The organism is Nonomuraea sp. NPDC049504, from assembly GCF_040676845.1.
Classification (GTDB): domain Bacteria; phylum Actinomycetota; class Actinomycetes; order Streptosporangiales; family Streptosporangiaceae; genus Nonomuraea; species Nonomuraea salmonea.
Window position 1 is genome coordinate 1 of record NZ_JBFAPT010000042.1, and the last position, 55,668, is coordinate 55,668.

A 55,668-nucleotide genomic window follows, 5' to 3' on the forward strand; every position below is an offset into this window, starting at 1 on the left:
ACGTCGCCGGGCAGTTCCCCGGAGACGCTAAACGCCTGTGGAGGCGACGTAAGACCTCGAGCACTCGAGGCAGATGCCAGCGAAGCAGGCAAGAGGATCACTGAGATTCTCCGAACGGTTACTCGCGGACCGCCCCCTGAAGCAGTCCGCGGACGAAGTGGCGCTGGAGGAACAGGTAGAAGATGACGACGGGCGTCGCGACGATGACCGACCCGGCCGCGAGCAGCGTGAAGCCGGAGGTGTACTGGCCCTGGAAGAAGGCCAGCCCGAGCGGCGCCGTACGCAGCGACTCGCTGGTCACCATGATCAGCGGGATGAGGAACTCGTTCCACGTCCACATGAACACCAGCAGCGTCAGCGTGACGATCGCGGGCCTGGCCGGCGGCAGCAGCACCTGCCACAGCACCCGCCAGCTCGACGCCCCGTCGATGCGCGCGGCCTCGACGATCGCCCGGTTGGAGGCCAGGAAGTAGGCCCGCATCCAGAACGTCCCGAACGCCACCGACATCGCGACCTGCGGCAGCGTGATCGACCAGAACGTGTCGATGAGCCCCAGCGAGCGCAGGTCGAAGTAGAGCGGCACCGCCACCGCCTCGCTGGGCATCATGATGCCCAGCATGAACAGGTAGAACAGCGCCGTCCTGCCGCGGAAGCGCATGGTGCCGAAGGCGTAGCCGCTCATGATCGACAGGACCACGCTCACCACCACCGTGAACGCCGACACCGCGAGGCTGGTGCGCAGGTAGGAGCCGAAGTGGCCGATGTCCCAGGCCGCCGCGAAGTTCGCCAGGCCGGAGGTGTCGCCGCTGTCGGCGGGGCCGAGCGCGGCCGACAGGATCACCACGATCGGGTAGAGCGCGAACGCGGCGAACACCGACAGGATGACGTAGTTCGCCACCCGCTCACCGCGCGAGATCACGTCAGCCTCCTGTCCGCGAACCGGTTCACGCCGAACGACACGACGAAGATGAGCACCGTCAGCGTGACGCCGATGGCCGCCGCCGACCCGACCTGGCCCAGGCCGAAGGCCCGGTGGTAGACCTCGTACGACGGAACCGAGGTGGACTCGCCGGGGCCGCCGCGGGTGGTGACGTACACCAGGTCGAACGTGCGCAGCGCGGCGATCATCGTCAGCGTCAGCGCGACCGCGATCTCCGCGCGCACCGACGGCAGCGTGACCGAGAAGAACTCGCGCACCGCGCCAGCCCCGTCGAGGCGGGCCGCCTCGTACAGGTCGGCGGGCACCCGGCTCATCCCGGCCAGCAGCAGCACCGTCACCAGGCCCGTCTCGAACCAGGTGCCCACCACGCCGACGGCGGGCAGCGCGAAGGCGTAGTCGCCCAGCCAGCCGCGGGTCAGCGCGTCCAGCCCGAGCGCGCTCAGCAGCGAGTTGAGCGAGCCGTCGGGGGCGTACACCCGCCGCCAGACCACTGCCACCACGACCATCGCGATGACCTGCGGCAGGAACACCACCGTGCGGAAGAAGGCGAGCCCGCGCACCTTGGCGTGGTTGAGTATCGCGGCCAGCGCCAGCCCGATGACCAGCGGGAACACCGAGTAGAAGACGATGAGCACCAGCGCGTGCCCGAACGCCCCGCGCAGCCCCTCGTCGGCCACGATCGCGAGGTAGTTGTCCAGCCCCGCCCACGTGCCGACGCTCAGCCCGTCCCAGTCGTAGAGGGAGAACTGCACGGCCCGCCCGATCGGCCAGAGCAGGAACGCCGCATAGATGGCGAAGGCGGGCAGGATGTACAGGTAGGCGACGCGGCGGGGCTCTCCGGGCGGACTGGTCATCCTCCGTTGCTCTCGGTGAACGCCGTGTAGTCCTTCTCCAGTGTCTGCAGGAACTCCTGCGGCGTGGCCTTCTTCGCGAGCAGGTCCTGCAGCGCCGCGCCCAGCGTGTCGGCGAAGGTGGGGGTGGCGTAGTCGAGGTACGGCACCAGCCCGTCCTTCTCGGTGGCCGTGCCGAACGCGGTGAAGACGTCCTTCTGCGGCCCCTCCTTCACGCTCTGCGCGGAGGTGTCGGCGACCGGCAGGTTACCGGTCTCGGTGAGCACCTTCATGGCGTCGGCATTGGTGATGAAGTCGATGTACGCCGCCGCCGCGTCGGGATGCGGGCTCTTCGCGGTCACCGCGAACGGCAGCCCCGTGCCGCCCGTCGCCACCGGCGCCGCGTCGGCCGCCGCGCCGGGCGGCAGCATGAAGCCCAGGTCGGAGCCGAGCGCCTTGTCCAGGTCGGCGAGCAGCCAGGTGCCGGCGATCAGGAACACACCCTGGCCCTTGCCGAACGCCTGCCAGGACGCGTCGTAGCCCTGCCCGTTGAAGCCCTTGGCGAAGTAGCCCTTGTCCACCCAGCTCACCAGGTGCTCGGCCGCCTTGACGTTCTCCGGCGAGGTCCAGGACGCGCCCTTCTTGCCGAACGCCAGCGTGCCGATCTGGTCCTTCGGCACCTCGCGGCCCTGCACGGTGCCGAACACGTGCACGGCGGGCCACTTGTCGAGGTTGCCGAACTGCAGCGGCACCTCGCCGCCCGCCTTCGCCGCGGCCAGCGCCGACTCGAGGTCGGCCCACGTCGCCGGCGGCTCGACGCCCAGCTTCTTGAGCTTGGCCTTGTTGTAGAAGATGCCGACGACCTCGCCGACCTGCGGCAGGCCGTACAGGTTGCCCTCGCCGAACACCTTGCCGTCGGCGCTGTAGCGCGAGTACTTCAGCACCGACTCGGGGTAGCGCTGCTTCCACCCGTACGCCTCGGCGTACGCGTCGAGCGGCAGCAGCTGCCCCGCCTTGACGAACGCGCCCATCGACGAGCGGCCGTTGTTGGCCTCCACCACGTCGGGCGGCTCGTTGCCGCTCAGCGCCAGGCGCAGCGTGGTGTTGAGGTCGTCGAACGAGCGGGAGACCCGGTTGAGCTTGATGTTGGGGTATTTCGCCTGGAACGCCTTGTTGAGCTGCTCCATCTGGGCCGCCTGGCCGCCGCGGACCTCCTGGTCCCACACGGTCAGGGTGACCTCGCCGAGCGAGGCGGCGTCGGTGCGCACCGCCGAGGCGGACGGCTGGGCCGAGGGGGAGGCGGGCGGGGCGGAGGAGCCGGGCGCGCACCCGGTCAGGACCCCGGTGAGGGTCAGGGCGCCGGCGGCGAGCAGGGCGGATGCTCTCGGGCCGCGCGGTCGTCGCGTCGGGGGGGTCATGCGTTACTCCTTATGAACAGGTGCGCGAGGAGTGTCCGGGTCGTCATCCTCGGGCGGGGATTGCGGCGCTTCCGGCCGCTGCCCGGAAGCGGGGGGTGCCATGCCGGGCGTCATGCCGGGTGTCATGCCGGGTGTCATGCCGGGTGTCATGCCCACGTCGGCGTACCTGGCGATGGTCGCAGCAGCGCGGCGCACCGCGCCCACCGGGTCGGTGGGCACCAGCCGGTCGAGGAAGGCGTAGCGGCGGGCCAGCGAGCTGCCGTACGCGCCGCCGTACGGGGCCGTCTCGCGCACCTCGTGCCACCAGTCGGCGATGTCGCCCCAGCCCGGCGCCGCCAGCGAGCCGCCGAACTGCTGCACCGCGAGCCCCGCGCACAGCCCCGAGAACGCCAGCCGGTCGTTCAGCGGCCAGCGGCACAGCGTGCCCAGCACGAGCGCGGCGCCGAACACGTCGCCCGCGCCCGTCGGGTCGAGCGCCGTCACCCGGGGCGCCGGCACGAACGCCTCCTCACCCGTCGAGGAGTCGATCGCCATCGCCCCGTTGGCGCCGTCGGTCACCACGGCCAGCGGCACCTTGTCGGCGAGCACGTAGAGCGCGTCGCGCGGCGTCTCGGTGCCGGTGTAGGCCATCGCCTCGGTCGCGTTCGGCATGAACGCGTGGCAGAACTCGAGCTGGTCGAGCAGCGAGCGCAACCACGCGCCCGACGGGTCCCAGCCCACGTCGGCGAAGATCAGCGCGCCCTCGCGGGCGGCCAGCTCGGCCCAGTTGCAGGCGGCGTCGGGCGAGCCGAGCGGCTCGTCGGGGGAGAGCGTGGCGATCACCGCGCGCGAGCGCGGCGGCTTGCCGATCATCTCGTTGGCCGGCATCGGCGAGGGATGGCCGTGGGTCACCATGCTGCGGTCGCGGTGCACCGCCATCGACACCGTCACCGGCGAGTGCCAGTGCTCGAAGCGCCGCGAGCGCGACAGGTCGACCGACTCCTGCTCCTCCAGCGTGCGCCAGCAGAAGTCGCCGTAGTCGTCGTCGCCGAACGCCGCCGCGAGCGACGTGCGCAGCCCCAGCCGGCTCGTCGCGATGGCCAGGTTGGCGATGCCGCCGGGGCAGGAGCCCATGCCCTCGGCCCAGATCTCCGTGCCGGCGGCCGGCATGGCGGGCAGGCCGGTGAAGACGATGTCGAGGAAGACGGTGCCGGCCAGGAAGACATCGAACTGCGGGCCTTCTGAGGTCCGCTCGCCGGCGAGAGGGTCGTACGCCTGGACAGACACGGGAATAAGTCCTCCTCGACACACCAGGTTCTGCGCAATCTTGCACGTTTGCTCGTACTCTGCAAGTGCTCGCGCAATTGTTTGGCGCAAGCTGCTTACTTGTGCGCGAATTTGAATGTTAGACTCCGGCCGTGCTCCAGCGCCTCCGGCATGCCGAGATCATGCGCCGCGTCCGCAGCTCGGGCGCCACGAGCGTGCGTGATCTCGCCAGTCAGCTCGGTGTGAGCCCGTCCACCATCCGCAGGGACCTCGAGGTGCTCGACCGCGACGGCACCCTGCGGCGCGTCAGGGGCGGCGCCCTGGCCACCGTGGACGCCGACGCCGACCGGCCGTTCTCCGAGGTCGCGGCCACCGACGAGCAGGACAAGGAGGCCGTGGCCGCCCGCGCCGCCGAGCTGGTCGGCGACGGCGACGTCGTCCTGCTCGACATCGGCACGACCACCATGCGGCTGGCCCGCAGGCTGCGCGGCCGCCGCGTCACCGTGGTGACCTCCAGCCTGGCCGTGCTCGACGCGCTGCGCACCGACTCCGCCGTCGAGCTGCTGCTGCTCGGCGGCATGGTGCGCCGGCCCTACCACTCGCTCGTCGGCGTGCTGACCGAGGCGGCGCTCGCCCAGGTCGTCGCCGACCGGGTGTTCCTCGGAGCCAGCGGCGTACGCCCCGACGGGCAGCTCGTCGACACCACGCTCGCCGAGGTGCCGCTGAAACGGGCCATGATCGCCGCGGCCGGGCAGGTGGTGCTGCTGGCCGACCGGCACAAGTTCCCCGGCACCGGCGCGCTGCGCGTGTGCGGTCCCGAGGACGTCGACGTGCTGGTCACGAACGAAGGCGCCGACGAGGCGACGCTGCGCGCCTGCGCCGCCGCCGGCGCCGAAGTGCTGCTCACGTGAAAGGCTGAGGATGAGACTGGCCGTACTCGGCGGCGGGGGCTTCCGCGTCCCCCTCGTCTACGGCGCGCTCCTGCGCGACACCGCCAAGCCCCGGGTGGAGGAGGTGGTGCTCTACGACGTCTCGCCCGAACGGCTCGAGGCCATCTCCCACGTGCTGCGCGGCATGGCCGCAGGCCACGACGACCCGCCCGCGGTGCGGGTCACCACCGACCTCGACGACGCGCTCACCGGAGCCGGCTTCGTCTTCTCCGCCATCCGCGTGGGCGGCCTGGCCGGGCGCACCGCCGACGAACGGGTGGCGCTCGAGCTGGGGCTCGTCGGCCAGGAGACCACCGGACCAGGCGGCATCGCGTACGGGCTGCGCACCGTGCCCGTCGCCGTCCGCGTGGCCGAACGCGTCGCCGCCCGCGCGCCCCGCGCCTGGGTCATCAACTTCACCAATCCCGCCGGCATGATCACCGAGGCCATGCGCAGCGTGCTCGGCGACCGCGTCATCGGCATCTGCGACTCGCCCATCGGGCTCATCAGGCGGGCCGCCGGCGCGCTCGGGCTCGACCCCGCCCGCGTCTCGCCCGACTACGTGGGGCTCAACCACCTCGGCTGGCTGCGCGGGCTCGTGCACGACGGCCGTGACGTGCTGCCCTCGCTGCTCGCCGACGACGCCGCGCTGCACCAGGTCGAGGAGGCCAGGCTGCTCGGCGCCGACTGGGTGCGGGTGCTGGGCGCGCTGCCCAACGAATACCTGTACTACTACTACTTCGCCCGGCAGGCCGTCGCCGCCGGCGCCGGGACCACCAGGGGAGAGGCGCTGCTGGAGCAGCAGGGCCGCTTCTACGCCGCCGTGCGCGAGCGGCCCGGCCACGCGCTCGACGCCTGGCGGCGGGCCCGCAAGGAGCGGGACGAGTCGTACATGGCGGAGGCGCGCGAGGCCACCGACGCCGGCGAGCGCTCAGCCGAGGACCTGGAGGCCGGCGGGTACGAGGGCATCGCGCTCGCCCTCATGGCAGCCATCGCCAGGGGCGAGCCCGCCACCATGATCCTCAACGTGCGCAACGGCGCCGCCGTGCCCGGCCTGCCCGATGACGCCGTCGTCGAGATCCCCTGCGCCGTCGACGGCTCCGGCGTCCGGCCGCTCGCCACCCGGCCGCTGCCCGGGCGGTTCCTCGGGCTGATGCAGCAGGTCAAGGAGGTGGAGCAGACCGCCATCGAGGCCGCGCTGACCGGGTCCTCGCGCCTCGCGGTTGCGGCGTTCGCCCTGCACCCGCTGGTCGACTCCGTACCGACCGCGCACCGCCTGCTCGACGGCTACCGCGCCCGCATCCCCGAACTCGCCGCCGTCTTCCCGAACTGACCGCTCCTCTCATTCCGTTGCGACGAAGTCGATGATCGGGGTGTCGCCCGAGACGAGTTCGAGGGTCTGGCGTGCGGTGCCCGGGTTGGCCAGCAGGGCGACGATGACGGCGGCCACGTCGTCGCGCGGCACCGCGCCGGGCGGCACCTCCGCCTCCAGCCGGACCAGGCCCGTGCCGGGCTCGTCGGTGAGGCGGCCGGGCCGCAGGATCGTCCAGTCGAGGTCGCGGCGGCGCAGGTCCTCCTCCGCCTCCGTCTTGGCCTTGATGTACGCGGCCCACACCTCGTCGCGCTCCGGATCGACCGGTTTGCCGGCCCCGATGCCCGAGATCTGGATGAAGCGCCGCACCCCGGCCCGCTCGGCCGCGTCGGCGAGCAGCACGGAGGCGGCCCGGTCGACGGTGTCCTTACGAGCCGCGCCGCTACCGGGCCCCGCCCCCGCCGCGAACACCACGGCGTCGGCCCCCTCCACGATCCGGGTGACCTCGTCGACGCTCGCCCGCTCCAGGTCGCACACGACGGCCTGCGCGCCGGTCGCCTCGACGTCGGCGACGTGCGCCGGGTTGCGTACCAGCCCGACGGCCCCCGACTTGAGCCGCTCCGCCAGCCGCAACGCGATCTTCCCGTGTCCACCCGCGATGATGATCCGCATGTCGGCCATGGTGTCATGGACGCATGCGTGACTTCCCGCAGGCGCCCACGCCGGCGTTCCTCTTCGACCTCGACGGCACCCTGATCGACAGCGTCTACCAGCACGTGGTGGCCTGGCGGCAGGCGCTGTCCGGCATGGGCATCGACCTGTCGGTGTGGCGGATCCACCGCCGCATCGGCATGAGCGGCGGGTTGTTCGTCAGCGCGCTGCTGCGCGAGACCGGGCTCCAGCTGACCAAGGAGCAGATCGACGAGCTGCAGACCCACCACGCCGAGGCGTACGAGCAGCAGGCCCACTCCGTCAGGCCGCTGCCCGGCTCGGCGGAGCTGCTGGCCGAGCTGAGCGCGCGCGGCGTGCCGTGGGCCATCTGCACCAGCGGCTACGCCCGTACGGCGCGGCTCGCGCTCGGCCTGCTCGGGCTGCCGGAGAACACGCCGATGGTCACCCGTGACCTGGTGCGGCGCGCCAAGCCCGACCCCGACCTGTTCCTCGCCGGTGCGGCGCTGGCCCGCGTCGAGCCCGCGCATGCCATGGTGGTGGGTGACAGCGTCTGGGACCTGCTCGCCGCCCGCCGGGCCGGCGCGCTGGGCATCGGGGTGCTGTCCGGCGGGTATGGCAGGGACGAGCTGGAGCGCGCGGGGGCTTTCCGGGTGTACGCCGACCCGGCGGACATGCTGGACCGGCTCGACGAGCTCGGCGTACGCCAGAGTGACTGACGGGAATATCCCTGCGAACCTCCGAGCTGGAGCATGCGTATTCCCCACAGAGGAGCTGACTAATGGACTTGGCAGACATCGGCGTCACCGGCCTGGCGACCATGGGGCGCAACCTGGCCAGGAACCTGGCCAGGCACGGCTACACCGTGGCCGTGCACAACCGGTCCCACAGCCGCACCGAGCAGCTGGTGAAGGAGTTCGGCTCCGAGGGCACGTTCGTGCCGTCGGAGCAGATGGCCGATTTCGTGGCCTCGCTGAAGCGGCCACGGCGCGCGATCATCATGGTGAAGGCGGGCGCCGGCACCGACGCGGTGATCGAGCAGCTCGCCGAGCTGATGGAGCCGGGCGACATGATCGTCGACGGCGGCAACGCCCACTTCGAGGACACCCGCCGCCGCGAGGCGGCGCTGCGCGAGCGCGGCCTGCACTTCGTCGGCACCGGCATCTCCGGCGGCGAGGAAGGCGCGCTGCTCGGCCCGAGCATCATGCCGGGCGGGTCGAAGGAGTCGTGGGAGGCACTCGGCCCGATCCTGCAGGACATCTCGGCCAAGGTGGACGGCGTGCCGTGTTCGGTGCACGTCGGCCCCGACGGCGCCGGGCACTTCGTCAAGATGGTGCACAACGGCATCGAATACTCCGACATGCAGCTCATCGCCGAGTCCTACGACCTGCTGCGCCAGGCACTGGGCGCCACCCCGGCCGAGCTGGCCGAGGTGTTCAGGGAGTGGAACAGAGGCGACCTCGACTCCTACCTGATCGAGATCACCGCCGAGGTGCTCGACCAGGTCGACGCCGAGACCGGCAAGCCGTTCGTGGACGTCGTGGTCGACCAGGCCGAGCAGAAGGGCACCGGCCGCTGGACCGTGCAGAGCGCCCTCGACCTGGGCGTGCCGGTGACGGGCATCGCGGAGGCGACGTTCGCCCGCGCCCTGTCCGGCCACCCCGAGCAGCGCGCCGCGGCCAGGTCGCTGCACGGCCCGAACCTTTCCGGCGTCGGCGGGCGCGAGCTGATCGAGGACGTCCGCCAAGCCCTGTACGCCTCCAAGATCGTCGCCTACGCCCAGGGCTTCGACCAGATGGCCGCGGCCTCCAAGGAGTACGGCTGGGACCTCGACCTCGGCGCCATGGCCACCATCTGGCGGGGCGGCTGCATCATCAGGGCCAAGTTCCTCGACCGGATCAGGGCGGCGTACGACGCGAACCCGAACCTGCCGACGCTGCTGGCCGACCCGACGTTCGCCGGGGCGCTGGAGGCGGCGCAGGAGTCGTGGCGGCGCGTGGTCACCACGGCCGTGCAGATCGGCGTGCCGACGCCCGGCTTCTCCTCGGCGCTGGCCTACTACGACGGGCTGCGCCGCGACCGCCTCCCGGCGGCGCTGGTGCAGGGACTGCGCGACTTCTTCGGCGCGCACACCTACCACCGGGTGGACAAGGAGGGCACCTTCCACACCGACTGGTCCGGCGACCGCACGGAACGTCCGGCGTAGCCCTCTGACAGAGATGATGTGGGTGAGCGCCTCCCGCCGGGTCTGACCCACCCCCTGACCCGCGCGTCCGGCCCGCACCGAAGCCGGCATCCAGGGCCTTGGCCCGTCGCTTGAGCCAGGTGCGCAGGCCGGGGGCGGTGTCGTGCCGCCGGCGCCGCGCCTTTCGGCGGCGCTCCTGGCGCTATGCCTGGGTGGGCCGTGGCGGCGCTCCTGGCCTTGTGCTCTCCGTGCCGCGGGTGCGGGCGGCCTGTGCCGCCATTGCGGAGCCGTTGGCGAGGGCCGTCACCACGCAGAAGCCGATCGGTCCCGCGGTGTCGTGCACGGTCACCTGGCCGGTCGCGACGCCGTCGGCGCTGAGGTGGCCGGTGCCCTCCATGCCGACGATCTCGCCCTCCGGCTGCCTGGCCAGCGTCAGCGTGTAGTCGGCGTTGATGAACCGCAGGCCGTCGGCCTGGGCGTTGCTGATCGGGCTGGCGAAGTCGGCGGCCAGCGCGGCCCGTACGATCGGGGTCAGCGGCTCGTCGTCCACCAGCGGAAACTTCTCGCGCAGCCACACCCGGCCCGGCCCTGGAGCGCCCCACGGCGTCACCCGCCACAGGTCGAACGGCGGCGTCCAGGGCCCGCCCGCCCCGGCGGGCGGGCCCGAAGGTGGCGGCTCGTCCCAGGCGGGCGTGACGAGCGAGCGCTCGCCGTCGGGCTGCTCGCCCTCCCGCAGCAGCACCGCGCTCGCCCGCGCGATGACGCCCTGGACGGTGGAGATCGTCGCGTCCGCCACGCGGATTCTGCGGCCGTCCCTGATCAGGGACGTCTCCACGGTGACCGGCAGCATCGGGCTGTTGCGGAACAGATCGACGGTCAGCCGGGCGAAGCGCAGCCCGGGCTGGGCGTGGTGCTGTTCGAGCGCGCGGGCGGCGAGGCCGCCGAGCAGGCGGCCGTGCAGCATGTCGGGGGACCAGGGGCCACGGGCGTGCGGAGCGGGCACGAACTCGTCCCGCTTAAGCGTGAAAAACGCTGACTCTGACGACACAGAATGAGATTCTAGAGCAGGGTTGCCGTCGTGCCCCTCGGCGCCGCCATTGCGGCCGGGAACCGGCCGGAGCGCCTCCTACCGTCCCTGCCATGCTCATCGACGACCACATCATCGACATATCCCAGGACAAGCTCGACGACCTGCGCGAACGGCTCGCCAGGACCCGCTGGCCCGACGCGCTCGACGGGGCCGGCTGGACCTACGGCGTGCCGCCCGAGGCGGTGCGGGAGCTGGCCGCGTACTGGATGGACGGCTACTCCTGGCGCGCCCACGAGGCCAGGCTCAACAAGCTGCCCCAGTACACGACCGAGATCGACGGCCAGCGCGTGCACTTCGCGCACGTGCGCAGCGACCGGGCCGACGCGCCCGCGCTGCTGCTCACCCACGGCTGGCCCAGCTCCTTCGCCGACTTCTCCCACCTCGCCGGCCCGCTCGGCCGCGACTTCCACCTCGTCATCCCGTCCATCCCCGGCTTCACCTTCTCCGGCCCCACCCGGGAGCCCGGCTGGGGCGTGCGCCGCGTCGCCGCCGCCTGGATCACGCTGATGGACCGCCTCGGCTACGACCGGTACGGCGTGCAGGGCGGCGACTTCGGCTCGCTCATCTCCGCCGCCGTCGGCCGCGCCGCCCCCGGCCGGGTCATCGGCGTGCACCTCAACGCGTCCGTGACCGCCTTCCCCACCGACGACGGCGCCGGCCTCACGGAAGCCGAGCAGGAACGCGCCGCCGGCGTGCGTGAGTGGGAGAAGGTCTCCGGGTACGCCGTCATCCAGGGCACCAGGCCCCAGACCCTGTCCTACGCCCTCGCCGACTCGCCCGCCGGGCTGCTCGCCTGGAACCTGGACGCGTTCGCCTCATGGGGCGAGGACGCCGGCGGGCTCACCCCCGACGACATCCTCACCAACGTCGCCCTCTACTGGTTCACCGGCACGGCGGGCTCGGCCGGCCGCCTGTACAAGGAGAGCATGCCCGACTGGGCGCCGCCCGCCGCGCCCGACCCCACGCCGACCGGCATCGCGGTCTTCCCCGGCGACACGACCGTACGGCGCTACGCGGAGCAGGTGCACAACGTGGTGCACTGGTCGGAGTTCGACCGGGGCGGCCACTACGCCGCCCTCCAGGCCCCCGGCCTGCTGGCCGGCGACCTGCGGACGTTCTTCGCCTCCCTGTCCTAACCGGTGGCCATGACGCAGAACGGGTGACCTTCGGGGTCGACCAGCACCGTCCACCCGTCACCGCCCGGCTGGAACTCCGGCACGACCGCGCCCAGCGCCGCCAGCTCCTTCTTGGCAGCCTCGACGTCGGGCACGGTGAGATCGAGATGCACGTGCTTGCCACCATTCGGCCACCCCGGCCCCTGGTAGCCCTCGACCCGCTGGAACGACACGGACACGGGCCCACCCTCGAGCGTCACGAAGTCCGCGTCACCGTCCGTCCGCGTCCACCCGGTCGCCTTGGCGTAGAAGCCCGCCAGGGCGACCGGGTCGGCGCAGTCGAACACGATGGAAGAAAGATTCGCTGTCATGCGCCCCAGCCTGCCGCGCCGGCACGACGAGGGTCTTGAACATCCTTGCGCCGTTCGGAGGATCTCAGTGGTTCTCTTGCCTGCTTCACTGGCAGCTGCCTCGATCGCTCGAGGTCTTCCGTCGCCTCCAGAGGCGTTCAGCGTCTCCGGGGAACTGCCGGGCGGAGGTGAGGGTGGTGACGTTGCCGGCTATGCGCGGAACTAGCAGCCGGGCGGGAAATGTCGGAGGCGGTGGCTAGCGTTTCCCGCATGCTCTCCTCCATGTGTCTGGCCTCGGGGCCGGGGTTCCGGCTCGATGCCGTGACCTGCGTGGCCGACCACCGCGGCTGGTCGGCTCCGGAGGTGAGCGACCGTTACCACGTGGTGCTGGTGCGGCGAGGGGTGTTCCGGCGGATGACGCGCGGGCGGGCCGCCGTCAGTGACCCGACGATGGCGTACGTCGGGGTGCCCGGCGAGGAGGAACGCTTCGCCCACCCGGCGGGCGGCGACGTGTGCACGTCCCTGTCCCTTACGCCCGGCCTGTGGCGTACGCTCACCGCCGCGATGCCGCTCCACGACGGCACCGGTCGCCACACCCGCTCCGCCACGCCCACCGCCAAGGCACCGGCGCTGATGGCACCGGCGTTCTACGTGGACGCCCGTCTCGACCTTGCCCACCGCCGCCTCCTCCGGGCGGCCCGCGACGGCGACATCGCGTTCGCGCTGCCCGAGACCATGACCCTCCTCCTTCGCGCCGCCCTCACCCCACCCGGATCCCGGGATGCAGCCCGACCAAGCAATACAAGCCGCATCGTCGACACGGCCCGTGAGGCCTTCGCCGCCGACATCCAGGAAACCGCCACTCTCACCTCGCTGGCCGCCCACCTTGGCGTGTCCCCGTACCAGCTGAGCCGGGCCTTCACCCGCGAGCTGGGCGTCTCCCTGACCCACTACCGCAACCGAGTGCGCGTCGGCCGCGCACTCGACCGCCTGGAAGAAGGCGCGCCGAGCCTGGCCGAGCTGGCGGCGGACCTGGGCTTCGCCGACCAGGCCCACCTCACCAGAACCATCCGCCACCACGTCGGCCACACCCCCACAGCCTTACGCCACCTCCTCACCACCCCCACTCCCTGAGAACCTCCGCCCCACCGCCCCTGCCCGACCGGTAGGCGTCTCGAGGCCACGCCCGTTGGCAGGGCGGTTGTGGCGTCAGCCGTATGAGCGATGGTGACCACCGCTCATGCGACGGCGGGTTGTGGCGGTATGTGGTGTCTGCCGGCGGACTGATTGGTCGGCGGTGTCCGTCACTCCGACCGTGGCGCCCCGCGAGGCTGCCATCCCGCTCTCGTGCGGCGGCTGCTACCCAAGGTCCCTCCTGCTGTGGGGCACCAGTTCTCGAAGGATGGGGAGGGGGTTCGTGTGGGGGTGGGTGGATTTTCTGTTGGGCTGGGTCGTAAGCTCCCTCAATGCGTGATCTAGGTGAGGACCCCCGCCCTGCCCGGGGTGCCGTACGTGAGATTCACTCCCTGCGCGGGACCGCCACCCTGGCCTATTCTCCCGACCTCGACGGCCTGGCCGATCCGGGGGAGATCGTGTGGGCGTGGGTGCCGTACGAAGAGGACCCGTCCCGGGGTAAGGATCGGCCGTTGCTGGTCGTGGGGCGTACCGGGCGGCGGTTGCTCGGCATGATGCTGTCCAGCAAGGGCGACGACGGGTCCGACTGGCTGGAGCTGGGCGCGTGGGGGCGCGACGACCGGGTGTCCTACGTACGCCTTGACCGGGTGTTCGAGCTCGACGAGGACGACATCCGCCGGGAGGGCGCGGTGCTGGACGGCGAGCGGTTCGCCAGGGTCGCGGCCCGGCTCATGAAGCTGCACGGCTGGAAAGTGGGATCGTGAGGTTCTCGCCCCGGGCCCGTTCGTTCGTGGCCGGGCTGATGGTGAGCAACAGCGCTCCCCACCTGGCCACGGCCGTCACCGGGCGCCGCCATCTCACCCCGCTCGCCGGCCGGCGTTCCGGTCCCGGGGTGAACCTGGTGTGGGGGCTGGCCAACCTGGCCGGCGGGCTCGCGCTGCTGCGTTCGGCGGCCCGTGCCGAACGTCCGGGCGACGCCTGGGACGGGCGGCTGGTGGCGTTCGAGGGTGGGTGTGTGGTGTTCGCGGCCTGGATGGCGGCCTCTGAGCGGTTCCTCCCGATGAACCACGAACGTCCCTCTGCCTGAGGTCCAGTTGTGAACTCCCCACCCACGGGAGTTCACAACGTGGGGGCTGGGGCCCGGCCTGGAGAAGCCGGGCCGGGCCGTTGGATCGTCGTCTTACTCCAGGGCGGCTTCGGCGCGTTTCCGGCAGTCCTCCAGCGTCAGGGCGGACAGGGCTTCGCGTACGGCGGGGACGCAGACCGGGGCCATGGACAGGCTGGTCACCCCCAGCCCCACCAGCAGGGGGGCGAGGAGGGGGTCGCCGGCGGCCTCGCCGCAGACCCCGACCGGTTTGCCTGCTTCGCGGCCTGCCCTCGCGCACATCCCGATCAGTTCCAGCAGGGCGGGCTGGCGCGGGTCGAGGAGGTCGGCGAGGGCGGAGTGCTGGCGGTCGGCGGCGAAGGTGTACTGGGCGAGGTCGTTGGTGCCGATGCTGAGGAAGTCGACCTCCTGCAGCAGCCGGGACGCCCGCAGCGCCGCCGCCGGCACCTCGATCATGACGCCCACCTTCGCGATGCCCTTGGCCCTGGCCTGGCGGGCGAACGCGCTGGCCTCCGCCATGGTGGTGACCATGGGCGCCATCACCCAGGGCTCGGTGCCGGTGCGGCGGGCGGCCTCGGCGATGGCGTCGAGCTGGGTGTCGAGGACGTCGGGCAGCAGCCGGTCCACGCGTAGCCCGCGTACGCCGAGCGCCGGGTTCTCCTCGTGCGGGAGGCCGAGGAAGGGCAGCGGCTTGTCGGTGCCGGCGTCGAGGGTGCGCACGATGACGCTGCCCGTCTGCGCGAACACGTCGGCGTACGCCGCCACCTGCTCCTCGTACGACGGCGCCTGCTTGCGGTCGAGGAACAGGAACTCCGTCCTGAACAGCCCGACCCCCTCCGCGCCCGGCCGCAGGTCGGCGGCGGAGCCGATGTTGAGCAGCAGCTTGACGGGGTGGCCGTCGGCGGTCCTGCCCGGCCCGGTGCCGGCGGCGAGCCTGGCCCTGCGCGCCCGCTCTTCCTCGGCGACGGCGGCCGCCTGCGCGCCGGTGAGGCCGACGGCGATCTCGCCGGTGGTGCCGTCGACTCCGATGACGGTGCCGTCGTCCAGGTCCATGACGCCCTTGCAGGCCACCACGGCGGGCAGGCCGCGGGCGCGGGCCAGGATCGCGGTGTGGCTGGTGGGGCCGCCGCGCTCGGTGACCAGGGCCAGCACGTCCTCGCTCAGGCCGGCGGTGTCGGCAGGGGAGAGGTCGTCGGCGGCCAGCACGTACGGGTGGCCGGGGTCGGGCAGGCCCGGCATGGGCAGCCCGAGCACGGACGCGATGGCGCGGTGCTTGAGGTCGTCGAGGTCGGCGGCGCGTTCGGCGAGGTAGCCGCCGAGCGCGGCCAGGGCCTCGCGGTGCTGGGCGAAGGCGGCGTCGAGGGCGTGGGCGGCGTCCACGCCCGACCCGGCCCTGGCCTCGGCGTCCTCGCGCAGCATCGGGTCGTCGGCGATCATGGCGAGGGCCTCCAGGATCTCGGCCGCCTCGCCGCCCGCCTCCGCCGCCCGCCTGTTCAGGTCCGCGGCCACCGACTCCAGCGCCTTGCCGGCCGCGGCCACCTCCGCGCCGGGGTCGCCGACGGCCCGTGGCGCGGGCAACGCGGGCGGTCCCGCCATCCGGAGCACCGGCCCGGCCGCCCGCCCCTGACTGACTCCCAGCCCGGCGAGCCGCCCGGCGCTCCCCACCCACGACTCCCCGCCCATCGGCCCGGCGTCGGCCGGCTCAACGGCCGCCGGTCCGGAGGTGGCGGGTCCGGAGGTGGCGGGTCCGGAGGTGGCGGGTCCGGAGGTGGCGGGTCCGGAGGTGGCGGGTCCGGAGGTGGCGGGTCCGGAGGTGGCCGGTCCGGAGCCGGTGGATGCGGAGGTCGTCGATCCGCCGGCGGGGGCGGTGGCGGAGCTGGGGGCCGGTGGGGTGTCAGGCATCGAGGGCCTCTTCCGAGTCGAGGTCGCGGGACAGCAGGGCCGCCAGCGTGTCGAGCGCCTCCTCGGCCCCCGGCCCGTCGGCCTCCAGCGTGACCTCCGTGCCCTGGACCGCCCCCAGCGACAGCACGCCCAGCATGCTCTTGGCCGGCACGGCCTTGTCCCCGGCGCGGATCGTCACCGGCACCCCGGCCTTCACCGCCGCCTGCACGAACAGCTTGGCGGGCCGGGCGTGCAGGCCGCTGGCCGAGGCCACGACCACCGTACGTTGTGCCATGGCAGATCCTCCTAGGGCTCGATGGTGACCTTGATGGCCTCGCCCCTGCTGACCAGGTCGATGCCGTCCAGTACGCGCGGCAGCGGCAGCCGGTGCGTGATCAGGTCGGACACCACCACCGACCCTTCGGCGACCAGCTTCAGCGCCTGGGCGTTGTGGGCGGGGCTGGAGCCGTTGGCGCCGACGATGGTCAGCTCGCGGTAGTGGACCAGGTTGGAGTCGAGGGAGATGATCGGGTTGTCCTTGGGCAGCCCGCCGAAGAAGCTGATGCGTCCCTGCCTGGCCGCCATGCGCACCGCCTGCTCCTGGGCGGCGCCCGAGGCGGCGGCGGTGATGACGACGTCCGCGCCGCGCCCGCCGGTCAGCTTCAGCACCTGCTCGACGGGGTCGGTGTCGATGGCGGCGTCGGGACGTACGAGCTCGGCGGCCATGGCGAGGCGCTCGGCGTTGACGTCCACCAGGAACACCCGGGAGGCGCCGCGCGCCCGCGCGAGGCGTACGTGCAGGCAGCCGATGGGACCCGCGCCCATCACGACCACGTCGTCGCCGGGCCCGACGCGGGCCAGCTCCTGGCCGTTCAGCACGCACGCGAGCGGCTCGGCCACCGACGCCTCGGCGAACCCCACCCCTTCGGGGATGGCGTTGACGCCGTCCACGGCGAGCACCTTGGCCGGCACGATCATGTACTCGGCGAACCCGCCGTCGTAGTGGTAGCCCATCGACTCCTGGTTGGGGCACACGGTGAGCCGCCCGCGCCGGCACTCGCCGCAGGTGCCGCACGGGATGGCGGCGATCACCTGCACACGGGCGCCGGTGTCGACGACCTCGCCGGCGATCTCGTGGCCCATCACGCGCGGCGGCACGATGTGGTGGTGGCCGAACTTGAAGATCTTGTTGTCGGTGCCGCACGTGGAGCAGTTGCGTACCCGGATCTTCAGCTCGCCCGGACCGGCGACCGGCTCGGGCGCCTCCTCGATCCGGATGTCACCTGGCGCGTGGAAACGCGCGACCTTCATGTCAACTCCTTGAGAACCTGGGAGACCTCGGTGGCCTCCCGCAACGCCCGCGCCCTTTCCGGGTCGAGCAGAATGTCGGCCAGCGCCGCCAGCAGCGGCACGTGCCCGTCGTCTTTGGCCGCGATGCCCACGCAGAGCGTCACCTGCTCGCCGTCCCAGTCGACGCCGTCCGGGAAGCGCACCACGCAGATGGCGTCGCGCTTGACGGTGCCCTTGGAGGCGGCGGTGCCGTGGGGGATGGCGACGCCCTCGCCGACGTACGTGGAGATCGTCTGCTCGCGTTCGAGCATCGCCTCCACGTACGGCTCCTCGACGGCCCCCACCTCGACCAGCGCCCGCCCGCACCGGCGGATGGCCGCGGTGCGGTCGGGGGCGCTCTCGTGCAGCAGCACGGCCCGGGGGTCGAGCAGGTCGTCACGCATCGACCGTGCCGCCGTTCTTGATGGTGTTCACCAGCCGGGTCACCGCCGGGTCGCCGAGGAAGATCTGGAACGGGATCAGCACCTTACCCGGGGCGGCGGCCTTGGCACGGGCCGCCAGGCCGGAGTGGCAGACGATGACGTCGGCGTCGTCCGGGATGTTGTTGACGGGGGTGTGCTCGACGGTCACGCCCGTGTCCTTGAGCTGCTTCTTGAGCGTGGAGGCGAGCATGACGCTGCTGCCCATGCCCGCGTCGCAGGCCACGATGATCTTGTGGATGTCCTTGCTGTCGATGCCGGCCATGGCTCAGCTCTCCTTCTGGGTGGTTGGCGCGGTCTCGGCCTCTTCTGGCTGGGCCTTCTCGCCCCTGCCGAAGCCGAGCAGGACGGCGGCGATGGCGAACGAGACGCCGGTCGCCACGAGGATCCCCAGGCTGGAGGCGAGCCAGCCGCCCTTGGGGGTGACCGCGAGGTAGGCGAAGATGCTGCCGGGCGACGGGGTGGCGACCAGCCCGGCGCCGGTGATCATGAAGGTGAACACGCCGGCCGCGCCGCCCGCGATGACGGCCAGGATGAGGCGGGGCTTCATGAGCACGTACGGGAAGTAGATCTCGTGGATGCCGCCGAAGAAGTGGATGATCATGGCGGCGGGGGTGGTGGGCCGCATGGCGCGCGGGCCGAAGAGCAGGAAGGCCAGCAGCAGGCCGAGGCCGGGGCCGGGGTTCGACTCCAGCATGAACAGGATCGATTTGCCGCTCTCGGCGGCCTCGGCGACGCCGAGCGGGCTGAGCACGCCGTGGTTGATGGCGTTGTTGAGGAACAGCACCTTGGCCGGCTCGATCAGCACCGAGGCGATCGGCAGGAGGTTGTTGCTGATCAGCCACTCGACGGCGTTGCCGGCGGCGGTGGTGACGGCCTGCACGATCGGGCCGATGGCGTAGTAGCCGACGATGGCCATGGCGCCGCCGACGATGCCGGCGGAGAAGTTGTCGACCAGCATCTCGAAGCCGGCCTTGGTCCGCTGCTCCGTGAACTTGTCCACATATTTCAGGATCAGCGCGGTGAGCGGGCCGATGATCATGGCGCCGAGGAACATCGGCGACTCCGTGCCCACCACGACGCCCATCACCGCGACCGCACCGACGACGGCTCCGCGCTGACCGTGCACCATCCGGCCGCCGGTGTAGGCGATGAGCACCGGGAGCAGGATGCGGATGATCGGGTCGACCATCTGCGCGAGCGACTCGTTCGGCAGCCAGCCGGTGGGGATGAAGAGCGCGGTGATCAGACCCCAGGCGATGAACGCGCCGATGTTCGGCATGATCATGCCGGCCAGATGGCCGCCGATGCGCTGGATGGTGGCCTTGACCCCGGTTCCGGTGACCGGGGGAGTGTAGGTGTCGGCCATGGGACGTGCTCCTTTGGAGGATGAGCAGGAGATCAGCCGGGTTGCGGGAGTGCCGCGGGGACAGCGGTGGAGAGCGGACGGTCGGGGTCGGGCCGGCACACGGTGACGGCGCTGAGGTCGATGTGGGCGGGGCCCGGCATGCGGCTGCCGGGCTGCTGGACGGCGGCGGCTCCCCAGGCCAGCGCCTGCGTGAGTGCGTCGGGGCCGGTGCCGCCCGCGGCGAGGAAACCCGCGAGCATGGCGTCGCCGGCGCCGACCGAGCTGCGCGGCACGGCGGCGGGCGCCTCGCCGTACCAGACGCCGGACTCCTCGACGAGGACGGCGCCGTCGGCGCCGAGACTGGCCAGCACCGTACGGGCCCCCGCCGCACGCAGCTCGCCCGCGGCCGCGACCACGTCGCCGAGCCGCCTGATCGGCAGGCCGGTGGCCGCCGAAAGCTCCTCCAGGTTGGGCTTGACCAGCGTGGGAGCGGCGGGCAGCGCGCACGACAGCGCGGGCCCGCTGGTGTCGACCGCGACGTTGATGCCGGCCCCGGCGAAGCGGCGGCACAGCAGCGCGTAGACGTCGGCGGGCACCTCGGGCGGCAGGCTGCCGGAGGCGACCACCCAGTCGGCGCCCTGGCCGCCGGAGTGCGCGGCGTCCAGCACGGCCTCGGCGATCGTGTCGAGCTCGGCCGGTGACAGCGCCGTGCCCGGCTCGTTGACCTTGGTGACGGTGCCGTCGGGCTCGGCGAGCGTGACGTTGGACCTGGTCGCGCCGGCCACCGGCACGGTCACCATGTCGAGGCCCTCGGCGGCCAGCAGGCGGACGAGCTGCCTGCCCTCGTCGCCGCCGTACGGCACCACCGCCCGGCTCGCCACCGCGTTGGCCAGCAGCGCGCGCGAGACGTTGACCCCCTTGCCGCCGGGGTCGAGGCGGGCCGCGGCGGCGCGGATGACCGCGCCCCTGTCGAGCGAGGAGATCTCGATCGTGCGGTCGAGGCTGGGGTTGAGCGTCAGGGTGAGGATCACGCCCTGATCACCTCCGGACCGGCGGCCGCCACGTCGGCGGCCTGCGCCACGTCCAGCCCGGTGTCGGTGATCACCACGTCGATCTCGCTCAGATCGGCGAACGTGGCCAGGTAGGTGTTGCCGAACTTGGTGTGGTCGGCCAGCAGCACGCTGCGCTGCGCGGCCTTGACCATCGCACGCTTGATCGCGGCCTCCGCGGGGTCGGGGGTGGTCAGGCCGCGGGTCAGCGAGCAGCCGTTGGTCGCCATGAACGCGACGTCCACGTTGAGCGTGGCCAGCGGGGTCAGCGCCCAGTCGTCCACGGTGGCCAGCGTCTTGCCGCGCAACCGGCCGCCCAGCATGATCACGTGCAGGTTGGCGCGGGCGGCCAGCGCGGTCGCCAGCGGCGGTGAGTTGACCACCACCGTCAGCTCCCGGTCGGCGGGCAGCACCTTCACCAGGCGGCCCGTGGTGGTGCCGGCGTCGATGATGATCGAGCCGTCCTCGGGCAGCTCGGCCAGCGCGGCCTTGGCGATGCGTTCCTTCTCGGCCGTCATGACCTCGTCGCGGGTGGCGAGCGCGGGCTCGAAGCCGAGCCGCTCCACGGGGATCGCGCCCCCGTGCACGCGGCGCAGCACGCCGGCCCGCTCCAGCGACGTCAGGTCGCGGCGGATCGTCTCGGTGGTCACGTCGAGCTCGGCGGCCAGCGTCACCACGTCGACGCGGCCCGCGGCCCGCGCACGTCGCAGGATCTCCTGCTGCCGCTCCTCGGCGTACATGATGTTGATTCACCGCCGTTTCGAGTTGGTTTCCTCTGTGTTTATACCCGCTTTCGTTGGCGGGTCAAGAGTCCACTGCCGGAATCTGGTAGTTATAGGCGAATGCGAACCAAGCCCCTGGCACCCCTGCTCCTCGCCGGCAGCCTCACGCTGGCGCTCGCGACGCCCGCCCAGGCCGCCGCGGCACCCCGCGTGCCCGTGGGCACGACCGCCGCGTGGGTGGTCTTCGACCGCCAGGCCGGCAAGTTCGTCGCGGTGCGCAACGCGCACCGCAAGTTCCGCTCCGCCTCCGTCGTCAAGATCCTCATCGCGATCGACTACCTGGAGGGCCGCAGGACCGTGCCGCCGGCCGACGCCAAGCTGCTGAAGATCATGCTGCGGTCCAGCGACGACGACGCCGCCTCCGCCTTCTGGGACCGGCTCGGCAAGGGGCAGATCATCGTGCGGCAGGCGCGCAGGCTGGGCCTCGCCGACACCACCCCGCCGCCCGCGTCCAAGCCCGGCTTCTGGGGGTACGTCTCGCTCAGCGCGTACGACATCGTGCGCACCTACCGCTACCTGCTCGACCGGGCCGAGCCCAGGGTCAGGGACACCATCCTCGGCCACCTGCGCAAGGCCACGCCGTGCGGCACCGACGGCTTCGACCAGACCTTCGGCATCCCCGACGGCGTGCCGAAGCCGCACGCCGTCAAGCAGGGCTGGTCGGGCTTCGGCACCAAGCCGCCCGTGCGGTGCTCGGGCAACGCCACCCACGCCGCCACCCACGCCGCCGGCACCGCCGCGGCGGGCGGCGCGATCGGGGCGCCCCTGTCGTGGATCGCGCAGCGCGCCACCGGCTCGGGCGTGCCCGACTACGGCCGCCCCGTGCTGCACACGACCGGGCTCGTGGGCCCCGGCGAGCGCTACGTCATGGCACTGCTCACCGCGCACCCGGCGGGCGGCACGTGGAACGCCTCGGTCAAGCGCGTCACCACGCTCGCCCGCGACCTCTATCGCACGGTCTCGCGCTGACCCGCGCCGCTACGGGGTGGCGGCTACGGGGTGGCGGCTATGGGGTGGCGGCGCGCTCCTGCTCCAGGCGGACCTTCTTCGGCACGCACATCCGCCACGCCTCCAGCACCAGCTCGCGCATCTCGTCGGGCTCCAGGGCCGCCATGCGCGCCTCCACCCAGTGGTAGCGCAGGTCCGACTCGCGGGGCAGGAGGAACGTGCCGGGGTCGGCGGCCACCAGCGCCGCGCGTTCCTCCTTCGGGAAGCCGAACCCCATGATCGTCTCGTCGCGGGAGAACGCGACGTAGACGATCCTGCCCACCCGGAACTTCACCCGGTCGCGGATGAGGTGCTCGGTCGTGCGCGGCAGCGTCAGCGCGAACCGGCGGACGTCCTCGACTGTGACCACGCCCGCCAGGCTACAGGTCCTTGGCGGCCAGCCTGATCTCCTCCAGCAGCACCGCGAGGTCCGCCTCTGTGGTGTCCGGGTGCAGGAAGCAGGCACGCAGCGCGTCCCGCCCGCCCAGCCGGGTGCCGGTGATGAACGCGTTGCCGCGCGCCTGCACCGCATAGGGGATCGCCCGGTTGAGCGCGTCGAGCCCCTCGGTGGGTCCCTCGGTGGGCCGCTCGGTGGGCCGCCCGGCGCAGGGGATGTGCCGGAAGGCGGTGATCGAGGTGGTGACCGGGGCCAGCAGCTCGAAGTCGGGGGCCGCCTCGACCATCGCGGCCAGCGTGCGGGCCAGCCCCGACGTGTGCTCGACCAGGTCCTTGACGCCCCGGCGGCCCAGGTGCGACAGGGTCGCCCAGGTCTTCAGCGCACGGAACGGGCGGGTCTGCTCCGGCCCGTACTCGGCGAACCATCCCAGGTCGCCCGCGTTGTCGTCCACCAGGTACGACGGCACCAGGCTGAACGCCGCCCGCGCCGCACCAGGATCGCGCAGCAGCGCGCACCCGCAGCCCACCGGCACGCCCAGCCACTTGTGCGGGTCGAGGGCCAGCGAGTCGGCCCGGTCGAGACCCCGGTAGTGCGGCGCCGCCTCGCCGGCCAGCACGCCGAGCGCCCCGTAGGCGCCGTCCACGTGGAACCAGATCCCGTACGAGGCGGCCACGTCGGCGATCTGGTCGAGCGGGTCGACCGCGCCGGAGTTCACCGTGCCCGCGCTGCCCGCCACGCAGAACGGCCGCAGCCCGGCGTCGAGGTCCTCGGCGATCATGCGGCGCAGCGCGGCCACGTCCATCCGGTACGCCTCGTCCACCGGCACCGTCCTGACGTGCCGCGCGCCCAGGCCGAGCAGCTCGGCCGCCTTGTGCAGGCAGCTGTGGCCTTCCCCGGTGACGTACAGGACCATCGGCGCCCGCCCGGACAGCCCGTCGCGGCGGACGTCCCAGCCGTCGGCCGCCGCCGCCCGCTGCCGGGCGGCGGCCAGGCAGATCACCGTCGCCATGGACGCGCCGCTGGTCAGCAGCCCGCCGCCGGGCGGATGCGGGAAGCCGGTCAGCTCCGCGAGCCAGCGCACGACCGTGCGCTCCAGGTGCGGGCCCGCGTGGTCGCCGCCCGCGCAGCTCGGGTTGAACGCCGCGGCCAGCGGCTCGACCAGCACGCCCGCGCGGTTCGGCGGCGGGTTGACCCAGCCGAAGAAGCGCGGGTGGCCGTTGCCCATCGGGTACGGCAGGATGTGCTCCCGCGTGTCCGCCAGCAGCTCGTCCAGCGGCCGGCCGGTCTCGGGCAGCTCCTGCCCGGTGAGCCAGGCCCGCTCCTCGCCGGGCATCGGCCGCCACACGGGCCTCCCTGCGATGCCGTCGAGGTGGTCGGCGACCAGATCGGCGACCGTCCGCAGCTCATCCATCGTGCCCCTCCCTCCCGTGGTGCCCAGGCGCCAGCTCCATGGCGAGGTAGAAGGCGCAGCCCGTCCCCGCGTCGCCGGCGAAGGCGTGGCGGCGGTCGCCCGGGTAGTACGCGGAGTCGCCGGCCGCCAGCTCGTACGGCTGCCCGTCGATCGTCAGCAGCAGGACGCCCTGCTCGACGGCGAGGTACTCGCGCGAGCCCGGCGCGTGCGGCGCGAACTCGCCCGCGTCCACGCCGGGACCCATGGTCGTCCGCATGAACTCGAACTCCACCTCGCCCAGCACCGGCGACAGGACCCGCCGCTCCCAGCCGGACGGGTCGCGCAGCACCCGCTGCTCGGCGTGCCGCAGCACCCGCACGCCGCCGTGCGCGGGCTCGTCGAGCAGCCGCGAGATGGACGTGCCGAGCGCCGTGGCCAGCCGGTCGAGCACCAGCACGGTCGGCGTCTTGGCGCCCCGCTCGACGTCCGACACCATGCTCCTGCTGATGCCACTCAGCTCGGCCAGCCGCTCGATGGACAGCCCGCGCGCCCGCCGCTCACCGCGGATGCGCAGGCCCAGCTCGGCCATGGACAGGCCGCTGGACAGGACCCCTTCGCTCATTCTTCCACTATAGCGATGCTTTGTCCGCTTTAGCGGATGCCGCGGACGCCTGGGCTGCCCGGTGCGCCTCGTAGGCCGCCAGCACCTGCTTGCGCCGCTTGGCCGGCAGCCGGTCGATGTAGAGGTAGCCGTCGAGGTGGTCGGTCTCGTGCTGCAGGCAGCGCGCCAGCAGGCCGGTGCCCTCGACCGTGACGGGCGCGCCGGTCACGTCGAAGCCGCGCACGGTGGCCCGGTCGGGGCGGGGGAGCGGGGCGTACTGTCCCGGCACCGACAGGCAGCCCTCGTCGCCCGCGTCGAGCCGCCGCTCACCCAGGCTGGGCAGCTCCAGCTCGGGGTTGACGACCACGCCCTTGTGCGAGACGCCCTCCGCGTCGGGGCAGTCGTAGATGAACACGCGCAGCGGCACGCCGATCTGGTTGGCGGCGAGTCCCACGCCCTCGGCCGCGTACATGCTGGCGAACATCTCCTCCACCAGCGTCGCCAGCTCGCCGTCGAACCGGGTTACCGGCTCGCAGGGGCTGTGCAGCACGGGGTCGCCCACGAGGGTGATCGGCCGGACCTCTGCCACGGACTCCGCCTTTCCATGAGATGTCGTACGTCGTCGCGCAAAGTCTACGGACATCCCGCTATGTCTTGAATTTTGAGACATATTCTCTTGAATGATGAGATGAGAGTTAGGGTGGCCGTACGCCGATACGAGGGAGTTCGCCGATGAACGCCGTCTACACGCATGGCCACCACGAGTCCGTGCTGCGCTCGCACCGCTGGCGCACCGCCGAGAACTCGGCCGCCTACCTGCTGCCCCACCTGCTCCCGCACATGAAGCTCCTCGACGTGGGCAGCGGGCCCGGCACCATCACCGCCGACCTGGCGGGCCGCGTGGGACACGTGACGGCGTCCGAGGTCGGCGACGACGCCCTCGCCCTGGCCAGAGCCGAGATCACCGCCCGGGGGCTGACCAACGTCGACTTCGCGGTGGCCGACGTGCACGACCTGCCCTTCCCCGACGACACGTTCTGCGTCGTGCACGCCCACCAGGTGCTCCAGCACGTCGGCGACCCCGTACGAGCGCTGCGCGAGATGGGCCGGGTCACCAAGCCGCGCGGGTTCGTCGCGGCCCGCGACAGCGACTACGCCGCCTTCACCTGGTGGCCGCTGGTGCCCGCGCTGGACGAATGGCTGGCCCTCTACCGGAAGGTCGCCCGCGGCAACGGCGGCGAGCCGGACGCCGGACGGCGGATGCTGTCCTGGGCCCGCGCCGCCGGCTTCGACGACGTCACCGCCACCTCATCCACCTGGTGCTTCGCCACCCCCGCCGACCGGGAGTGGTGGGGCGGCATGTGGGCCGAGCGCATCCTGTCCTCCGCCATGGCCCAGCAGGCACTCGCCACCGGGGCCGCCACCGAGTCCGACCTGCGGCGCATCTCGGCGGGGTGGCGGGAGTGGGCGGCGGCCGAGGACGGCTGGTTCTCCATCCTGCACGGCGAGGTCATCTGCCGCCTGCCCGGCTGAGCTCTGGTGACCGTCGGGTGGAAGGTGGCCGTCGGGTGGAAGGTGTGGCATCGGGCCGGCAATGACCGCACAATGCCCGGCCGCAGCCCTGGCCAAGACGCCTGATCCATTGGAGGGTTGAGCGGGCGGGGAGACCTCCCTCTCCCCGCCCCTGCACCAGCCCGCCATTCCGGCGGATCCAGCGCAAGTCCAGGGAAAGGGGCAAGGATGTCCGCATTCGCCAGAGGCGTCACCGGAGCGATCGTCGCCGCACTGTCGCTGACCGCCCTGTCGGCCGCGCCGGCACAGGCAGCGCCGGCACAGGCAGCGCGGTCCGCGTCGGGACAGGCCGCCGCCGGTTCGGTGTGCGTGACCACGGTCTCGCCCTCCGGCCGCCTCTGCGTCCCCGGCGAGCCGGGCTTCAAGGCGCTCAGCGCGACCGTCACGGGGGCCCAGAACCTCAGCACCTACGCGGCACGGGTGCGCCCGGCCGAGGGGATCACCGTCAGGTGCCTGAAGCCGGGCGACTCGCTGACGTACGCGCAGCCCCGCAAGATCGCCGGCATCGAGATCCTGTCGAGCAGCACCTGCGTCTACTGACCCCCGCCGTCCACGGCCCCGGGCTCCCCGCTCGGGGCCGCCGTGCTGAGAGGGGGCAGTGGGCGGGGCGGCAGGCCACAGGTCCACGGCGCGGACGCGCCGCCGCCTGGGACGAGCCGGGTCAGGTCATAGGCCGATGGCGCGGACGCGCTGCCACTGGGGATCGCGGTAGAGGACCATGTCCGTGCCGACCATCTCGTCGGGGGCCGACACCATCGCGATCTCGCCCGCCGCCTGCAGCTGGAGCAGCAGGTCGCGGACGCGGGGGCCGACGGGCAGCCGGCCCGTGGGGAGGCCGAGGCCGTTCCTGACCGTGTCGGCCACCTCCGACAGGTGGAACGGGCCGTCGAACCCGGCGACGACGCCGCGCACGATGGTCATCGTGATCAGGTGCTCGGCTTCGGCGTGGGCGAGCTGCCAGGTCACCTGCTCCTTGCGGCGGCCGGAGCCGGCGCACGAGGTGCAGGGGCGCACCAGGCCGGGCGCCACCTCCTCCTGCGTCGTGCCGAGACAGGCCGAGCACAGCCCGCTCTCGGCGGCGTGCACCTCGGCCGTCATCCGGCCGACCATCAGCGCGCCGCAGTCGCAGGCGAACGTGTCACCCAGGATGCCGGTCTGTGGGGAGATCGCATGCTTGGTCACCGAGCCGACTCTACCGGTGATCGACACCCCACAGCCCCGCCCGTCCCGCGGGCTCGCCCGTCGCGTGCGCGGTCAGAGCTGGGCGTCGGCCAGGCCGCGGAGGCGGCGCAGGGCCTTGCGGGCGGAGGCCCGCACCTTGTCGTCCGGGTGGTGGTCGATGAGGACGCGCAGCACCTGACCCGTCCACGGGTGGTCGCCGAAGGCGAGGATGGCGATCGTGCCCGCCTGCTCGTCGGCGTTCATGCCCATCGCCATCGACTCGATCACCTCCCCGATCTCCCCGCCGAACTCCAGCAGCGCCGCCGCCATGTCCACCAGCACCCAGGCGATCTCCTCGGGCGCGGGCCGCCGGTTGTCGCGCCCGGTCCTCGCCGCGATCACCGCGCCCAGCCTGGGCTGGTCGAGCAGCCGGGTCAGCGCCAGCCGCCCGGTGTCGCCGAGCGCCGTGGACAGCACCTCCACGCCGACCGCGCGGGCCAGCGGGCTCACCGAGGCGAGCGCGCCGGCCAGCTCGTCCGCCGCCTCGGCGGGGTCGCGGTCCTTGAGCCACCCGGCCAGCTCCTCGCCGCGCTCGGCCTCCGGGTACGCCCGCAGCCCGTGCAGCAGCGTCGCCGCGTCCGTCTCGGCGAGCGAGCCCATGACGGGGATCTCCTGCCCGGTGGTCTCGGCGATGATCTGCCGCGCCACCCACAGGCCGAGCCAGCTCAGCGTGTACGGCTCCTCCTGCCGTACCAGCCCGAGCCCCGTCAGCGCGGCGGGCGGCTCGCCCGTGACCGGCTCCCTGGACAGGAACATCCTGATCAGCTCCAGCAGCAGCCCCTCGTCGGCGGCCAGCCGTTCGCGGCAGTGCGCGGCCCAGATGCCGAGCACCTCGGCGTCCTCGGCGTCCGGCTTCAGCTCACCGGCCGCTTCCTCGAAGAGCGGCGCGGATCGTACGGAGGATGCGAGCGTGGCCGCGGCGGGCAGCCTGATGGGGGGCTGCAGGGGCAGTGTGTCGTCGTCGTAGGAGCTCACCCGAACATCCTGTCGCGATATTTCAGCTAGAGTGCCCTCCGATGCCGAAAAGTCGGAAGAAAGGAGGCGCAGAGGTGTCCAGCACGTCCATGGGCGCGCTCCGCGCCCGCTTCTGCTTGTCGGAGGATTCATGCGTTTCCGTCCTGCCACTGAGGACGATCTAGACCGCCTGCTCGGCTGCGTCGTCGACGAGTCGATCAGCTGGTCCCATCCGGAGCGGCTGCTGTCGTTCCTGGAGAGCGGCAACTACCGCTACGACCGGATCTGGCTCGCCGAGGACGAGCACACCGGCGACATCCTGGCCCGCGCCGTCTGGTGGAGCTTCGCCGACGGCGACCGGCCGCTCGCGCTCGACTGCCTGTACGTCCATCCGGCCGTGGCCGACCGCCGCGGGCTGGCGGCCGAGCTGCTGCGCCGGGCCCACGACGCGTACGGGCAGGCGCCCGCGTACCACGTGTTCCTGCTCAACGGCTGGCGCGACGACCCTAAGGCGCGGGCGGCGATCGGCTGGCGCTGGGAGGCGGCGGGACGGGCCGGGCTGAGCGAGGAGCTCGAACGCCTGCGCTACGCCTGGACCGCCGGCGACGCCCCGGTGCCCGAGCCGTCGAAGCGGCTGGTGTTCCGCGCCGATGACGACGACGAGGCGTTCGTGGCGGCGTTCCGGCGGGTGGCGGTGGGCACGCTCGACTTCCACACCCGCCAGGCACTGGCCGTCACCGACCCGGAGACGCAGGCCCGCGAGGACGTGCGCGACAACCGGTCCATGCGCGGCGACCGGAGCTGGTGGCGGCTGGCGTACGACCACGGCGGCGACCACGGCGGCGACCACGGCGGCGACCACGGCGGCGACCACGGCGGCGACCACGGTGGCGACCTCGTCGGGGTGGCGCTGCCGTCGGCCAACGACGCGGGACCCGTGGTCGGCTACATCGGCGTGGTGCCGGAGCGGCGCGGCCGGGGCTACGTGGACGACCTGCTCGGCGAGATCACCCGCTTCCACGCCGAGCGCGGCGTCCAGCGGATCGTGGCCGACACCGACGTGGGCAACGTGCCGATGGCGCGCGCGTTCGAGCGGGCCGGCTACCGCAACTTCGCCGTCCGCCTGGTCCTGTCACCCGCCACGGGAACCTGACGGGACCGGCGACTCGGCGACGTCCACCGCCCGTCCACCGCCCGTCCGCCGCCCGTCCGCCGCCCGTCCGCCGACCGCACACGACGGCCCGCCGATCTCCCGCGTGGCACGTCTTGCGCCATCGCCCCACGGCTGTTCTGATCGACGAGTGAGCGGTTACGAGGCGGTCTACCGGCGCAGCATCGAGCAGCCCGAGGCGTTCTGGGGCGAGGCGGCAAGCGGCATCGACTGGGACACGGCTCCGCGGACCGTGTACGCCGACGGCCGCTGGTATCCCGACGGGCGGCTCAACACCTGCCACAACGCCCTCGACCGGCACGTCGCGGCAGGCCGGGGCGATCAGCCCGCGCTCATCCACGACAGTCCCGTCACCGGCGTCACCCGCACCTACACCTACGCGGAGCTGCTGGAGGAGACGGCGAGGACCGCGGGCATGCTCCGCGCCCTCGGCGTCACCGCCGGCGACACCGTGGTCATCTACATGCCCATGGTGCCGCAGGCCGTGGTGGCGATGCTGGCCTGCGCGCGGCTGGGCGCGGTGCACTCGGTGGTGTTCGGCGGGTTCGCGGCCAGGGAGCTGGCGGTGCGCATCGACCACGCCCAGCCCAAGGTGGTGCTGTCGGCGTCGTGCGGCATCGAGCCGAGCCGGGTGGTGGCGTACAAGCCGCTGCTCGACGACGCGCTGGAGCAGGCGGCGCACCGGCCTGAGCGGTGCGTGATCCTGCAGCGGCCGCAGTGCCGCGCCGGCCTGGCCGAGGGCCGCGACCTCGACTGGGCGGAGGCGGTGGCGGCGGCCGAGCCGGCCGGCTGCGTGAGCGTGGCCGCGACCGACCCGCTCTACATCCTCTACACCTCGGGCACGACGGGCGCGCCGAAAGGCGTCGTGCGCGACAACGGCGGTCACGCGGTCGCGCTGCACTGGAGCATGGCGAACGTGTACGGCGCCGCGCCGGGCGAGGTCTACTGGGCCGCCTCCGACGTCGGCTGGGTGGTCGGCCACTCCTACATCGTCTACGCGCCGCTGCTGGCGGGCTGCACGACGGTCCTGTACGAGGGCAAGCCCGTCGGCACCCCCGACCCCGGCGCGTTCTGGCGGGTGGTGGCCGAGCACGGCGTGCGCACGCTGTTCACCGCCCCGACCGCGATCCGCGCCATCAAGAAGGAGGACCCCTCCGGCGCCTTCGCGAAGAAGTACGACCTGTCAGGGCTGCGGCACCTCTTCCTGGCCGGCGAGCGCCTCGACCCCGACACCTACCACTGGGCCTCCGACCTGCTCGGCATCCCCGTCATCGACCACTGGTGGCAGACCGAGACCGGCTGGCCCATCGCCGCCAACTGCGTCGGCATCGAGCCGCTGCCGATCAAGCCGGGCTCGCCCACCAAGCCCGTGCCGGGCTGGGACGTCCACGTCCTCGACGCCGACGGCCGCGACTGCCCGCCCGGCGTCGAAGGCGCGGTCACCGTCAGGCTGCCGCTCCCGCCCGGCGCCCTGCCCACCCTCTACCGCGACCCCGATCGCTTCGCTCGTTCCTACCTCGACCGCTACCCCGGCCACTACCTCACCGGCGACGGCGGCCACTTCGACGCCGGCGGCCACCTCTATGTCATGGGCCGCATCGACGACGTCATCAACGTGGCAGGCCACCGGCTGTCCACCGGCTCGATGGAGGAGGTCATCGCCGCACACCCCGACGTCGCCGAGTGCGCCGTGATCGGCGTCGCCGACGAGCTGAAGGGCCAGCTCCCCATGGGGTTCGTGGTGCTCAAGGCGGGTGCGGACCGCGACCCCGGGGAGGTCGAGCGGGAGCTGACCGCCCTCGTACGCGAGCGCATCGGCCCGGTCGCCGCCTTCCGCCGCGCCGTCGTGGTGTCCCGGCTGCCGAAGACCCGATCGGGCAAGATCCTGCGCGCCACCATGCGCGACATCGCCGACGGCCGCCCGTACACCGCCCCGTCCACCATCGAGGATCCCGCGGCGCTGCCGGAGATCGAGACGGCGTTGAAGGGTTCATGACGCGCAGGTTCCCGACCATCCCGGCGAACAGCCTGCACGATCGGGACGGACAACGCATGATGGGACATCCCCAGTCCCCCGGGAGAAGGCCATGATCGAAACCCCGAGCTACGCCGACGCCCTGAGGATTCTCGGATGCAAGGACGGCAGGCTCGTCAAGGTCATCGGGCTGGCGTCGGCGGCCGAGCGCACCGGCTGGGCCCTGTCCGGCGGGCCCCAGCTCGCGGCCGGGTTACGCGGCCTGCGCGACGCCATCGTCGCCTACGGCGAGGACGTCGTACGCCGCCTGCCCGAGCTGAGGGCGGGCGTCGACCGGCACACCCGCACCCGCCGCCTGGCCGCCGCGCACGCCGCCGTCGTGGTCTCCGCCTACTTCGAGGCGCTCGGCGAGGCCAAGCTGCCGTTCACGCTCGACCGGCTCGACCGGCCCGAGCAGATCTCCCGCGGCGTCCCCACCGCGGAGCGCTTCGCCCGGCTGGTCGCCGAGCTGCTGCTGGTCCGACTGCCCACCCCCGAGCCGCACATCCCGTACGCCGACACCCGCGCCGCCGTGGAACGTGCCTACCTGCGCATGTCGGAATGCCTGGCCGCGTACGTGAGCGGCCTGTCCCTGTGGGACGAGCTGCCCGTGGACGACCAGCTCCAGCTACCCCGCCTGCTCGCCGACGGCCCGCCCGCGCACGCGCTGCGCATCTACGACGAGGACTACCGGTCGCTGGCGCTCGAGAGCCACGAGTTCGGGGTGCGCAGCCTGGTCACCGAGCCGCCGCCGCCCGCCACCGCGCTGTCCAGGGTGGCCTGGCTGCTGGCCGAGCTGGCGCCGCCCCGCGCGGGCGACCGTCCCATGATCCACCGCGTCAGGATGGCCGCCAACGCCCTCGACCAGCCGCTGCTCGTGGTCGGCAAGCTGCCCGAGGACGTCTACCTGCCGCTGCTCGGCGAGGGCTACCTGAGCCCGCGCTGCCGGGTCGCCGAGCTGACCCAGGAGTCCACGCCCGCGCTGCGCGGCTGGTGGGAGGGGCAGCGGATGCTGGCCGACGCCGAGGCGTTCCTGGTCGGCCACCTCACCTCGCTGCGCGCCACCCAGGTGCCGCTGCTCGTGCTCGGCGAGCCGGGCTCGGGCAAGACCAAGCTGACCGAGGTGCTGGCCGCGCGGCTGGCCCGCTCGGAGTTCCTGCCGATCAGGGTGGAGCTGCGCGGCGTGCGGGCGCGGGCGGGCGTCACCGAGCAGATCGAGCAGGCCATGGCCGGGGTGCTGGGGGAGGAGGTGGCCTACGCCGACCTCGTCGCCGCCGCCGACGGCGCCATGCCGGTCATCCTGCTCGACGGGTTCGACGAGCTGGTGCAGGGCGCCGCCGCCCGCTACGACTACCTGGAGCACGTACGCGAGTTCCAGGTCAGAGAGGCCGAGCTGGGCCGGCCCGTCGCGGTCGTCGTCACCAGCAGGACGGTGGTGGCCGACCGGGTCCGCTTCCCCGACGGGCTGCTCGCCCTGGAGCTGCGGCCGTTCGACGACGACCAGGTACGCCAGTGGCTCGACGTCTGGGACCAGGCCAACCGCGCCCTGCTCGCCCGCCGCGACCTGACCCCGCTGCCTCCCGAGGCGGCGCTGGCCCACGGCGAGATGGCCAGGCAGCCGCTGCTCCTGCTGCTGCTCGCCCTCTACGACGCCGGCGGCAACGCGCTCCAGCGCGACCACGGCCCGCTCGGCCGCGCCCGCCTGTACGAGGTGCTGCTGCGCGACTACACCGAGCGCGAGACGGGCGGCGCCCACCGGGTCGCCATCGACCAGGAGCTGGTGCTGCTCGGCGCGGTCGCGCTGTCCATGCTGGCCCGCGGCAGCCAGGTCATCACCGACGAGCAGCTCGAACGCGACCTGCCCGCCCTCTGCCACGGCGGCGAGGACGACCCGCGCGACGAGGACGCGCCGGGCGGCTGGGCGCGCAAGGCCACCGAGCGGTTCTTCTTCGTCCGCCGGGGTGGGCACGCGTTCCTGCACTCCACGTTCGCCGAGTTCCTCGTCGCCTGGATCACCATGTACGCGCTGCGCGACCTCGACCGGCGCCGCCGCCTGGCCGGGGACGAGCCGCTCGCCATCGTCCAGGCGGTGGACGACGACCTGCTGTACGCCGTCACCTCCCACTCCTGCCTGGCCGAGCGCGGCCCGACCGTCGGGTTCATCCTGGAGCTGCTGGCCGAGGTGCCGTCCGTGGTGCGGGCCCGCTGCGCCGACCTGCTGACCGGGCTGCTGCGCCGCGCCCTGCACGAGCGGACCCGCCGCCACTTCACCGGGTTCCGTCCCGTCCGGCATCCGCTGACGCGGCGCCTGGCGGCGTACTCGGCGAACCTCACCCTGCTCATCGTCACCGCGTCCGAGCAGCCCGTCTCGGTCTCGGCCCTGCTGCCGGGTCCCGACGCGCTCGAACGCTGGTCCTCGCTCACCCACCTGTGGAAGGGGCAGCTCGGCCAGGAGGGCTGGACCGGCCTCGTCACCACCCTCGCCGCCCGCCGCGTCGTCGTGGACGGCCGTGAGGACGTCGTGCTCGGCGGCGGCGCCGAGCCCATCGGCATGGGCGACGTCGTCGCCGCGGTCGCCACGGGGCACGACCCGCAGCACCGGCGGCTGCTCGACCTGCTGCTGCGGGCGCTCGGGGCGGGCGAGTCGCTGCCGTTCCGCCAGCGGGTCGCGCTCGTCGAGGAGCTGATGCGGACGGCCGGCGTGCGCTCACCCGCCCTGTACCGCGCCCTGGGCGCCATGTGGTACGAGGAGGGCGGCGACCGCGCCGTCCTGCGTCCCCTGCTGCGCACCCTGCTCGACGACCCGGCCGACCGGATGGCGACCTGGGAGCAACTGGTCAAGGCGGGCATCCCGGAGACGGCCCTGTGGGAGATCCACCAGAACGCCCTGTTGCAGGGCGACTGACGCCTGCCTGGGGGGCGCTGCGGGGGTCAGAGCCAGCCGCGGGACTCCGCGACGCGGACGGCCTCGGCGCGGTTGGCCGCGCCGGTCTTGCCGATCGCCGACGACAGGTAGTTGCGCACGGTGCCCTCGGTGAGGAACAGCCGCCGGGCGATGGCCGCCACCGTGGGCTCGTCCGCCGCCACCCGCAGCACCTCCGCCTCCCGCTGGGTGAGCGGGCTCGGGCCGGTGGTCAGCGCGGTCACGGCCAGCTTGGGGTCGATGACCCGCTCGCCGGCCATCACCCGGCGTACGGTGGCGGCCAGCTCGGCGGCGGGGGCGTCCTTGACCACGTAACCGGCCACGCCCGCGTCGAGCGCCCTGCTGAGATAGCCGGGCCGGCCGAACGTCGTGACGATCACCACCCGATGACCCCGCAACTCCTCGGCCACCGCCAGGCCGGACATCCCCGGCATCTCGATGTCGAGCAGGATGACGTCGGGCTCATGCTCCCGCGCCGCCGCGAGCACCTCGTCACCGCGCCCGGCCTCGGCCACCACCTCGATGTCGTCCTCCAGCGAGAGCAGCGCGGCCAGGCCACCCCTGACCAGCTCCTGGTCATCCGCGAGCAGCACCCGGATCACGCCGCCTCCACCCCGGAACCCGCCCCGGAGCCGGTTCCCGTCTCCGGCCCTGCCTCCAGCGGCACGCGCACCAGCAGCCGGTAGCCGCTGCCGGGCAGCGGCCCGGCCTCCACGCGCCCGCCCGCGGCCCCGACCCGCTCGGCCAGCCCGGCCAGCCCGTTCCCGGTTCCCAGGGCGCTGTCCCCGGTGCTCCGGCGGGCGCGGCCGTCGTCCACGATCTCCACCTCGGCGCACGTCTCGTCCGCGCGCAGGCTGACGCGGCAGCGGCGGGCGCGGCTGTGGCGCAGGACGTTCGTGGCGGCCTCGCGTACGGACCAGGCGAGCAGGGTCTCGGCGGCGGCGGGGACGGGCCGGTCGGCGGGCGAGACGGTTACCTCGATCCCGGCCAGCGCCAGGTTGCGCGCCGCCCCCTCCAGCTCCTGCGCCAGCGACGCCGCCCGGTAGCCCGTGACCGCCTGCCGCATCTCGTCGAGCGCCTGCCGCGCGGCCCCCTCCACCTCGCCCATCTCAGCGGCGGCCCGGACCGGGTCGGCCGGGGCGAGCCGGGCGGCGAGCTGGCTCCTGATCGTGATCGCGGTCAGGGTGTGCCCCAGCGTGTCGTGCAGATCGCGGGCGAAGCGCAGCCGCTCGTTCTCGACCGCCAGCCGGGCGACCTCGGCCCTGGCCGCGTCCAGCCGGGCCACCAGCAGGCCCATGTTCCGCATGCCGTGCACGGTGACGGCCTGCACGACGATGACCAGCGGCACCCACCAGACCCCCGTGAACGGCACGCCGAAGGACAGCAGCGCCGCCGCCTCCACCCCGGCGATCGCGGCCACGGAGGCGGCGAAGGCCGGGGTGCGCAGGGTCGCGGCGCAGGCGCTGACCGCGTACACGAACGACACGTACGCCCACGGCGCCCCGAACAGCGGCAGCAGCGCCAGCCCCGCGCCGGCCAGCCCCGCCAGCGCGAGCGGGTCCGGCGTCGTGGCCCGGTGGCTGAGCATCCGCCACATGATCCGCACCCAGCAGGCCGCGAACACCGCGACCCCGCCCAGCACCGCCACCACCCGTAGCGGGTCAGGGCCCGTTCCCGCGAACACCCACAGCGGCCAGACGATCAGCAGCAGCCAGGCGCACGCCCCGGCCCTCGCCGCCGCCCGGCCCCTGCTGAAGTCGAACTCCCGCACCGAGGTCACAGTGCCCGACGGTAACGCCATCCGGCCAGCGCGCAGAAGAGCAGCGTCCAGCCGATCAGCACGGCGAGCGAGGTCCCGGTCGGCGGGAGGCCGTCGAGCGCCCGCCAGCCCAGCGACCCGGCCTGGTGGGCGGGGCTCAGCTCGGCCACCGCCCGCATCCCGGCCGGCATGGCCTCGACCGGCAGCCACAGGCCGCCGAGCACCGACATGGCGAAATAGACCACCATCAGGGCCAAGGTCGCGACCTGCCCCTTCAGCGTGTAGCCGAAGGCGACCCCCAGCGCCGCGAACGGCAGCACCCCCGCCCAGATCAGCACCACCAGCAGCGGCCAGGTCCCGGCCGGCAGCCGCACGCCCGACAGCAACGCCCCCGCGGCGAGTACGGTGAGGATGCTCGGCAGCACCGTCGCCGCGCCGCTCAGCAGCTTGGCCGTCACGTAGCCCGACGCGGGCAGCGGGGTCACCGCGAGCTGGTCGAGCCAGCCCTTGCCGCGCTCCAGCGCGATGGCGCCGCCGATGAACAGCGCGCCGCCCATGGCGCCGTACGTCGCCATCGACACCATCGAGTACGCCGCGAAGTCGTCCATCCGGTCCTGCGGCACCACGGTGAGCACCTTGGTCCACAGCAGGTAGAGGCCCAGCGGGAAGAGCGTCAGCATGAGCAGCGACACCGGGTTGCGCAGCCCGCGCACCAGCTCCAGCCTGAGATACGACCCCATCAGTCCCGCCCTCCCGTCAGCGTCACGAACGCGCTCTCCAGATCCACGCTCTCCACCCGCACGTCCCTGACGTCGGCGCAGGCGGCGAACAGGGCCCGCAGCGTCGCGTCGGAGTCGCCGGTCCGCAGCCGCACGTCGCGGCCCGTCACGCTGACGTGCCGCACGCCGGGCAGGCCCTCCAGCTCGGCCGGGTCGGCGCCGCCGAGCGCGAACCGCACCTCGTTGCCGCCGACCAGCGCCTTCACCTCGGCCGGCGTCCCGTCGGCGACGACCCGCCCGCCGGCCAGCAGCACGATCCGGTCGGCGTAGTCGTCGGCCTCGGTCAGGTAGTGGGTGGCGAAGACGGCGGTACGCCCCCGCGCGGTCCTCGCCCTGATCTCCTGCCACAGGGCGCGGCGGCCCGTGACGTCCAGCCCCACGGTCGGCTCGTCCAGCACGAGCAGCTCCGGATCGCCCGCCACGCACAACGCGAACCGCACCCGCTGCCGCTGCCCCCCTGACAACCGGCCGACGGGACGCCGGGCCAGCTCCTCGATCCCCGCCGCGCGCAGCGCCCGCCCGGGATCGGGCCGCCCCGGGTACATCCCGGCGACCGCCGACACCAGCTCGCCCACCCGCACGTCCTCCAGCAGCCCCGACTCCTGCGGCAGCACCCCGACCCGGCCCGTCCGCAGCGCCTCCAGCGGCGCCCCTCCGAGCACCGTGGCCGTGCCCGCGTCGGGGGCGCGCAGGCCCAGCGCGACGGACAGCAACGTGCTCTTGCCGGCCCCGTTCGGGCCCAGCACCGCCACCGTCTCGCCCTCCGCGACGTCCAGATCGACGCCGCCGAGCGCGGTGACCTGGCCGTACGCCCTGGTCACGGCCTTCAGCTCCAGCGCGTTTCCCTTCATGCGCCCACCTTCGCCGGGCGGGCGGGGCCGCAGGTAGTGCCGTGCGTCAGCCTGGGGCGTATGACGTACGTCATGTGCGGTACCGCTCGTACGGCGACGGCGGTATCGCGCGGGCCGGAAAGCGGGCATTACGGTGCCGGTATGCGGACCACCGCCCTCGTGCTCATCATGGCCGTGAGCGTGCACGCCTCCACGATCATGGCCTACGGCAACCAGCCGCACGCCCGGCCACTCGACCTGCTCGGCCACGCGCTGCTCGCCGCCACGGCGCTCGGGCTCGCGCCGCTGCCCAGGCGGCCCGGCCTGGCGCTCGCCGTGTGCGCGGTCGCGGCGGCGGTGATCTTCTTTCGGGGGTACGCGATCGCGCTCTGGCCGGTGCCCGCGCTGATCGCGCTGTTCTCGGCCATCGCCGCCGGGCGCAGGGCCGCCGGGTGGGCCGGGGCGGCGTTCCTGGTGGCCGTGCCCGTGGTGGCGGCGCTCGCGCGGATGGAGGCCGACGTCGCGCTCGCCGTGCTCGTGTGGCTGCTGCTCGTGCTGGTGGTGGCGCAGCCGGCCGAGGTGTCGCGGGCGCGGCGGGCGTACACGCGGGAGGTGGAGCGGCGCGCCGCCCAGGCCGAGCGCACCCGGGAGGAGGAGGCGCTGCGCCGGGCCCAGGAGGAGCGGCTGCGGGTGGCCAGGGAGCTGCACGACGTCACCTCCCACACCGTCTCCGTCATCGCCCTGCACGCCGCCGTCGCCGCCGAGGCCGTCGAGCGCGTCGGCGGCCCGCCCGAGGCCGCCGCCGCCCTCCAGGTGATCCGCACCTCCAGCAGGCAGGCGCTGGGCGAGATGAAGGCGGTGCTCGGCGTGCTGCGTCCCGGCGCGTCCGGGCACGCGCCCCAGCCGGGGTCCGCGCAGCTGCCCCGGCTGCTGGAGACGGCCGGGTTGCCGGTGGCCTTCGACGTGGAGGGCGAGCGCCGTCCCCTCCCTCCGGCCGCCGACCTGACCGTCTACCGGGTGGTCCAGGAGGCGCTGACCAACACGATGCGGCACGCCGGCGCCGGCGCGGCCACCGTGCGGCTGACGTACGAGCCGGGGGCGGTGACCGTCCAGGTGGAGGACGACGGCCGCGGCATCCCCTCGGAGGCCGCCGCGCCCGGCCCGCCCAGCCAGGACGGCCCGGCTGACGGCCCGGGTGACGGGCCGGGTGACGGGCCGGGTGACGGGCTGGGGGACGAGCCGGTGCGGCGCGGGCACGGGCTCACCGGCATGGCCGAGCGGGTCGCCGCCCTGGGCGGCCGGCTGACCACGGGGAACGCCCCCGGCGGCGGGTTCCGCGTCACCGCCAGGCTGCCCACATGATCACCGTCCTGCTGGCCGACGACCAGCCGCTCGTCCGCGCCGGGCTGCGGGCGCTGCTCGACACCGAGGACGACCTCCGCGTGGTGGGGGAGGCCGCCGACGGCGCGGAGGCGGTCCGCGAGGCGCGGCGGCTGCGTCCCGACGTCGTGCTCATGGACATCCGCATGCCCGAGCTCGACGGCCTGGCCGCCACCCGAGCGCTGACGGCGACCGGCGTGCGGGTCGTCGTGGTCACCACGTTCGACCTGGACGAGTACGTGTACGAGGCGCTGCGCTCCGGCGCCAGCGGCTTCCTGGTCAAGGACGCGGAGCCGGCCGAGATCCGCCACGCCGTACGGGTCGCCGCCCGCGGTGACGCCCTGCTGTCGCCCGGTGTCACCCGGCGGCTCATCGAGGAGTTCACCGCCCGCCCCGCCGCCCTGGACACCGGCCGCCTCGCCCCGCTGACCGGCCGCGAACGCGAGGTCCTGGCCCGCGTCGGCCGCGGCCTCACCAACGCCCGCATCGCCGAGGACCTGGCCATGAGCCCGCACACGGTCAAGACCCACGTCAACCGCATGATGACCAAACTGGCCGTCCACGACCGCGCCCAGCTGGTCGTCCTCGCCTACGAGACCGGCCTGATCCGCCCGGGCACCTGACCCCACCACTCCGGACCCCACGAAAGGTGGAGCCGGGTGGCCGCGTCGGGGAGCGCGGGCGGGTCCGAGACACCGGGAGCGCTGCGGAAGGGCGGCCGGCGACCGCACCCGCAGCCACCCGGAAGAGCGGGGGACGACCTCACCCGCAGGTGCTGCGGAAGGGCGGGCGACGACCGCATCCGCTGCTACCGCGGAAGGTGCAGGTGAGCGACCGCGTCAGGGTGACGACCTTCGGCGGGTGCGCTTTCTACGGTCGCGGCATGATCCGATTCTGCATCCGTCACAGACGCCTGGTCATGGTGCTCTGGCTGGCGCTCGTGGCCGCGCTCGCCGGAGCCGCCGCGACCTGGCCGGGGCCCTCGGACGACGACTTCACGCTGCCCGGCTCCGAGAGCCGGCAGGCCGCCGCGTTCCTCGGGGAGGCCGCGGAGGAGGCGCCGGGCGCGCTGGTCGTCTCCGCCCCGTCCGGGATCGAGTCCGCCCCGGTACGCGCCGCGCTCACCGGCCTGGCCGCCCGCGTGGACGCCGTCCCCGGCGCGCAGGCCGCCATGGAGGAGCGGCGCGTCTCCCAGGACGGCACCATCGCCTCCATCCCGCTCCACTACCCGGACCAGGCCGCCGCCCAGGCGATCAGAGACGTCAGGGACGCCTTCGCGCCGCCCGCCGGGACGGCCCTCACCGTGGAACTGTCCGGCGGCGACTTCGCCGACGTCACCCCGGGAGGCGTCACCGAGGGCCTCGGCCTGCTGGCCGCCGCCGTGGTGCTGCTGGTCGCCTTCCGCTCCCTCATCGCCGCCGCCCTCCCCCTGGTGATCGGCATCGTCGGCGTGACGTGCGGCGCCGCGACGTACGGCCTGCTGAGCCACCTCGTCAGCACACCGGGCTTCGGCGTCTACCTCACGATCATGCTCGGCCTCGGCGTCGGCATCGACTACGCCCTCCTGATCGTCACCCGCTTCCGCACCGAACTCGCCGCAGCCGATGGGGCCGGGGGAGTGGTGGGGGTCGAGGGGGCGGTCGAGCGGGCCATGCGGACGGCGGGGCGGTCGGTGTCGTTCGCCGGGCTGATCGTGATCGCCACCGGGGCCGGCATCCTCCTCCTCGGCCCCTCCCTGGGCGGTGGGGTGGCGCTGGCGGCCGGGTGCGGGGTGGTCATGGTGCTGCTCGCCTCGCTCACCCTGCTCCCGGCGCTGCTGGTCATGATCGGGACGCGGATCGACAGGTTCGCGCTGCCCGGGCGGGCGGCTCGGAGCGTGCCGTGGTCGTACCGGTGGAGCAAGGTCGTGCAACGCCGTCCCTGGACGGCGGGAGCGATCGCGCTGGTCGCGCTCGTCGCGCTGGCCCTGCCCGCCACCCAGCTGCGCGTCGGCTGGTCCGACGCGGGCAACCGGCCGGTCACCGACACCACGCGAAGGGCGCACGACCTGCTCGCCCAGGGCTTCGGCCCCGGCATGGCCGGCCCGCTCGTCCTGGCCGCGCCCGCCACGGCGGCGGCCGAGCTACGCGCGGCCGTCCGCCAGGCGGCCGCCACACCCGGCGTCGCACAGGTGATCCCCGCAGAGAACGGCGCCGACCGGGCACCCGAAGCAGGAGACGGCGCCGCGCCGGAGTCTCCCGCGGCGGACGGCACCGCCCCAGCGTCTCCCGCAGGAGACGGCGCCGCGCAGGCGCCCGCGGCGGGGGTGCGCGAGTACGCGGGAGGACGGGTCGCGCTGGTGATCCCCGCCACCGGGCCGCAGGACGAGCGGACCGAGCAGCTCATCCATCGCCTGCGCGCCGAACTGCCCGCGCCCGTCCTCGTGTCGGGCTCCACCGCTGCCGCCGCCGACTACGCCGAGCACACCGCCGACCGGCTGCCGTGGGTGGTCGGTGCCGTGTTGCTGGCGGCCTTCGTGCTGCTCGTGCCCGTCTTCAGAAGTCTGGTGGTGCCGTTGAAGGCGATCGTGGTGAACCTGCTGTCCATCGGGGCCGCCTACGGGGTGGTGGTGGCGGTGTTCCAGTTCGACGTGCTGGGGCAGGGCACGGCGGGCCCGATCGACGCATGGGTGCCGATGATGCTGTTCACGATCATGTTCGGGCTGTCCATGGACTACGAGGTGTTCCTGCTGTCGCGGATCAGGGAGGAGTATCTCAAGGACCGGGACAACACCCGCGCGGTCGCCGACGGGCTCGCGCGGACCGCGGCGGTCATCACCTCCGTGGCCACCATCATGTTCTGTGTGTTCGCCGCGTTCGGCGCCTTCGATGATCGCGCGCTGCGGGTGATGGGGGTGGGGCTGGCCATCGCGGTGCTGGTCGACGCCACGGTGGTGCGGCTGGTGCTGGTGCCCGCGGCGATGGAGGTGCTGGGTGATCGGAACTGGTGGTTCCCTGGACTGACCTTCCGGAGGCTGACACCTGGGCAGAAACGAACGTAATATCCCAATATCACGAGCGTTGGGGGCGCCAGGGTGCCAGGACAGAACGTGGGTGTGGTCGTAGATCCGGCGGTTCCGCCGGAGGTGGCCGGACTGTTGCGCGCGAACGCCCCGTTGCTGTCCAGGATCAAGGCCGGATGGGTGCCGCCCGCCGAGGTGGCCCCGGCGCGCCGCCGCACGCCGTCGAGCGCGCTGCTGCTGGCCGCCACGCCGGTCGTGATCGCCCTGATGGCGGTGCTGCTGGCCTCCCGGTACGCCGCCGCCGGTTTCGTGCTGCTCGGCACGTACGTCTTCATCGTCCTGGTCAAGATCGCGTCCATGAGCGAGGTCGCCGAGGACGACCACCGCCCCCAGGAGCGCGCGGTCTACGAGCAGGCCCGCTGGTACGACGGCCGCTACCTGCTTCCCGAGGACTTCGACCCGGAGGCCGCGGCCGTCCTGGCCAGGGCGCAGCGCGCGATCGGCACGGTGCTGCGCTCCCACGTCAACGCCGAAGGGCTGCTGGACGACGCCCGCAACGCCACGATGCTGCCCGCCCAGGAGTGGGAGATCGCCCGGCTGCTCGCCAAGCTGTCGGCGCTGCGGCTGGAGCACCGCGACCTGCTGGCCAGAGGCATCGCGCCGGAGGTGGCGGCGGTGATCGAGCCGCTCGAACGAGCCCTGGCCGGCAGCGAGGCCGCGGTGGTGGCGAGGGTGGAGGCGCTGGAGCGGTACGCCGGCCATGTCGCCGAGGCCGAGCGCGCCTACCACGCCCGCAGCCAGATCGAGGAGCTGCGCGCCCGGCTGCCGCGCTATGAGGAGCTGCTCGCCGAGTCGGGCGCCGACAAGCTGGCCGTGCCGGAGATCGACCGGTTGTCGCAGGACGCCGACGTGCTTGAGCGCACCTTACGCCGCAGCGTGAAGTCCGCCCATGAGGCGTTCCGCTACCTGGAGAGCTGACGACCGGACGGGAAGACGTACCAAGGATCAGTACGAAGGACTCAGAACGTGGCCGGACGATATGCGAAGGTGATCGTCGATCCGTCCGTGCCCGACGACGTCGGGACGCTGCTCCGCGACAACCGCAAGCTGCTGCTGCGGATGCGCGCCGGCTGGGCGCCGCCAGATCGCGGCCGCGCCCCGCTGGCGCGCGCCGCCCGGCTGGCGGCGGCCGTGACGGCGCTCATCGCGGCGATGTACGGGCTCGTGCTGTTCACCGCCGAGCGCTACACCCCCTTCGTGGTGATCATGACGGGGTCGGCCCTGCTCATGGTGGCCGTCCTGCTCAAGCCCAGACCCGACGCGCAGGTGGAGCGGCGCAACGCGCTGGAGCGCGAGGTCTACGAGCTCGCCCGCCGTCATGAGGGCCGGTACGTGCTGCGCGACCGCCTCGACGAGCCCGCCAGGGCCCTGCTGTCGCGCGCTCAGACCGCCATCGACCAGGTCATGTCCTCCCACGTGCACGCCGAGGGCCTGCTGGACGGCGTGCGCAACGGCGTGATGCTGCCCGCCCAGGAGTGGGAGATCGCCCGGCTGGTGGCCAAGCTGTCGGAGCTGCGCGCCGAGCACCAGGAGGTCGTCGCGGAGGGCGTCACCCCCGAGGTGGCGGCCGTGGCGGAGCCGCTGGGGCGGGCGCTCGACAGCAGCGAGAAGGCGGTGCTGGCGCGCGTGGAGGCCCTGGAGCGGTACGCCGGCCATGTCGCCGACGCCGAGCGCGCCTACCGCGCCCGCAGCCAGATCGAACGCCTCAGCGCCAAGCTGCACCGCTACGAGGAGCTGCTGGCCGAGACGGGCGCCGACGGGGCCGGGGTGCCGGAGCTGAGCCGGCTGTCCGACGACGCCGACCGCCTGGAGCAGGCGTTACGCGACAGCGTCAGCTCCGCGCATGAAGCTTTTCGCCACCTTGATGACTGACGTAGCTTAGGATCCGGATTTGTGGCGGATATGGTGATTGATCCAGGTGTGCCGCCCGACGACGCCCAGCTGCTCAGGGAAAGCCGCGGGGTCCTGCTCAAGATGCGCGCCGGCTGGGTCCCCGAGCCGCGGCCGCACGTCTCCAGCCGGCGGGTCCGCACCGCGATGTCCATCGGCACGGTGGCCCTCCTCGGCCTGATGCTGGGCCTCGGCGCCCTGCGCATCGGCGTCAACCTGCTGCTGCTCGTCGTGGCCGGCATCCCGCTGGTCATCGTGCTGTTCGCGCGCAACGACCTGACCGACGACGAGGAGGCCGACTACGAGCGCGAGGTCTACGAGCAGCTGCGCTGGTACGAGGGCCGCTACGTGCTCACGAGCGACCTCGACGAATCGGCCGCCCGCCTGCTGGAACGTGCCCAGCGCGCCATCGCCACCGTGACCGGCTCCCGCGTCAACACCGACGGGCTGCTCGACGACGTGCGCAACGCCGTCATGCTGCCCGCCCAGGAGTGGGAGATCGCCCGGCTGCTGGCCAAGCTGTCGGCCCTGCGCACCAAGCACAGGGAGACCGTCTCGCGGGGCCTCACCCCCGAGGTGGCGGCCGTGGCCGAGCCGCTCGCCCGCGCGCTCGACAACAGCGAGGAGGCCGTGCTCGCCCGGGTCGAGGCACTCGAACGCTACGCCGCCAACGTCACCGAGGCCGAGCGCGCGTACGTGGCCCACCACCAGATCGAGGAGCTGCGCGGGCGCATGCACCAGTACGAGGAACTCGTGGCCGAGACGGGCGCCGACGGGTTCGCCGTGCCGGAACTGGAGCGCCTGGCCGCGGACGCCGACCGGCTGGAACAGGCGCTGAGGCGGAGCGTCAGCTCCGCCCGCGAGGCGTTCCGCGCCCTCGACCCGTTACCCGCGAGCCCGGCCCTGGCCCGGGCGCGCGCACGGACATGGGCGCCTGAGCCCGATCGCAGGGGCTCGCCGGCTGGGGCTCGCCGGCGCCGGCTCGCTAGCGCCGGCTGTAGAGCTCGGGAGCGCCGTGACCGGCGGTCTCCAGCAGCAGGTCGCACAGCACCTCGGCGGCGTCGAGGCGGCCCAGCCCGGCCGCCGCCTGCCCCATCGTCTGCCGCAGCCCGGGGTCGGCCAGCAGCGGCATCAGCTCGGCCAGCAGCATCTCGCCCGTGGGACGCGGCTCCAGCAGCGCCCGCGCCGCCCCCGCCGAGGCCAGGTAGCCGGCGTTCTTGCGCTGCTCGTCGCCGCCGGTCGGGATGAGCGGGATCAGCACCGACGGCTTGCCGATGGCGGTCAGCTCCGACACCGTGCCCGCCCCGCTGCGCGAGATCACCACGTCGGCCGCGGCGAACAGGTCGGCCAGCTCGCTCCCGACGTACGGCACCGGATGGTAGCGGTCGGCCAGGTCGGGCGGCAGCGGCACGGCCCGCATCTGGTCGATCCAGGCGGGCCCGCACTGGTGCACGATCTGCGCGTGCGGCAGCAGCCGCGGCAGGATCTCCGCGATCAGCGTGTTGATCTGCTTGCTGCCCTGCGCGCCGCCCGTCACGTAGATCAGCGGCACCTCGAAGGTCAGCCCGAACAGGTCGTAGGCCGCCGCCCTGTTGCCCTGCAGCAGCTCCGGCCTGATCGGGTTGCCCGTCACCACGGCCTTCTTGCGGGCCGAGGCGGGCAGATGGTCCAGCGACGACTCGTGCGACAGCGCGATGCGGGTCGCCAGCCGCGACAGGATGCGGTTGGCCAGGCCCACCACGGTCGTCTGCTCGTGCATCACCAGCGGCCTGCGGATCAGCTTGGCCGCCACCCCGATCGGCACCGCCACGTAACCCCCCGTCGACAGCACCACGTCGGGCAGGTAGCGGGCGGCGTGCCCGACCGCCTGCAGGACCCCGATCGGGATGCGGAACACGTCGGCGATGTTGGTGCCCAGCTCCTTGAGGTTGGGGCGGCGGCGCAGCTTGCCCGTGGTGATCGCCTTGAACGGGATGCCGTGCTCGGCCGTGATGCGGGCCTCGAGGCCGTTGGCGGTGCCCACCCAGAGCACGTCGTGCGGCACCTGACGTCGCTGGACGGCCGACAGGGTCGTCAGGGCCGGATAGGTGTGACCACCGGTGCCGCCGCCGGTGATCAACAGTCGCAGGGTTCGTGACATGGGCTCAGACTATGGCCGCGCAGCGGAAGCCGGTGTGCCCGGTGGACGAGTCGGGCGTGTTCGACGTGCGCGCCGCCACCCGGTAGCGGTTGCAGTAGGAGTCGTGGCACATGTACGAGCCGCCCCTGATCACCTTCGCCGTGCCGCCGGCCGGTCCGAGCGGGTTGTCGGCGTACGGCTGCCACTCGGTGCCCCACCAGTCGGCCGTCCACTCCCACACGTTGCCGGCGACGTTGTAGAGCCCGTAGCCGTTCGGCTGGAACGACTTGACCGGCATCGTCCCCTTGCTCGGCGCGGTCGGGAAGCGGCCCTGCCAGATGTTGCAGCGCGGCCGGCCGTTCGGGGCCAGCTCGTCGCCCCACGGGTAGCGCCTGCGCTCCAGCCCGCCCCTGGCCGCCATCTCCCACTCGGCCTCCGTGGGCAGCCGCTTGCCGGCCCAGGTGGCGTACGCGAGGGCGTCGTTCCACGACACGTGCACGACGGGGTGGTTCTGGCGGTCGCCGATCGACGAGCCGGGGCCCTCTGGGGAGCGCCACGTCGCGCCCTCGACGCCGGCCCACCAGGGCGCGCCGGGCACGCTCGCGTCCATCACCCCGGCGGAGGCGAACTGGGCGAACACGAACGACCAGCCGATCCGCTCGGCCTCCGTCACGTAACCGGTGTCCTTGACGAACGTGGCGAACTGCGCGTTCGTCACGCAGGCCGGGTCGATGAGGAACGGATCGACGCGTACCTCGCGCACCGGCCCCTCGCCGTCCTCGGGCCGGCCGTCCGGATCGTCGCCGCCCATGAGGAACGTTCCGCCGGGAATGCGTACCATCCCGCGCAGCACGGGCTTCCTGCGGGTGATCTGGACGGCTTCCTGGTACGGCCCGGCGGTGCCCTCCCTGCTCGGGCCACAACAAGCGCTCAAAGGTCCCCCAAACGTGTCATGCCATCAGGAAGGGTAGTGCCTGGAGCGGGCCCGCGATCACGCGGCCGTCCTGGTCGGCCGGGTCGCCGCGCGAAAGCCGCAGGACGGTAGCGTTTCCCCATGCGACTCGGCGTGCTGGACATCGGCTCGAACACCGTCCATTTACTGGTCGTGGACGCCCACCGCGGCGCCAGGCCGATGCCCGCCTACTCCCACAAGGACGAGCTGCGCCTGACCGAACACCTCGACCAGGACCAGAACCTGGGCCCCGAGGGCGTCGAGCGGCTCGGCGGCTTCGTCGAGGAGGCCGTGCGCATCGCCGAGGACAAGGGCGTGGAGGACCTGCTGTGCTTCGCCACCTCCGCCGTACGCGAGGCCGCCAACGGCGAGCAGGTGCTGGCGGAGGTCGAGCGGCGCTGCGGCGTGCACATCGCGGTGCTGTCGGGGCCTGACGAGGCCAGGCTGACGTTCCTGGCCGTGCGGCGGTGGTTCGGCTGGTCGTCGGGGCGGCTGCTGGCCCTCGACATCGGCGGCGGCTCGCTGGAGATCGCCGCGGGCGTGGACGAGGAGCCCGACGCCGCCGTCTCGCTGCCGCTCGGCGCCGGGCGGCTGACCCGCGGCTGGTTCACCGCCGACCCGCCCTCCGCCGAGGAGGTGCGGAGCCTGCGCAAGCACGTACGCGCCGAGATCGCCCGCACGGTCGGCGACGTCATGCGGTACGGCCGCCCCGACCGCGCCGTCGCCACCTCCAAGACCTTCAAGCAGCTCGCCAGGATCGCCGGCGCGGCGCCCTCCGGCGATGGCCCTTACGTCACCCGCTCGCTGTCCCGCCACGACATGGCCGACTGGGCGGCCAAGCTCACCACCATGGAGGCGGCCGCGCGGGCCCGCCTGTCGGGGGTGTCGCAGGGGCGGGCCGCGCAGCTCGCCGCGGGGGCGCTGGTGGCGGACGCGGCGATGGACCTGTTCGAGGTGGACCGGCTCGACGTGTGCCCGTGGGCGTTGCGCGAGGGTGTGATCCTGCGGCGGCTCGATCTCCTGCCGGGGTGGCCCGAGCAGCTCGACGGCGGGTCGAAGTAAGCCCGATCTATCTTCAATTCATGGCATAAAGCACTGGTGGGCGGGCACTGTCCGGCAAATGATGACAGTGCTCGGCTTGATCGGGACCCTGACGGTCGTCCTCATCCTCATCGTCCTCGCGGTGCTGCTCATCTCGGCGGTCGCCATGCTCGTGCTGCTCGGGCTGGCCGCCTCGATGGCCCGCTGGCGCACCGCCCGCCTCCGCCTCCACCGCCTGCTCCAGTCCTACTCCGCGGCCCGCCCTGCCCAAGCGGCGCGGCCGCGGCCTTCCGAAGAGGAGGGTCCGGCGACGGCTACGGCGCCCCCGTCCAAGCCCGCGCTGGGCACGGCCGCGGGGCCGGAAACGGCGAGCACTCCCGCGGGGCCGGAAACGGCGAGCACTCCCGCGGGGCCGGAAACGGCGCCCCCGCCGGGGCCGGACGCGGGGCCCGGACGGGAGGCGAAGCCGGTCGAGGCGGCTCATTCGAGCGCGGGGGCCGGGCTGGAGCTGAAGTTGTGCGGGGAGGGGGTGCCGGAGCGCAGGCGGGCCACGCTCAGCCGGCACGCGCCCAGGATCCGCCGCCGTCTCCAGCTGGGGGAGTCTGAGAAGAGCGTGTCCGGCCGGAGGTGAGGGGGTCAGGTGGCGGTCAGGTGCTGGCCGGCCGCGCCGGGGGCGTAGCGCAGGCGCTTCTCCAGGCAGACGACGGCGCCGTGCTCGCGCCGGTTGGTGAAGCGGACGTCGTCGGCGAGTGCGCGCATGATCTGCAGGCCGCGCCCGTGCTCGGACCCCTGGTCGGGGTCGAGCATCTTGCGCGGGTCGAAGCCGTTGCCGGTGTCGACCACCTTGATCACGCACAGGTGATCGTGGACGGACGCGCTGACGGTGTAGTCGTCGCTGGGCCCCGCGTGCTTGATGACGTTCGAGCACGCCTCGGTGAGCATCAGCTCGATGTCGTCGCGTACCTGTGGTTCGACGCCGAGCGAGCGCAGCGTGCCGTCCAGCAGCTGCCTGATCAGCGGCACGCTCGCCGCATCCCTGGGCAATCGGAGCGCTATCGTAGCCTCCACCACGTCTCCTCCAATATGGATGCGTGACGAGCCACTGCCCCGAAAATCCCGCCCCAATCGTCCGTATAGGCGGCGTAAGGCCGAAACCGCTCAGGTCTCCAGCAGCCGGAGCGCCACCTCGACGGTCGCCTGGTGGATCTCCTCCTCCGACAGCTCGTCCTCGTTCATCAGCCACTTGCCGGAGTGCAGCGCGAACAGCGCCAGCGAGTGACTGACACGCTGGGTGGCGCTCGCGCCGGGCTCGGTGAACTCCGACGCCAGCTCCATCAGCCGCTCGCGGATCTCGATCAGGGTCGGGTGGTCGCGCAGCGCCGTCTGGTTGCGCTCCAGGAAGTGGGCGATGCCGTGGTGGCGGGTGGCGCGCACGCCGGCGGCGTACCGCTCGACGAACTCGCGGCGCGTCCGCGCCGTCTTCGGCCGGCTCCGCACCCAGGCGAGCAGCTCCTCCAGCTCGCTCAGCCGCTGCTCGACCAGGCTGGCGACGATGTCGTCCTTGGTCTTGAAGTGGTAGTAGAGTGCGGCCTTCGTCACCCCGAGCTCCTCGGCGATCTCGCGCAGCGAGGTCGCTTCGTACCCTTGCTCCGTGAAGCGCCGCAGGGCGATCTCCTGGATCCGGGATCGGGTGTCTTCGCGCACCTCTGCACCTTTTCGACTTGACGGCCGGTAAGTCGGCCTCATTCTACGGGCGGCCCCGGTCCGCCTCCGGCCGCCGCGCGGAAAAGGAGGAGCGGTTCGGGATCGGGTTCGGGACAATCGGCATCATGCACACCATCAGGCGGCCCCGGCTGGACGACGCCGCCGGCATCTTCGAGCTCGTCGGCGCGTACAACACGGAGGTCATCGGCGAGCCAGACACCACGCTCGCCGACATCGAGGACGAGCTGGTCGAGCCCGGCTTCGACCGCGACGAGGACGGCTGGCTCGCGCTCACGCGGGACGGGCGGCCCGACGGGTACGCCTGGGTCTGCCGCGTGGGTGACGGCGACCTGGTGGACGTCGAGGTGATCGTGCGTCCCGGCGTGCCGGGCCTGGCGGACGAGCTGTGGCCCCTGGTGCTGCGCCGCGCCGCCGAGCTGGGGGCCGAGCTCGGCCACGACAGCGTCACGCTGCACATCGGCGTCTACCGCGACGACCTCCGCAAGCAGACCGAGGTCCGCGAGCTGGGCTTTGAGCCGGGCACCTGCTACCACCGCATGCGCATCGACCACGACGGGCCGGTCAAGGCGCCCGACGTGCCCGAGGGCGTCACCCTGCAGACGGGGGAGAGCGAGGAGGTGCGGCGCGCGGCGCACGCGGTGCACCAGGAGGGGTTCGCGCAGCACTTCGGCTTCGTCCGGATCGGCTACGAGCAGTGGTACGAGCGCCGCCAGGCCATGTCCGTCAACGACTGGTCACAGCTCACGCTGGCCCGCGTGGACGGCGTCCCGGCCGCGGCGGTCATCGGCAACGACCAGTTCGTGGCCGACGAGGACTGCGGCTACATCGCCACGCTCGCCGTGCTGCCCGCCTTCCGCGGCAGAGGGCTCGGCAGGTTCCTGCTGCGGCACGCGTTCGCCGCCGACGCCGCCCGCGGCCGCAGGGGCACGCTCCTGCACGTCGACTCCAACAACACCACCCCGGCACTCGGCCTGTACGAGTCGGCCGGCATGCGCCCGGTCCTCATCATGGACGTCTGGCGCCGCACCCTGGCCACGAAACCAGCCGCATAACGCCACCTCAGCCGCAGGAGCAACCGTAGGAGGCCGCGCTCAGCCGGCTCCGCCCCCACGTTCAGACGCGGTGCCGAGCCAGGTGGTCCAGCACCGACTGGTTGGCCTCCCAGCCGTCGGGGAACTTCACCGGCACCCCGAGCTGCACCGGCTCGGCCGACGGATGGGCGTCCAGCAGCTCGGCGATGCCCGCCCTGGCCACCACCACGCAGGCGTGCCGGTGCCGGGACGCCAGCACGCACAGCCGGCCCGACTCCAGGTGGAAGGCCGTGGCGTCGCGGCGGCCCGACAGCGGGTGCAGCACGATGGTGACGTCGTACTCGCGGCCCTGCAGCCGGTTCGCGGTGTCCACGGTGATCTCGGGCGGCAGCCCGGCGGCGCGGATGGCGGCCACCTGGTCGCGGTGCGCCGCGCCGACCGCGATCCTGTCGGCCGTGACGGGCCGCTCGCCCTGCTCGGAGCCGGCCACCGCGCCGCGCTGCAGCAGCCGCTCGGCCAGCATCGCCACCGCCTGCACGGCCTCGCCGTCAGTGCGCACGGTGTGCCGGTTCGGCAGCTCCAGCAGCGCCCACCCCGACCGCGCCGCCTCCTCAAGCGCCCGGTCGTGCACGGTGCCCATGCCGCCGGTGGACAGCTCCAGCCGCCGGTCGCCCTCGCCGGTGCCGGAGCGGAACCCGGTGAACGGGTAGAACGCCCGCGACACCACCGGCGCGGCGGAGGCGGGCAGCCGCCACGACACCGGCAGCCGGTGCACGGGCAGGTCGGGGTTGTGCCGCAGCAGCACCGCGACCGCGCTCTGCAGCGGGTCCCACGACAGGCCGGACCAGCGGTCGCCGTCCACGATCGAGAACGGGTCGAGCTGCCCCGGATCGCCCACGAACAACGCCCGCTCGAACAGCCCCGCGATGCGCAGCAGCTTGTCCGAGCGCATCTGGTACGCCTCGTCCACGATCGCCCACGGCCACACCCGGTCGCCGATCCACGCCCACTTGTCGGCGGTGGCGATGACGATGTCGGGGTCGCCGAGGTCCTGGATGCGGGTGCCGACGCGGACGCCGGGCAGCTCCAGCATGCGCAGCGGCGGCACGTACCCGCTCGCCGACAGCCGGCCCACGGTCAGGTGGGGGTGCTTGTCGGAGATCCGCGCCACCAGGTCGTCGACCTGCTCGTTGGTCTGGGCGACGATCATCAGCGGCTCGCCGGTGGCGGCGATGTGGGCGGCGGCGCGTACGACGAGGGTGGACTTGCCCGCGCCGGGCGGCGAGTCGACCACCACGCCGCGGTGCCTGGGCAGGTCGGCCAGGACGTTCCTGATGACCTGCTCGGGGCTGTCGGTCACGACCAGTCCTCCTGGGCGTCCTCGTCGTCGGGCACGTACTCCTGCGGCGGGCCGCCGTGCGTCCACGGCGTGGCCTCGGCCTCCGGAAGGGCGGCGGAGCCCTGGAAGTCGTCGGTGAGCGAGGTGTAGCAGACCCGCTCGCCCAGCTCGGGCACCGCGCCCGGCGCGGGCGTCCTGCCCCTGCCCATGCCCTTGGTGATCTTCAGGGTGACCAGGCCCTGGGCGGCCTCCACCAGCGCGGCGCCCTGGCCGCGGCGCTGCGGGGTGCCGAGCGAGGTGCCGGGCGGCAGGCGTACGGGATCGTCGGTCTTGATCACCACCAGCGGGCGGAGCTTGCGCGAGCGGCCCTCGCCCTCGGTGTTGTCGGGCACCGTCTCGACCACCTCGCCGGCGAACGCCTCGCCGGTCAGCCGGTATTCGGCCATGACGAGGGGGTCGTCGTAGGCGCGCTGCACGTCGTACGCGGCCTGCGCGCGCTCCATGCGGGCCAGCTTGGCCGCGGCGGCCACCGCGCCGTCCCGCCTGGCCTGCGGCGGCGCGCCCTCGGCGATGTGCACGGCCATTCCGCTGAACGAGCCGCGGTCCTGCTCCCACCGCTGCGCCACGCTCGCGCCCGCCGGCAGCGCGGCGAGCAGGTCGATCGCCTGCCACATCAGCCGCCAGGTGGGCTCCAGCTGAGTGCGCAGCGCCTCGGTGATGCGCTCGGGCGACTCGCTCTCGATCGCCGGCGCGAGCACCTCGGCGTCGAACCCGGGATCGGTGGCGGGCCCGGCGGGCGGCCAGATCAGCGGGTCCTCGGCGTCGTCGCTCGGCCCGGTGGTGATCCAGCCGAGCAGCGCGGCCAGGTTGGCGTCCTCCAGGGAGCTCTGCCCGCTGGCCCAGTGGCGGCCCAGCTCCTCCGTCGCGGCCAGCATCAGCGAAGAGCCGGGGTACGCGGCCCGCTCCCCGAGATAGGTCAGCCACCGCCCGAGCAGCGGCACCGACTCCGGCACCGGGTAGGGCCCGTCGGCGCGGCGGAACCGGGTCGAGCGGCCGAGCAGCCGGGTGAACGCCACGCTGGCCGGGTTGGGCACGATCACCTGCGGCGCGTCCAGCGCCCGCTCGTAGGGGTCGGCGTTCCTGCGCTCGACCGTCTCGGTGTCGTGCAGGAACCCCTCGATGTACGGCAGCAGCACCCCCGCCACCTCGGCCGCCCACGCGAAGCGCAGGTCGCGGTTGCGCGGCTGGGTCACCACGAGCAGCCGCGGCCGGTCGCGCTCGGTGCCGAGCATGGCGGCCAGCGGCGCGGCGGCCTCGCCCGACAGCTTCAGCGGGATGAACACCATGGGCCGCTCGGACAGGTGGCAGTGCCTGACGGTCGCGACGGGCTGCGCGATGCCCTCCTGGAGGGCCCGCAGCCGGGCGAGCGAGGTCAGCAGGCTCATGCCGGGCTCTCCCGCGGGGGAGCCTGGCCGGGCGGCGGGATCGGGTTCACGTCAGGCACTCTCTGCGCAGGCGTTCGGCGTTGCGGAGCAGGCGGGCGATCTCCTCCTGCCCCTCGGCGGGGTCGAGCGAGCCGTCGGCGAGGCCGAGCACCTCGGTGACCGAGGCCACCCCGCCCAGCTCGTCGCGCACCTGCCGGCCGAGCAGGTCGGACGCGCCCTCCTGGCGGGCCTCGTCGCGGCAGAAGAAGCACAGGTCACAGGTGGACAGGCAGTCGGGCGCGTAGCGGGCGGTGGTCCTGTGCAGCGCGTCGGCCAGCTCGGCCACCGGCCTGGTGGGCCGGCCGTCCTCGCCGGGCAGCAGGTCGAAGCTGAGGTCGTCGGGCAGGTCGGCGAGCAGCCGGTCGAGGGTGGTCATCCGGGTGAGCTGGCGGCGCAGCACGGCGAGCTGCCTGCGCACGTCGACCAGCGAGGCGACCGGCCGGTTGGCGAAGTTCTCCGGGCAGACCAGCACCACGTCGTGCGAGACCTTGAGCGGGTCGTGGCCCAGCTCCTCCAGCAGCGTGCGCAGCGCCAGCACGTAGACCGCCGCCTGCCGGGCCGCCGCCGCGACCGCCGCCGGGTCGGCCTGCCCGTCGATCACCGCGAACGACTTGATCTCCACGATGTGGAAGCGCCCGCCGAGCTGGAAGGCCACCACGTCGGGCTCCAGGTAGGCGGTGTGGCCGGCGATGTCGAGGGTGAGCAGCGGATGGTCGTAGAGGGTGCCGGCGTCGTGCTCGTCGCGGGCGGCCCGGTCGATCAGCGTCCTGGTGTGGGCGTGGCGCAGGTGGGCGCCGACGTTCTCCACGTCGTGGTAGGCGACCTCGGCGACGGGCAGGCCGAGCAGCTCGCGCAGCATGCGCAGCAGCTCCGCGCACCCGTCGGCCTTCACCTGCGCCTCGAACATGTTGCCGCGCGTGATCGCGAACGGCGACTGCCCGAACGGCGCGGGGAAGCCCAGGTGGCGGGCGGCGGCGTCCTTGTCGATGCCGGCGCCGTCCATCAGGGCCCGGCGGGCGCAGCCGGGGTTGGCGGCCAGGGCCGCGATGGCGCGGGCGTCGTGCGGCTGCTGCGGTGTGGTGCCCCGCAGCGCCTCCAGGCGGTGCACGTGGTCGCCCTCGCGCTTCAAGCCGCTCACTTGGCGTTCTCCTTCTTGATCGTGCTCAGCGTAGCGGCGCCGAACAGCCTGGCGGCGTCACCGAGCTGCGCGGCGGCGCGTTCTGCCAGCTCAGCGCGGTCCCGCGTGTCGCGATCGACGTGGACGCGCAGCTCGGCCTGGGCCGCGCGGGCCACCCGCTCGGGGTCGGGCGGGCCCAGCGTGCCGTCCGTGGCGCCGGGGATGTTGCGCGCCATGCGCAGCAATAAGCGGCTGCCCCTCTCGGCGCCCTGCTCTCGCTCCTTGCTCGCCTGCTCGCGGGCCACCGCGACGGCGCAGGCGAGGAAGTCGACGCGGGGGCTGAGCGGGCCGACCACGCGCCGCTCCAGCGGCCAGGTGCTCAGCGTGAGCAGCCCGCGGGCGGGGGAGAGGCGGTCGGTGAGCGCGGCGCACAGATAGTACGGCCGCCCGAACGGCGTGGCGCGGAACGAGCGCTCCTCGTCCCTGCGCAGGCTGGTGAGCTGGCCGCTGCGGATGGTGCCGCCGAAGAACGCCTCGCTGACGGCCACGATGAGCCGCGGCTGGGCGGCGGCGCCGAGCAGCCGCAGCCCCTGGTGCACCTGCTCGCGCACGGTGACCAGGCGCGGCGGCTCCCCCTTGGCGGACTCCTCGGCGGACTCCTCGGCGGGAGGGCCGCCGCACACCAGGGCGTCCCAGGCGCGCTCTGCGCTGCGCAGCTCGGCCCGCAGCACCCGCGCGGCGGCGCCGTCCCTGGCGCGCATCGCCTTGCGCACGCCCGCC

Annotated in this window: 56 protein-coding genes (1 of these 56 only partly in view); 22 read left to right on the forward strand and 34 right to left on the reverse strand. The window is 73.3% G+C overall.

Annotation, left to right across the window (positions count from 1 at the left end; translation table 11 throughout):
- Positions 1-118: 118 nt before the first annotated feature.
- From AB0K28_RS46515 to AB0K28_RS46530, 4 genes are read right to left on the reverse strand one after another with little or no spacing between them, the layout of a single operon-like run.
- Positions 119-919 (reverse strand): carbohydrate ABC transporter permease, encoded by an 801-nt coding sequence (locus AB0K28_RS46515; protein ID WP_364383660.1) that lies wholly within the window; start codon positions 917-919, stop codon positions 119-121.
- A complete protein-coding gene (locus AB0K28_RS46520) occupies positions 916-1,794 on the reverse strand; it encodes a sugar ABC transporter permease (protein WP_364383663.1) in 879 nt (292 codons plus the stop codon). The genes AB0K28_RS46515 and AB0K28_RS46520 overlap by 4 nt, the downstream gene beginning before the upstream one ends.
- The gene (locus tag AB0K28_RS46525; protein ID WP_364383666.1) at positions 1,791-3,188 is read right to left on the reverse strand and encodes an extracellular solute-binding protein; all 1,398 of its coding nucleotides are present in this window, start codon (positions 3,186-3,188) and stop codon (positions 1,791-1,793) included. Before AB0K28_RS46525 ends, AB0K28_RS46520 begins: the two co-directional genes overlap by 4 nt.
- A 3-nt stretch (positions 3,189-3,191) precedes the next feature.
- The gene (locus tag AB0K28_RS46530) at positions 3,192-4,454 is read right to left on the reverse strand and encodes a PfkB family carbohydrate kinase (RefSeq protein WP_364383669.1); all 1,263 of its coding nucleotides are present in this window, start codon (positions 4,452-4,454) and stop codon (positions 3,192-3,194) included.
- Positions 4,455-4,585: 131 nt separating this feature from the next.
- On the opposite strand from AB0K28_RS46530, the gene AB0K28_RS46535 reads away from it, so the two are divergent.
- The gene (locus AB0K28_RS46535) at positions 4,586-5,344 is read left to right on the forward strand and encodes a DeoR/GlpR family DNA-binding transcription regulator (protein WP_345403288.1); all 759 of its coding nucleotides are present in this window, start codon (positions 4,586-4,588) and stop codon (positions 5,342-5,344) included.
- A 10-nt stretch (positions 5,345-5,354) separates the two neighbouring features.
- Positions 5,355-6,695 carry a 6-phospho-beta-glucosidase gene (locus AB0K28_RS46540; RefSeq protein ID WP_364383672.1) on the forward strand — a complete coding sequence of 447 codons (1,341 nt, stop codon included), beginning with the start codon at positions 5,355-5,357 and terminating at the stop codon, positions 6,693-6,695.
- 9 nt (positions 6,696-6,704) lie between these two features.
- Here AB0K28_RS46540 and AB0K28_RS46545 read toward each other — a convergent pair whose 3' ends face one another.
- Positions 6,705-7,346: an SDR family oxidoreductase gene (locus AB0K28_RS46545; protein ID WP_364383675.1), complete on the reverse strand. Its 642-nt coding sequence runs from the start codon at positions 7,344-7,346 to the stop codon at positions 6,705-6,707.
- A 23-nt stretch (positions 7,347-7,369) separates the two neighbouring features.
- On the opposite strand from AB0K28_RS46545, the gene AB0K28_RS46550 reads away from it, so the two are divergent.
- Positions 7,370-8,062 carry an HAD family hydrolase gene (locus AB0K28_RS46550; RefSeq protein ID WP_345403294.1) on the forward strand — a complete coding sequence of 231 codons (693 nt, stop codon included), beginning with the start codon at positions 7,370-7,372 and terminating at the stop codon, positions 8,060-8,062.
- A 62-nt stretch (positions 8,063-8,124) separates the two neighbouring features.
- Positions 8,125-9,549 carry an NADP-dependent phosphogluconate dehydrogenase gene (gndA, locus tag AB0K28_RS46555; protein WP_345403296.1) on the forward strand — a complete coding sequence of 475 codons (1,425 nt, stop codon included), beginning with the start codon at positions 8,125-8,127 and terminating at the stop codon, positions 9,547-9,549.
- Positions 9,550-9,730: 181 nt separating this feature from the next.
- Here the strand turns inward: gndA and AB0K28_RS46560 are convergent, their stop codons facing one another.
- Positions 9,731-10,531, reverse strand: coding sequence for an acyl-CoA thioesterase domain-containing protein (locus tag AB0K28_RS46560; protein WP_364383679.1), 801 nt, complete (start codon positions 10,529-10,531; stop codon positions 9,731-9,733).
- A 137-nt stretch (positions 10,532-10,668) separates the two neighbouring features.
- Here AB0K28_RS46560 and AB0K28_RS46565 point away from each other — a divergent pair, with 137 nt between their 5' ends.
- Positions 10,669-11,754 (forward strand): epoxide hydrolase family protein, encoded by a 1,086-nt coding sequence (locus AB0K28_RS46565; RefSeq protein WP_364383682.1) that lies wholly within the window; start codon positions 10,669-10,671, stop codon positions 11,752-11,754.
- Here the strand turns inward: AB0K28_RS46565 and AB0K28_RS46570 are convergent.
- Entirely contained in the window at positions 11,751-12,104 is a 354-nt protein-coding gene (locus tag AB0K28_RS46570) for a VOC family protein (protein WP_345409761.1), read from the reverse strand. The genes AB0K28_RS46565 and AB0K28_RS46570 overlap by 4 nt on opposite strands.
- A gap of 249 nt (positions 12,105-12,353) precedes the next feature.
- On the opposite strand from AB0K28_RS46570, the gene AB0K28_RS46575 reads away from it, so the two are divergent.
- The 3 genes from AB0K28_RS46575 (at position 12,354) to AB0K28_RS46585 (ending at position 14,304) form a co-directional block, all read left to right on the forward strand.
- The gene (locus AB0K28_RS46575; protein ID WP_364383685.1) at positions 12,354-13,217 is read left to right on the forward strand and encodes an AraC family transcriptional regulator; all 864 of its coding nucleotides are present in this window, start codon (positions 12,354-12,356) and stop codon (positions 13,215-13,217) included.
- A gap of 332 nt (positions 13,218-13,549) precedes the next feature.
- Positions 13,550-13,981, forward strand: a complete 432-nt coding sequence (locus AB0K28_RS46580) for a type II toxin-antitoxin system PemK/MazF family toxin (protein WP_364383688.1) — start codon at positions 13,550-13,552, stop codon at positions 13,979-13,981.
- Positions 13,978-14,304: a hypothetical protein gene (locus AB0K28_RS46585; RefSeq protein WP_345403303.1), complete on the forward strand. Its 327-nt coding sequence runs from the start codon at positions 13,978-13,980 to the stop codon at positions 14,302-14,304. Before AB0K28_RS46580 ends, AB0K28_RS46585 begins: the two co-directional genes overlap by 4 nt.
- Before the next feature lie 93 nt (positions 14,305-14,397).
- Here the strand turns inward: AB0K28_RS46585 and ptsP are convergent, their stop codons facing one another.
- Genes ptsP through AB0K28_RS46625 form a run of 8 tightly spaced genes read right to left on the reverse strand, consistent with a single transcriptional unit; the run spans position 14,398 to position 21,109 of the window.
- Complete coding sequence (gene ptsP, locus AB0K28_RS46590) at positions 14,398-16,224, reverse strand: phosphoenolpyruvate--protein phosphotransferase (RefSeq protein ID WP_364383692.1); 1,827 nt, start codon at positions 16,222-16,224, stop codon at positions 14,398-14,400.
- Positions 16,217-16,498 (reverse strand): HPr family phosphocarrier protein, encoded by a 282-nt coding sequence (locus tag AB0K28_RS46595; protein WP_364383695.1) that lies wholly within the window; start codon positions 16,496-16,498, stop codon positions 16,217-16,219. The genes ptsP and AB0K28_RS46595 overlap by 8 nt, the downstream gene beginning before the upstream one ends.
- A gap of 11 nt (positions 16,499-16,509) precedes the next feature.
- Positions 16,510-17,514, reverse strand: a complete 1,005-nt coding sequence (locus AB0K28_RS46600) for a zinc-dependent dehydrogenase (RefSeq protein ID WP_345403312.1) — start codon at positions 17,512-17,514, stop codon at positions 16,510-16,512.
- On the reverse strand, positions 17,511-17,936 hold the full coding sequence (locus AB0K28_RS46605) for a PTS sugar transporter subunit IIA (protein WP_364383699.1): 426 nt from the start codon (positions 17,934-17,936) through the stop codon (positions 17,511-17,513). Before AB0K28_RS46605 ends, AB0K28_RS46600 begins: the two co-directional genes overlap by 4 nt.
- Entirely contained in the window at positions 17,929-18,237 is a 309-nt protein-coding gene (locus tag AB0K28_RS46610) for a PTS lactose transporter subunit IIB (protein WP_355422895.1), read from the reverse strand. Before AB0K28_RS46610 ends, AB0K28_RS46605 begins: the two co-directional genes overlap by 8 nt.
- Positions 18,238-18,240: 3 nt before the next feature.
- Positions 18,241-19,341, reverse strand: a complete 1,101-nt coding sequence (locus tag AB0K28_RS46615) for a PTS mannitol transporter subunit IICB (RefSeq protein ID WP_364383703.1) — start codon at positions 19,339-19,341, stop codon at positions 18,241-18,243.
- Positions 19,342-19,373: 32 nt separating this feature from the next.
- Positions 19,374-20,351, reverse strand: coding sequence for a 1-phosphofructokinase (pfkB, locus tag AB0K28_RS46620; RefSeq protein WP_364383706.1), 978 nt, complete (start codon positions 20,349-20,351; stop codon positions 19,374-19,376).
- Positions 20,348-21,109, reverse strand: coding sequence for a DeoR/GlpR family DNA-binding transcription regulator (locus AB0K28_RS46625; protein WP_345403327.1), 762 nt, complete (start codon positions 21,107-21,109; stop codon positions 20,348-20,350). Before AB0K28_RS46625 ends, pfkB begins: the two co-directional genes overlap by 4 nt.
- Before the next feature lie 102 nt (positions 21,110-21,211).
- On the opposite strand from AB0K28_RS46625, the gene AB0K28_RS46630 reads away from it, so the two are divergent.
- A complete protein-coding gene (locus AB0K28_RS46630) occupies positions 21,212-22,120 on the forward strand; it encodes a hypothetical protein (protein ID WP_364383710.1) in 909 nt (302 codons plus the stop codon).
- A gap of 37 nt (positions 22,121-22,157) precedes the next feature.
- On the opposite strand, the gene AB0K28_RS46635 is transcribed toward AB0K28_RS46630, so the two are convergent.
- The 4 genes from AB0K28_RS46635 to def are packed head-to-tail and all read right to left on the reverse strand — an operon-like array spanning position 22,158 to position 25,115.
- Entirely contained in the window at positions 22,158-22,508 is a 351-nt protein-coding gene (locus AB0K28_RS46635; RefSeq protein WP_345403336.1) for an MmcQ/YjbR family DNA-binding protein, read from the reverse strand.
- A gap of 10 nt (positions 22,509-22,518) precedes the next feature.
- Positions 22,519-23,946, reverse strand: a complete 1,428-nt coding sequence (locus tag AB0K28_RS46640; RefSeq protein ID WP_364383713.1) for a pyridoxal-dependent decarboxylase — start codon at positions 23,944-23,946, stop codon at positions 22,519-22,521.
- Positions 23,939-24,547, reverse strand: a complete 609-nt coding sequence (locus AB0K28_RS46645; protein WP_364383716.1) for a helix-turn-helix domain-containing protein — start codon at positions 24,545-24,547, stop codon at positions 23,939-23,941. Before AB0K28_RS46645 ends, AB0K28_RS46640 begins: the two co-directional genes overlap by 8 nt.
- A 7-nt stretch (positions 24,548-24,554) precedes the next feature.
- Positions 24,555-25,115 (reverse strand): peptide deformylase, encoded by a 561-nt coding sequence (gene def, locus AB0K28_RS46650; RefSeq protein WP_364383719.1) that lies wholly within the window; start codon positions 25,113-25,115, stop codon positions 24,555-24,557.
- 143 nt (positions 25,116-25,258) lie between these two features.
- On the opposite strand from def, the gene AB0K28_RS46655 reads away from it, so the two are divergent.
- Entirely contained in the window at positions 25,259-26,059 is an 801-nt protein-coding gene (locus AB0K28_RS46655) for a methyltransferase domain-containing protein (RefSeq protein ID WP_364383722.1), read from the forward strand.
- Positions 26,060-26,266: 207 nt separating this feature from the next.
- Entirely contained in the window at positions 26,267-26,638 is a 372-nt protein-coding gene (locus AB0K28_RS46660) for a hypothetical protein (RefSeq protein WP_364383725.1), read from the forward strand.
- A 126-nt stretch (positions 26,639-26,764) separates the two neighbouring features.
- Here the strand turns inward: AB0K28_RS46660 and AB0K28_RS46665 are convergent, their stop codons facing one another.
- Positions 26,765-27,280 (reverse strand): hypothetical protein, encoded by a 516-nt coding sequence (locus tag AB0K28_RS46665; RefSeq protein WP_345403351.1) that lies wholly within the window; start codon positions 27,278-27,280, stop codon positions 26,765-26,767.
- A gap of 72 nt (positions 27,281-27,352) precedes the next feature.
- Positions 27,353-28,294 carry a hypothetical protein gene (locus AB0K28_RS46670; RefSeq protein ID WP_364383728.1) on the reverse strand — a complete coding sequence of 314 codons (942 nt, stop codon included), beginning with the start codon at positions 28,292-28,294 and terminating at the stop codon, positions 27,353-27,355.
- 130 nt (positions 28,295-28,424) lie between these two features.
- On the opposite strand from AB0K28_RS46670, the gene AB0K28_RS46675 reads away from it, so the two are divergent.
- The 3 genes from AB0K28_RS46675 to AB0K28_RS46685 all read left to right on the forward strand — a co-directional run bounded on the left by AB0K28_RS46675 (position 28,425) and on the right by AB0K28_RS46685 (position 34,363).
- On the forward strand, positions 28,425-29,426 hold the full coding sequence (locus AB0K28_RS46675) for a GNAT family N-acetyltransferase (RefSeq protein WP_364383731.1): 1,002 nt from the start codon (positions 28,425-28,427) through the stop codon (positions 29,424-29,426).
- A gap of 148 nt (positions 29,427-29,574) precedes the next feature.
- Positions 29,575-31,440, forward strand: coding sequence for a propionyl-CoA synthetase (locus tag AB0K28_RS46680; RefSeq protein WP_364383734.1), 1,866 nt, complete (start codon positions 29,575-29,577; stop codon positions 31,438-31,440).
- 91 nt (positions 31,441-31,531) lie between these two features.
- Entirely contained in the window at positions 31,532-34,363 is a 2,832-nt protein-coding gene (locus AB0K28_RS46685) for a hypothetical protein (RefSeq protein WP_364383738.1), read from the forward strand.
- Between the two features lie 26 nt (positions 34,364-34,389).
- On the opposite strand, the gene AB0K28_RS46690 is transcribed toward AB0K28_RS46685, so the two are convergent.
- The 4 genes from AB0K28_RS46690 to AB0K28_RS46705 are packed head-to-tail and all read right to left on the reverse strand — an operon-like array spanning position 34,390 to position 37,770.
- The gene (locus tag AB0K28_RS46690) at positions 34,390-34,983 is read right to left on the reverse strand and encodes a response regulator transcription factor (protein WP_364383741.1); all 594 of its coding nucleotides are present in this window, start codon (positions 34,981-34,983) and stop codon (positions 34,390-34,392) included.
- Positions 34,980-36,161 (reverse strand): sensor histidine kinase, encoded by a 1,182-nt coding sequence (locus tag AB0K28_RS46695; RefSeq protein WP_364383744.1) that lies wholly within the window; start codon positions 36,159-36,161, stop codon positions 34,980-34,982. Before AB0K28_RS46695 ends, AB0K28_RS46690 begins: the two co-directional genes overlap by 4 nt.
- Entirely contained in the window at positions 36,158-36,880 is a 723-nt protein-coding gene (locus AB0K28_RS46700) for an ABC transporter permease (protein ID WP_364383747.1), read from the reverse strand. Before AB0K28_RS46700 ends, AB0K28_RS46695 begins: the two co-directional genes overlap by 4 nt.
- The gene (locus tag AB0K28_RS46705) at positions 36,880-37,770 is read right to left on the reverse strand and encodes an ABC transporter ATP-binding protein (protein WP_364383750.1); all 891 of its coding nucleotides are present in this window, start codon (positions 37,768-37,770) and stop codon (positions 36,880-36,882) included. The genes AB0K28_RS46700 and AB0K28_RS46705 overlap by 1 nt, the downstream gene beginning before the upstream one ends.
- A 141-nt stretch (positions 37,771-37,911) precedes the next feature.
- On the opposite strand from AB0K28_RS46705, the gene AB0K28_RS46710 reads away from it, so the two are divergent.
- The 5 genes from AB0K28_RS46710 (at position 37,912) to AB0K28_RS46730 (ending at position 44,062) form a co-directional block, all read left to right on the forward strand.
- Entirely contained in the window at positions 37,912-39,111 is a 1,200-nt protein-coding gene (locus AB0K28_RS46710) for a sensor histidine kinase (protein ID WP_364383753.1), read from the forward strand.
- Positions 39,108-39,752, forward strand: coding sequence for a response regulator transcription factor (locus AB0K28_RS46715; protein WP_345403379.1), 645 nt, complete (start codon positions 39,108-39,110; stop codon positions 39,750-39,752). The genes AB0K28_RS46710 and AB0K28_RS46715 overlap by 4 nt, the downstream gene beginning before the upstream one ends.
- A 260-nt stretch (positions 39,753-40,012) precedes the next feature.
- Entirely contained in the window at positions 40,013-42,169 is a 2,157-nt protein-coding gene (locus tag AB0K28_RS46720; protein WP_364383757.1) for an MMPL family transporter, read from the forward strand.
- A gap of 96 nt (positions 42,170-42,265) precedes the next feature.
- Positions 42,266-43,108, forward strand: a complete 843-nt coding sequence (locus tag AB0K28_RS46725; protein WP_345403388.1) for a hypothetical protein — start codon at positions 42,266-42,268, stop codon at positions 43,106-43,108.
- 48 nt (positions 43,109-43,156) lie between these two features.
- Positions 43,157-44,062, forward strand: coding sequence for a hypothetical protein (locus AB0K28_RS46730; RefSeq protein WP_364383760.1), 906 nt, complete (start codon positions 43,157-43,159; stop codon positions 44,060-44,062).
- Between the two features lie 6 nt (positions 44,063-44,068).
- Here AB0K28_RS46730 and AB0K28_RS46735 read toward each other — a convergent pair whose 3' ends face one another.
- The 3 genes from AB0K28_RS46735 to AB0K28_RS46745 all read right to left on the reverse strand — a co-directional run bounded on the left by AB0K28_RS46735 (position 44,069) and on the right by AB0K28_RS46745 (position 47,133).
- Positions 44,069-44,818, reverse strand: coding sequence for a hypothetical protein (locus AB0K28_RS46735; protein WP_364383763.1), 750 nt, complete (start codon positions 44,816-44,818; stop codon positions 44,069-44,071).
- 247 nt (positions 44,819-45,065) lie between these two features.
- The gene (locus AB0K28_RS46740) at positions 45,066-46,220 is read right to left on the reverse strand and encodes a UDP-N-acetylglucosamine--N-acetylmuramyl-(pentapeptide) pyrophosphoryl-undecaprenol N-acetylglucosamine transferase (protein WP_364383766.1); all 1,155 of its coding nucleotides are present in this window, start codon (positions 46,218-46,220) and stop codon (positions 45,066-45,068) included.
- Positions 46,221-46,224: 4 nt separating this feature from the next.
- Positions 46,225-47,133, reverse strand: a complete 909-nt coding sequence (locus AB0K28_RS46745; protein WP_364383769.1) for a formylglycine-generating enzyme family protein — start codon at positions 47,131-47,133, stop codon at positions 46,225-46,227.
- 120 nt (positions 47,134-47,253) lie between these two features.
- Between AB0K28_RS46745 and AB0K28_RS46750 the strand changes: the two genes are divergently transcribed.
- Positions 47,254-48,213, forward strand: a complete 960-nt coding sequence (locus tag AB0K28_RS46750; RefSeq protein WP_364383772.1) for a Ppx/GppA phosphatase family protein — start codon at positions 47,254-47,256, stop codon at positions 48,211-48,213.
- A 76-nt stretch (positions 48,214-48,289) separates the two neighbouring features.
- Positions 48,290-48,823, forward strand: a complete 534-nt coding sequence (locus AB0K28_RS46755) for a hypothetical protein (RefSeq protein WP_364383775.1) — start codon at positions 48,290-48,292, stop codon at positions 48,821-48,823.
- 5 nt (positions 48,824-48,828) lie between these two features.
- On the opposite strand, the gene AB0K28_RS46760 is transcribed toward AB0K28_RS46755, so the two are convergent.
- Positions 48,829-49,260: an ATP-binding protein gene (locus tag AB0K28_RS46760; protein ID WP_364383778.1), complete on the reverse strand. Its 432-nt coding sequence runs from the start codon at positions 49,258-49,260 to the stop codon at positions 48,829-48,831.
- 90 nt (positions 49,261-49,350) lie between these two features.
- Positions 49,351-49,896, reverse strand: coding sequence for a TetR family transcriptional regulator (locus tag AB0K28_RS46765; protein ID WP_345403410.1), 546 nt, complete (start codon positions 49,894-49,896; stop codon positions 49,351-49,353).
- Between the two features lie 125 nt (positions 49,897-50,021).
- Between AB0K28_RS46765 and AB0K28_RS46770 the strand changes: the two genes are divergently transcribed.
- The gene (locus tag AB0K28_RS46770) at positions 50,022-50,969 is read left to right on the forward strand and encodes a GNAT family N-acetyltransferase (protein ID WP_364383783.1); all 948 of its coding nucleotides are present in this window, start codon (positions 50,022-50,024) and stop codon (positions 50,967-50,969) included.
- Between the two features lie 61 nt (positions 50,970-51,030).
- Here AB0K28_RS46770 and AB0K28_RS46775 read toward each other — a convergent pair whose 3' ends face one another.
- The 4 genes in view from AB0K28_RS46775 to AB0K28_RS46790 are tightly spaced (at most 46 nt apart) and all read right to left on the reverse strand, a layout consistent with a single transcriptional unit that may run on beyond the window.
- Positions 51,031-52,308, reverse strand: coding sequence for an AAA family ATPase (locus AB0K28_RS46775; protein WP_345403416.1), 1,278 nt, complete (start codon positions 52,306-52,308; stop codon positions 51,031-51,033).
- On the reverse strand, positions 52,305-53,732 hold the full coding sequence (locus AB0K28_RS46780; RefSeq protein WP_364383788.1) for a hypothetical protein: 1,428 nt from the start codon (positions 53,730-53,732) through the stop codon (positions 52,305-52,307). Before AB0K28_RS46780 ends, AB0K28_RS46775 begins: the two co-directional genes overlap by 4 nt.
- A 46-nt stretch (positions 53,733-53,778) precedes the next feature.
- Complete coding sequence (locus tag AB0K28_RS46785) at positions 53,779-54,909, reverse strand: hypothetical protein (protein WP_345403422.1); 1,131 nt, start codon at positions 54,907-54,909, stop codon at positions 53,779-53,781.
- On the reverse strand, positions 54,906-55,668 hold the 3' portion of the coding sequence (locus AB0K28_RS46790; protein WP_364383791.1) for a hypothetical protein. Its footprint extends 47 nt past the window's final position; the window shows 763 of its 810 coding nt (coding positions 48-810); the start codon falls outside the window, past its right edge — the gene reads right to left on this strand; its stop codon occupies positions 54,906-54,908. The genes AB0K28_RS46785 and AB0K28_RS46790 overlap by 4 nt, the downstream gene beginning before the upstream one ends.

Bases quoted from the DNA above. Each gene is read 5' to 3' on its own strand.
- AB0K28_RS46520 (WP_364383663.1), bottom strand. From the start codon at position 1,794: ATGACCAGTCCGCCCGGAGAGCCCCGCCGCGTCGCCTACCTGTACATC.
- AB0K28_RS46525 (WP_364383666.1), bottom strand. From the start codon at position 3,188: ATGACCCCCCCGACGCGACGACCGCGCGGCCCGAGAGCATCCGCCCTG.
- AB0K28_RS46540 (WP_364383672.1), top strand. From the start codon at position 5,355: ATGAGACTGGCCGTACTCGGCGGCGGGGGCTTCCGCGTCCCCCTCGTC.
- AB0K28_RS46545 (WP_364383675.1), bottom strand. From the start codon at position 7,346: ATGCGGATCATCATCGCGGGTGGACACGGGAAGATCGCGTTGCGGCTG.
- AB0K28_RS46550 (WP_345403294.1), top strand. From the start codon at position 7,370: ATGCGTGACTTCCCGCAGGCGCCCACGCCGGCGTTCCTCTTCGACCTC.
- gndA (WP_345403296.1), top strand. From the start codon at position 8,125: ATGGACTTGGCAGACATCGGCGTCACCGGCCTGGCGACCATGGGGCGC.
- AB0K28_RS46565 (WP_364383682.1), top strand. From the start codon at position 10,669: ATGCTCATCGACGACCACATCATCGACATATCCCAGGACAAGCTCGAC.
- AB0K28_RS46570 (WP_345409761.1), bottom strand. From the start codon at position 12,104: ATGACAGCGAATCTTTCTTCCATCGTGTTCGACTGCGCCGACCCGGTC.
- AB0K28_RS46575 (WP_364383685.1), top strand. From the start codon at position 12,354: ATGCTCTCCTCCATGTGTCTGGCCTCGGGGCCGGGGTTCCGGCTCGAT.
- AB0K28_RS46580 (WP_364383688.1), top strand. From the start codon at position 13,550: ATGCGTGATCTAGGTGAGGACCCCCGCCCTGCCCGGGGTGCCGTACGT.
- ptsP (WP_364383692.1), bottom strand. From the start codon at position 16,224: ATGCCTGACACCCCACCGGCCCCCAGCTCCGCCACCGCCCCCGCCGGC.
- AB0K28_RS46595 (WP_364383695.1), bottom strand. From the start codon at position 16,498: ATGGCACAACGTACGGTGGTCGTGGCCTCGGCCAGCGGCCTGCACGCC.
- AB0K28_RS46600 (WP_345403312.1), bottom strand. From the start codon at position 17,514: ATGAAGGTCGCGCGTTTCCACGCGCCAGGTGACATCCGGATCGAGGAG.
- AB0K28_RS46605 (WP_364383699.1), bottom strand. From the start codon at position 17,936: ATGCGTGACGACCTGCTCGACCCCCGGGCCGTGCTGCTGCACGAGAGC.
- AB0K28_RS46610 (WP_355422895.1), bottom strand. From the start codon at position 18,237: ATGGCCGGCATCGACAGCAAGGACATCCACAAGATCATCGTGGCCTGC.
- AB0K28_RS46615 (WP_364383703.1), bottom strand. From the start codon at position 19,341: ATGGCCGACACCTACACTCCCCCGGTCACCGGAACCGGGGTCAAGGCC.
- AB0K28_RS46625 (WP_345403327.1), bottom strand. From the start codon at position 21,109: ATGTACGCCGAGGAGCGGCAGCAGGAGATCCTGCGACGTGCGCGGGCC.
- AB0K28_RS46630 (WP_364383710.1), top strand. From the start codon at position 21,212: ATGCGAACCAAGCCCCTGGCACCCCTGCTCCTCGCCGGCAGCCTCACG.
- AB0K28_RS46640 (WP_364383713.1), bottom strand. From the start codon at position 23,946: ATGGATGAGCTGCGGACGGTCGCCGATCTGGTCGCCGACCACCTCGAC.
- AB0K28_RS46645 (WP_364383716.1), bottom strand. From the start codon at position 24,547: ATGAGCGAAGGGGTCCTGTCCAGCGGCCTGTCCATGGCCGAGCTGGGC.
- AB0K28_RS46655 (WP_364383722.1), top strand. From the start codon at position 25,259: ATGAACGCCGTCTACACGCATGGCCACCACGAGTCCGTGCTGCGCTCG.
- AB0K28_RS46660 (WP_364383725.1), top strand. From the start codon at position 26,267: ATGTCCGCATTCGCCAGAGGCGTCACCGGAGCGATCGTCGCCGCACTG.
- AB0K28_RS46675 (WP_364383731.1), top strand. From the start codon at position 28,425: ATGCGTTTCCGTCCTGCCACTGAGGACGATCTAGACCGCCTGCTCGGC.
- AB0K28_RS46685 (WP_364383738.1), top strand. From the start codon at position 31,532: ATGATCGAAACCCCGAGCTACGCCGACGCCCTGAGGATTCTCGGATGC.
- AB0K28_RS46700 (WP_364383747.1), bottom strand. From the start codon at position 36,880: ATGGGGTCGTATCTCAGGCTGGAGCTGGTGCGCGGGCTGCGCAACCCG.
- AB0K28_RS46705 (WP_364383750.1), bottom strand. From the start codon at position 37,770: ATGAAGGGAAACGCGCTGGAGCTGAAGGCCGTGACCAGGGCGTACGGC.
- AB0K28_RS46710 (WP_364383753.1), top strand. From the start codon at position 37,912: ATGCGGACCACCGCCCTCGTGCTCATCATGGCCGTGAGCGTGCACGCC.
- AB0K28_RS46715 (WP_345403379.1), top strand. From the start codon at position 39,108: ATGATCACCGTCCTGCTGGCCGACGACCAGCCGCTCGTCCGCGCCGGG.
- AB0K28_RS46720 (WP_364383757.1), top strand. From the start codon at position 40,013: ATGATCCGATTCTGCATCCGTCACAGACGCCTGGTCATGGTGCTCTGG.
- AB0K28_RS46740 (WP_364383766.1), bottom strand. From the start codon at position 46,220: ATGTCACGAACCCTGCGACTGTTGATCACCGGCGGCGGCACCGGTGGT.
- AB0K28_RS46750 (WP_364383772.1), top strand. From the start codon at position 47,254: ATGCGACTCGGCGTGCTGGACATCGGCTCGAACACCGTCCATTTACTG.
- AB0K28_RS46770 (WP_364383783.1), top strand. From the start codon at position 50,022: ATGCACACCATCAGGCGGCCCCGGCTGGACGACGCCGCCGGCATCTTC.
- AB0K28_RS46780 (WP_364383788.1), bottom strand. From the start codon at position 53,732: ATGAGCCTGCTGACCTCGCTCGCCCGGCTGCGGGCCCTCCAGGAGGGC.